This is a genomic window from Nocardioides mangrovi (assembly GCF_020073815.1).
Taxonomy (GTDB): domain Bacteria; phylum Actinomycetota; class Actinomycetes; order Propionibacteriales; family Nocardioidaceae; genus Nocardioides; species Nocardioides mangrovi.
Map to the genome: position 1 here is coordinate 223,021 of NZ_JAIQZJ010000007.1, position 55,278 is coordinate 278,298.

58 protein-coding genes and 1 riboswitch (2 of these 59 cut by a window edge) are annotated in these 55,278 nt (G+C 72.6%); of the genes, 47 read left to right on the top strand and 11 right to left on the bottom strand.

Annotation, left to right across the window (positions count from 1 at the left end):
- Positions 1–53: the end of an SDR family oxidoreductase gene (locus tag K8U61_RS13600; protein ID WP_224123573.1), read on the top strand. The gene continues 802 nt to the left of window position 1, outside the view; 53 of the gene's 855 nt are visible here — the last part of the coding sequence; its start codon lies off the left edge, out of view; the stop codon is at positions 51–53.
- On the opposite strand, the gene K8U61_RS13605 is transcribed toward K8U61_RS13600, so the two are convergent.
- Positions 37–807: a putative protein N(5)-glutamine methyltransferase gene (locus K8U61_RS13605; RefSeq protein ID WP_224123574.1), complete on the bottom strand. Its 771-nt coding sequence runs from the start codon at positions 805–807 to the stop codon at positions 37–39. The genes K8U61_RS13600 and K8U61_RS13605 overlap by 17 nt on opposite strands.
- A 16-nt stretch (positions 808–823) precedes the next feature.
- Between K8U61_RS13605 and K8U61_RS13610 the strand changes: the two genes are divergently transcribed.
- From K8U61_RS13610 to K8U61_RS13640, 7 genes are all read left to right on the top strand, one after another.
- Positions 824–1,180: a hypothetical protein gene (locus tag K8U61_RS13610; RefSeq protein ID WP_224123575.1), complete on the top strand. Its 357-nt coding sequence runs from the start codon at positions 824–826 to the stop codon at positions 1,178–1,180.
- Positions 1,177–1,593, top strand: coding sequence for a hypothetical protein (locus K8U61_RS13615; protein ID WP_224123576.1), 417 nt, complete (start codon positions 1,177–1,179; stop codon positions 1,591–1,593). Before K8U61_RS13610 ends, K8U61_RS13615 begins: the two co-directional genes overlap by 4 nt.
- Before the next feature lie 115 nt (positions 1,594–1,708).
- The gene (locus tag K8U61_RS13620) at positions 1,709–2,134 is read left to right on the top strand and encodes a hypothetical protein (RefSeq protein WP_224123577.1); all 426 of its coding nucleotides are present in this window, start codon (positions 1,709–1,711) and stop codon (positions 2,132–2,134) included.
- Positions 2,135–2,156: 22 nt separating this feature from the next.
- A complete protein-coding gene (locus K8U61_RS13625) occupies positions 2,157–3,332 on the top strand; it encodes an oxidoreductase (protein WP_224123578.1) in 1,176 nt (391 codons plus the stop codon).
- Positions 3,333–3,395: 63 nt separating this feature from the next.
- A complete protein-coding gene (locus tag K8U61_RS13630; RefSeq protein ID WP_224123579.1) occupies positions 3,396–4,478 on the top strand; it encodes an NAD(P)H-dependent amine dehydrogenase family protein in 1,083 nt (360 codons plus the stop codon).
- Positions 4,475–5,281 (top strand): SDR family oxidoreductase, encoded by an 807-nt coding sequence (locus K8U61_RS13635; RefSeq protein WP_224123580.1) that lies wholly within the window; start codon positions 4,475–4,477, stop codon positions 5,279–5,281. The genes K8U61_RS13630 and K8U61_RS13635 overlap by 4 nt, the downstream gene beginning before the upstream one ends.
- A gap of 25 nt (positions 5,282–5,306) precedes the next feature.
- Positions 5,307–6,368: an MBL fold metallo-hydrolase gene (locus K8U61_RS13640; protein ID WP_224123581.1), complete on the top strand. Its 1,062-nt coding sequence runs from the start codon at positions 5,307–5,309 to the stop codon at positions 6,366–6,368.
- Here K8U61_RS13640 and K8U61_RS13645 read toward each other — a convergent pair.
- A complete protein-coding gene (locus K8U61_RS13645; RefSeq protein WP_224123582.1) occupies positions 6,358–6,786 on the bottom strand; it encodes a GNAT family N-acetyltransferase in 429 nt (142 codons plus the stop codon). The two genes, K8U61_RS13640 and K8U61_RS13645, sit on opposite strands and share 11 nt — an antisense overlap.
- Positions 6,787–6,811: 25 nt before the next feature.
- A riboswitch (TPP riboswitch) is annotated at positions 6,812–6,920 on the top strand.
- Here K8U61_RS13645 and K8U61_RS13650 point away from each other — a divergent pair.
- The 6 genes from K8U61_RS13650 to K8U61_RS13675 all read left to right on the top strand — a co-directional run bounded on the left by K8U61_RS13650 (position 6,911) and on the right by K8U61_RS13675 (position 15,248).
- On the top strand, positions 6,911–7,960 hold the full coding sequence (locus tag K8U61_RS13650) for a thiamine ABC transporter substrate-binding protein (protein WP_224123583.1): 1,050 nt from the start codon (positions 6,911–6,913) through the stop codon (positions 7,958–7,960). Its footprint overlaps the riboswitch before it by 10 nt.
- On the top strand, positions 7,957–9,591 hold the full coding sequence (locus tag K8U61_RS13655; protein ID WP_224123584.1) for an ABC transporter permease: 1,635 nt from the start codon (positions 7,957–7,959) through the stop codon (positions 9,589–9,591). The genes K8U61_RS13650 and K8U61_RS13655 overlap by 4 nt, the downstream gene beginning before the upstream one ends.
- Positions 9,591–10,580 (top strand): ABC transporter ATP-binding protein, encoded by a 990-nt coding sequence (locus K8U61_RS13660; RefSeq protein ID WP_224123585.1) that lies wholly within the window; start codon positions 9,591–9,593, stop codon positions 10,578–10,580. Before K8U61_RS13655 ends, K8U61_RS13660 begins: the two co-directional genes overlap by 1 nt.
- Positions 10,581–10,607: 27 nt before the next feature.
- Positions 10,608–11,642, top strand: a complete 1,035-nt coding sequence (locus K8U61_RS13665; RefSeq protein ID WP_224123586.1) for a phosphatase PAP2 family protein — start codon at positions 10,608–10,610, stop codon at positions 11,640–11,642.
- 244 nt (positions 11,643–11,886) lie between these two features.
- The gene (locus K8U61_RS13670) at positions 11,887–13,203 is read left to right on the top strand and encodes a C40 family peptidase (RefSeq protein WP_224123587.1); all 1,317 of its coding nucleotides are present in this window, start codon (positions 11,887–11,889) and stop codon (positions 13,201–13,203) included.
- A gap of 80 nt (positions 13,204–13,283) precedes the next feature.
- On the top strand, positions 13,284–15,248 hold the full coding sequence (locus K8U61_RS13675) for an acyl-CoA dehydrogenase family protein (RefSeq protein WP_224123588.1): 1,965 nt from the start codon (positions 13,284–13,286) through the stop codon (positions 15,246–15,248).
- A gap of 34 nt (positions 15,249–15,282) precedes the next feature.
- Here K8U61_RS13675 and K8U61_RS13680 read toward each other — a convergent pair whose 3' ends face one another.
- The gene (locus K8U61_RS13680) at positions 15,283–15,789 is read right to left on the bottom strand and encodes an inorganic diphosphatase (protein ID WP_224123589.1); all 507 of its coding nucleotides are present in this window, start codon (positions 15,787–15,789) and stop codon (positions 15,283–15,285) included.
- 88 nt (positions 15,790–15,877) lie between these two features.
- On the opposite strand from K8U61_RS13680, the gene dacB reads away from it, so the two are divergent.
- From dacB to K8U61_RS25505, 14 genes are all read left to right on the top strand, one after another.
- Positions 15,878–17,269, top strand: coding sequence for a D-alanyl-D-alanine carboxypeptidase/D-alanyl-D-alanine endopeptidase (dacB, locus tag K8U61_RS13685; protein ID WP_224123590.1), 1,392 nt, complete (start codon positions 15,878–15,880; stop codon positions 17,267–17,269).
- Complete coding sequence (locus K8U61_RS13690; protein WP_224123591.1) at positions 17,266–18,321, top strand: Rv3626c family coenzyme F420 biosynthesis-associated protein; 1,056 nt, start codon at positions 17,266–17,268, stop codon at positions 18,319–18,321. The genes dacB and K8U61_RS13690 overlap by 4 nt, the downstream gene beginning before the upstream one ends.
- Positions 18,318–19,298: a tRNA lysidine(34) synthetase TilS gene (gene tilS / locus K8U61_RS13695; RefSeq protein ID WP_224123592.1), complete on the top strand. Its 981-nt coding sequence runs from the start codon at positions 18,318–18,320 to the stop codon at positions 19,296–19,298. Before K8U61_RS13690 ends, tilS begins: the two co-directional genes overlap by 4 nt.
- Before the next feature lie 72 nt (positions 19,299–19,370).
- Complete coding sequence (locus K8U61_RS13700; RefSeq protein WP_224123593.1) at positions 19,371–20,090, top strand: Ig-like domain repeat protein; 720 nt, start codon at positions 19,371–19,373, stop codon at positions 20,088–20,090.
- A gap of 31 nt (positions 20,091–20,121) precedes the next feature.
- Positions 20,122–20,673 carry a hypoxanthine phosphoribosyltransferase gene (hpt, locus tag K8U61_RS13705; RefSeq protein ID WP_224123594.1) on the top strand — a complete coding sequence of 184 codons (552 nt, stop codon included), beginning with the start codon at positions 20,122–20,124 and terminating at the stop codon, positions 20,671–20,673.
- 233 nt (positions 20,674–20,906) lie between these two features.
- Positions 20,907–22,964 carry an ATP-dependent zinc metalloprotease FtsH gene (gene ftsH / locus K8U61_RS13710; RefSeq protein ID WP_224123595.1) on the top strand — a complete coding sequence of 686 codons (2,058 nt, stop codon included), beginning with the start codon at positions 20,907–20,909 and terminating at the stop codon, positions 22,962–22,964.
- Between the two features lie 10 nt (positions 22,965–22,974).
- Positions 22,975–23,589: a GTP cyclohydrolase I FolE gene (folE, locus tag K8U61_RS13715; RefSeq protein ID WP_224123596.1), complete on the top strand. Its 615-nt coding sequence runs from the start codon at positions 22,975–22,977 to the stop codon at positions 23,587–23,589.
- A gap of 120 nt (positions 23,590–23,709) precedes the next feature.
- The gene (locus K8U61_RS13720) at positions 23,710–24,009 is read left to right on the top strand and encodes a hypothetical protein (protein WP_224123597.1); all 300 of its coding nucleotides are present in this window, start codon (positions 23,710–23,712) and stop codon (positions 24,007–24,009) included.
- Positions 24,010–24,065: 56 nt separating this feature from the next.
- A complete protein-coding gene (gene folP / locus K8U61_RS13725) occupies positions 24,066–24,896 on the top strand; it encodes a dihydropteroate synthase (RefSeq protein ID WP_224123598.1) in 831 nt (276 codons plus the stop codon).
- Complete coding sequence (gene folB / locus K8U61_RS13730; protein ID WP_224123599.1) at positions 24,893–25,267, top strand: dihydroneopterin aldolase; 375 nt, start codon at positions 24,893–24,895, stop codon at positions 25,265–25,267. The genes folP and folB overlap by 4 nt, the downstream gene beginning before the upstream one ends.
- Positions 25,260–25,829 (top strand): 2-amino-4-hydroxy-6-hydroxymethyldihydropteridine diphosphokinase, encoded by a 570-nt coding sequence (gene folK, locus K8U61_RS13735; RefSeq protein ID WP_224123600.1) that lies wholly within the window; start codon positions 25,260–25,262, stop codon positions 25,827–25,829. The genes folB and folK overlap by 8 nt, the downstream gene beginning before the upstream one ends.
- Before the next feature lie 10 nt (positions 25,830–25,839).
- Positions 25,840–26,325, top strand: coding sequence for a DUF3180 domain-containing protein (locus tag K8U61_RS13740; protein ID WP_224123601.1), 486 nt, complete (start codon positions 25,840–25,842; stop codon positions 26,323–26,325).
- Positions 26,326–26,334: 9 nt separating this feature from the next.
- Positions 26,335–26,976 (top strand): hypothetical protein, encoded by a 642-nt coding sequence (locus K8U61_RS13745; protein ID WP_224123602.1) that lies wholly within the window; start codon positions 26,335–26,337, stop codon positions 26,974–26,976.
- 59 nt (positions 26,977–27,035) lie between these two features.
- Entirely contained in the window at positions 27,036–28,118 is a 1,083-nt protein-coding gene (locus K8U61_RS25505) for a GNAT family N-acetyltransferase (protein ID WP_224123603.1), read from the top strand.
- Positions 28,119–28,205: 87 nt separating this feature from the next.
- Here the strand turns inward: K8U61_RS25505 and K8U61_RS13755 are convergent, their stop codons facing one another.
- The gene (locus K8U61_RS13755) at positions 28,206–29,228 is read right to left on the bottom strand and encodes an ABC transporter ATP-binding protein (protein WP_372454254.1); all 1,023 of its coding nucleotides are present in this window, start codon (positions 29,226–29,228) and stop codon (positions 28,206–28,208) included.
- 3 nt (positions 29,229–29,231) lie between these two features.
- Between K8U61_RS13755 and K8U61_RS13760 the strand changes: the two genes are divergently transcribed.
- Genes K8U61_RS13760 through K8U61_RS13770 form a run of 3 tightly spaced genes read left to right on the top strand, consistent with a single transcriptional unit; the run spans position 29,232 to position 31,712 of the window.
- Entirely contained in the window at positions 29,232–29,942 is a 711-nt protein-coding gene (locus K8U61_RS13760; protein WP_224123604.1) for an ABC transporter permease, read from the top strand.
- The gene (locus K8U61_RS13765; protein WP_224123605.1) at positions 29,939–30,709 is read left to right on the top strand and encodes an ABC transporter permease; all 771 of its coding nucleotides are present in this window, start codon (positions 29,939–29,941) and stop codon (positions 30,707–30,709) included. Before K8U61_RS13760 ends, K8U61_RS13765 begins: the two co-directional genes overlap by 4 nt.
- Positions 30,710–30,755: 46 nt before the next feature.
- On the top strand, positions 30,756–31,712 hold the full coding sequence (locus K8U61_RS13770; RefSeq protein WP_224123606.1) for an ABC transporter substrate-binding protein: 957 nt from the start codon (positions 30,756–30,758) through the stop codon (positions 31,710–31,712).
- A 2-nt stretch (positions 31,713–31,714) separates the two neighbouring features.
- Here K8U61_RS13770 and K8U61_RS13775 read toward each other — a convergent pair whose 3' ends face one another.
- The gene (locus K8U61_RS13775; RefSeq protein WP_224123607.1) at positions 31,715–32,707 is read right to left on the bottom strand and encodes a glycosyltransferase family 2 protein; all 993 of its coding nucleotides are present in this window, start codon (positions 32,705–32,707) and stop codon (positions 31,715–31,717) included.
- 1 nt (position 32,708) lies between these two features.
- Complete coding sequence (locus K8U61_RS13780; RefSeq protein ID WP_224123608.1) at positions 32,709–33,746, bottom strand: sulfotransferase family protein; 1,038 nt, start codon at positions 33,744–33,746, stop codon at positions 32,709–32,711.
- Between the two features lie 116 nt (positions 33,747–33,862).
- Between K8U61_RS13780 and K8U61_RS13785 the strand changes: the two genes are divergently transcribed.
- Positions 33,863–35,017 carry a sulfotransferase family protein gene (locus K8U61_RS13785; RefSeq protein WP_224123609.1) on the top strand — a complete coding sequence of 385 codons (1,155 nt, stop codon included), beginning with the start codon at positions 33,863–33,865 and terminating at the stop codon, positions 35,015–35,017.
- Complete coding sequence (locus K8U61_RS13790) at positions 35,017–35,970, top strand: glycosyltransferase family protein (protein WP_224123610.1); 954 nt, start codon at positions 35,017–35,019, stop codon at positions 35,968–35,970. The genes K8U61_RS13785 and K8U61_RS13790 overlap by 1 nt, the downstream gene beginning before the upstream one ends.
- On the opposite strand, the gene K8U61_RS13795 is transcribed toward K8U61_RS13790, so the two are convergent.
- Positions 35,948–36,778: a sulfotransferase family protein gene (locus K8U61_RS13795; RefSeq protein WP_224123611.1), complete on the bottom strand. Its 831-nt coding sequence runs from the start codon at positions 36,776–36,778 to the stop codon at positions 35,948–35,950. The two genes, K8U61_RS13790 and K8U61_RS13795, sit on opposite strands and share 23 nt — an antisense overlap.
- A gap of 234 nt (positions 36,779–37,012) precedes the next feature.
- Here K8U61_RS13795 and K8U61_RS13800 point away from each other — a divergent pair, with 234 nt between their 5' ends.
- The 8 genes from K8U61_RS13800 to K8U61_RS13835 all read left to right on the top strand — a co-directional run bounded on the left by K8U61_RS13800 (position 37,013) and on the right by K8U61_RS13835 (position 45,773).
- Positions 37,013–37,933 (top strand): Rossmann-like and DUF2520 domain-containing protein, encoded by a 921-nt coding sequence (locus K8U61_RS13800; protein ID WP_224123612.1) that lies wholly within the window; start codon positions 37,013–37,015, stop codon positions 37,931–37,933.
- Positions 37,933–38,790 (top strand): pantoate--beta-alanine ligase, encoded by an 858-nt coding sequence (panC, locus tag K8U61_RS13805; RefSeq protein ID WP_224123613.1) that lies wholly within the window; start codon positions 37,933–37,935, stop codon positions 38,788–38,790. The genes K8U61_RS13800 and panC overlap by 1 nt, the downstream gene beginning before the upstream one ends.
- Positions 38,790–39,245, top strand: a complete 456-nt coding sequence (gene panD, locus K8U61_RS13810) for an aspartate 1-decarboxylase (protein ID WP_224123614.1) — start codon at positions 38,790–38,792, stop codon at positions 39,243–39,245. The genes panC and panD overlap by 1 nt, the downstream gene beginning before the upstream one ends.
- A gap of 9 nt (positions 39,246–39,254) precedes the next feature.
- Positions 39,255–40,889: an L-aspartate oxidase gene (locus K8U61_RS13815; protein WP_224123615.1), complete on the top strand. Its 1,635-nt coding sequence runs from the start codon at positions 39,255–39,257 to the stop codon at positions 40,887–40,889.
- Positions 40,886–41,767, top strand: a complete 882-nt coding sequence (gene nadC, locus K8U61_RS13820) for a carboxylating nicotinate-nucleotide diphosphorylase (protein WP_224123616.1) — start codon at positions 40,886–40,888, stop codon at positions 41,765–41,767. Before K8U61_RS13815 ends, nadC begins: the two co-directional genes overlap by 4 nt.
- Positions 41,768–41,769: 2 nt before the next feature.
- A complete protein-coding gene (locus tag K8U61_RS13825) occupies positions 41,770–42,543 on the top strand; it encodes a type III pantothenate kinase (protein WP_224123617.1) in 774 nt (257 codons plus the stop codon).
- Between the two features lie 142 nt (positions 42,544–42,685).
- Positions 42,686–43,015 carry a histone-like nucleoid-structuring protein Lsr2 gene (locus K8U61_RS13830; protein ID WP_224123618.1) on the top strand — a complete coding sequence of 110 codons (330 nt, stop codon included), beginning with the start codon at positions 42,686–42,688 and terminating at the stop codon, positions 43,013–43,015.
- Positions 43,016–43,187: 172 nt separating this feature from the next.
- Positions 43,188–45,773, top strand: a complete 2,586-nt coding sequence (locus K8U61_RS13835; protein WP_224123619.1) for an ATP-dependent Clp protease ATP-binding subunit — start codon at positions 43,188–43,190, stop codon at positions 45,771–45,773.
- 15 nt (positions 45,774–45,788) lie between these two features.
- Here K8U61_RS13835 and K8U61_RS13840 read toward each other — a convergent pair whose 3' ends face one another.
- Complete coding sequence (locus K8U61_RS13840; protein ID WP_224123620.1) at positions 45,789–46,655, bottom strand: iron-sulfur binding domain-containing protein; 867 nt, start codon at positions 46,653–46,655, stop codon at positions 45,789–45,791.
- Between the two features lie 64 nt (positions 46,656–46,719).
- Between K8U61_RS13840 and K8U61_RS13845 the strand changes: the two genes are divergently transcribed.
- Complete coding sequence (locus tag K8U61_RS13845; RefSeq protein ID WP_224123621.1) at positions 46,720–47,550, top strand: hypothetical protein; 831 nt, start codon at positions 46,720–46,722, stop codon at positions 47,548–47,550.
- On the opposite strand, the gene disA is transcribed toward K8U61_RS13845, so the two are convergent.
- Positions 47,547–48,629 carry a DNA integrity scanning diadenylate cyclase DisA gene (gene disA / locus K8U61_RS13850; protein WP_224123622.1) on the bottom strand — a complete coding sequence of 361 codons (1,083 nt, stop codon included), beginning with the start codon at positions 48,627–48,629 and terminating at the stop codon, positions 47,547–47,549. The two genes, K8U61_RS13845 and disA, sit on opposite strands and share 4 nt — an antisense overlap.
- A 142-nt stretch (positions 48,630–48,771) precedes the next feature.
- Between disA and K8U61_RS13855 the strand changes: the two genes are divergently transcribed.
- Genes K8U61_RS13855 through ddaH form a run of 4 tightly spaced genes read left to right on the top strand, consistent with a single transcriptional unit; the run spans position 48,772 to position 52,131 of the window.
- Positions 48,772–49,368, top strand: coding sequence for a TetR/AcrR family transcriptional regulator (locus K8U61_RS13855; RefSeq protein WP_224123623.1), 597 nt, complete (start codon positions 48,772–48,774; stop codon positions 49,366–49,368).
- Positions 49,365–50,408, top strand: coding sequence for an agmatine deiminase family protein (locus tag K8U61_RS13860; protein ID WP_224123624.1), 1,044 nt, complete (start codon positions 49,365–49,367; stop codon positions 50,406–50,408). Before K8U61_RS13855 ends, K8U61_RS13860 begins: the two co-directional genes overlap by 4 nt.
- Positions 50,405–51,355 (top strand): nitrilase-related carbon-nitrogen hydrolase, encoded by a 951-nt coding sequence (locus K8U61_RS13865; protein ID WP_224123625.1) that lies wholly within the window; start codon positions 50,405–50,407, stop codon positions 51,353–51,355. Before K8U61_RS13860 ends, K8U61_RS13865 begins: the two co-directional genes overlap by 4 nt.
- Positions 51,352–52,131, top strand: coding sequence for a dimethylargininase (gene ddaH, locus K8U61_RS13870; RefSeq protein ID WP_224123626.1), 780 nt, complete (start codon positions 51,352–51,354; stop codon positions 52,129–52,131). The genes K8U61_RS13865 and ddaH overlap by 4 nt, the downstream gene beginning before the upstream one ends.
- Here ddaH and radA read toward each other — a convergent pair.
- Entirely contained in the window at positions 52,125–53,561 is a 1,437-nt protein-coding gene (radA, locus tag K8U61_RS13875) for a DNA repair protein RadA (protein ID WP_224123627.1), read from the bottom strand. The genes ddaH and radA overlap by 7 nt on opposite strands.
- Before the next feature lie 107 nt (positions 53,562–53,668).
- Here radA and K8U61_RS13880 point away from each other — a divergent pair, with 107 nt between their 5' ends.
- Positions 53,669–54,733 carry a LacI family DNA-binding transcriptional regulator gene (locus K8U61_RS13880; RefSeq protein WP_224123628.1) on the top strand — a complete coding sequence of 355 codons (1,065 nt, stop codon included), beginning with the start codon at positions 53,669–53,671 and terminating at the stop codon, positions 54,731–54,733.
- A gap of 79 nt (positions 54,734–54,812) precedes the next feature.
- Here K8U61_RS13880 and K8U61_RS13885 read toward each other — a convergent pair whose 3' ends face one another.
- Positions 54,813–55,278 carry the 3' portion of a class I SAM-dependent methyltransferase gene (locus K8U61_RS13885; protein WP_224123629.1) on the bottom strand. Its footprint extends 113 nt past the window's final position, so only the last 466 of its 579 coding nucleotides appear in the window; its start codon lies off the right edge, out of view; its stop codon occupies positions 54,813–54,815.

Sequence of the window (55,278 nt, forward strand, 5' to 3'; positions counted from 1 at the left end):
TGCTCGGCCGCCCGACCGTGCCGCTGAAGGACACGGTCAGCTCCTGGGCGTGAGGGTCCCGATGACGACCGTGCCGTCGACGTCGTCGGCCGTGGTGATGGTGACCGCGAGGCCCGCCGCGGCGGCGTAGGCCCCGGCCACGCCGCCCTGGGCCCGGCTGGTCTCGAGCAGCACGCTGCCGCCCGGGACAAGCCACGCGGGCGCCTCCGCGAAGACCCGGCGCCCGATGTCGAGCCCGTCGGAGCCGCCGTCGAGCGCGACGCGGTGCTCGTGGTCGCGGGCCTCGGGCGGCATCAGCGCGATCGCGTCGGTCGGCACGTACGGCGCGTTCGCTGCGATCACCGCGATCCGGCCGCGGAGGGAGTCCGGCAGTGCGTCGTACAGGTCGCCCTCGTGGACCCGCTCCGGCGGCAGGTTGCGGCGAGCGCAGGCGACCGCCGCCGGATCGAGGTCCGTGGCGTGCACCTCGGCCTCGGGCGTGGCGTAGCGCAGGAAGGCGCCGATCGCACCAGTACCGCAGCACAGGTCGACAGCCACGTCACCTGGCTGCAGCCGATCCCGCGCCTTGCGGGCCAGGAGGGTCGTACGCAGTCGGGGCACGAAGACGCCCGGCGCGACCGCGATCCGCAGCCCCAGGAACTCGGCGAACCCGACGACCTGCTCGAGCGGCTCACCGGCCACCCGCCGCGCGATCATCGCGTCGAGCGTCGCCTCGTCCGGCGCCTCGCGCAGCAGCAGCTCCGCCTCCTCCTCGGCGAAGACGCACCCGGCGGCGCGCAGGGCCGGGACCAGCTCGTCGGGACGCATGGTCGATGATGCTCCCATGCCGAGCGTGTCGACCCAGATCACCTGGATCGTCGTCGGGTACGCCGTCCTGGTCGCGCTCCTCGCGCTGATGACCGCCGTGCGCAAGCAGGAGCGGCCGGGGTGGCTCGACCAGCTCGCGTGGATGCTCGAGGCGCTGCTCGTCGTCCGCGCCCTGGCCGGCCTCGGCGCCTTCAGCGGCGACGGCCCGCCGTCGACCTCGACGTACGTCGGCTACCTGATCGCCTCGGTGTGCGTGCTGCCGATCGCGATGAAGTCGATCGAGGGGGACCGGGCCTCGTGGTCCGCCGGCGTCATCACGGTCGCGGCCGTCGCGGTCGGCGTGATCGCCGTCCGACTGGAGATGACCGCATGAGCGACGCCACCTCGACGACCCCGCGGTCGGGGCCGCACCAGGTCCTGCTCGCCTTCTACGCGCTCTTCACCCTCGCGGCGGGGGCGCGGTCGCTGGTGCAGCTGACCACGCAGTACGACGAGGCGCCGGTCGCCTACTGGCTGTCCCTGGCGGCGGCGGTGACCTACGCGCTCGGTTGGTACGCCATCCGCGAGGCCTCGGTCGGCCGCACCGGCTTCGCCAGCGTGATGCTCTGGATCGAGCTCGGCGGCGTGCTCACCGTCGGCACCCTCTCGCTCGCCGTGCGGGAGTGGTTCCCCGACGCGTCGGTGTGGTCGGACTACGGCATCGGCTACGGCTTCGTGCCGGCGGTCCTGCCGATCGCCGGCCTGATCTGGCTGCGCCGCCAGCAGCGCAGTCACGCTGTCGGCTAGCGCCGGGACCCGTCGGCTGGGAGTCGCTGGGAAGCCGCTTCAAGTGCGTCCCCAGTGGGCTGCAAGCGCCCCGGGACATCGTGAGGTCATCCCACCCACCACCGAGGAACCCACGATGACCAGCCTGGACACCCTGATCGCCCTGGCCGTACCGGCCGCCCTCCTGATCGCGTACGCCGCCACTGCGACCGCGTCCCCCCGCTCGCTGCGTCGGGAGGCGGCCCGCCGCGCCGACCGAGTCCATCGCCACCCGGCGCTCGCCACCCTCGGCGACGTCCAGCTCCGGCTCGACGCCGAGCTGCCCGCCGGGCACGCCGGCTTCGTGTTCGAGCGGGTCGCCACCCAGCGCATCGACGCCCGCACCCTCTGGGTGTTCCTCGACCGGTTCGGGGCCGAGGCGCTGGTGCTCACCCTCGCCGCCGGCCACGGGTACGCCGGGCTGCTCCGGATGCTGCGCGACGAGGCGACGTACGACGCTGCCGAGGCGCGCGTGCTCGCCGGGCTGAGCGAGCCGTGGCTGTTCGACCTCGCCACGATCTGAAACGTGTTCTAGATTTCGCAGCATGTCCGCACCCGGTGTCTTCGAACCCGCCCGCCTCGGCCCGGTCACGCTGCGCAACCGCACGGTGAAGGCCGCGACCTTCGAGGGGCGGGCGCCGCACGGCCAGGTGACCGACGAGCTCATCGACTACCACCTCGCCGTGACCCGCGGCGGCGTCGGGCTGACCACCGTCGCCTACCTCGCCGTCGCGCCCGAGGGGCGCACCCACCGCGAGCAGATCGTGGTCGGGGAGGACACTCTCGCCGGGCTGGCGCGGATGGCCGACGCGATCCACGAGAGCGGCGCCGCGATCGCCGGCCAGGTCGGGCACGCCGGCCCGGTCGCCAACGGCCGCTCCAACGGCGTGCACGCCCTCGCGGCGTCGCGGATGCCCAGTCCGCTGTCGATGCAGATGATCCGGTCGGCATCGGAGGCGGACCTGACCCGGATCACCGCGGCGTACGTCGCCACCGCGAGAACGCTGGTCCGGGCCGGCTTCGACGTGCTCGAGCTGCACATGGCGCACAGCTACCTCATCTCCTCCTTCCTCGCGCCCGGCCTCAACCGCCGCAGGGACCGCTGGGGCGGGGCGCTGGAGCACCGGGCCCGCCTGGGCCGCCAGGTCGCCCGCGCCGTCCGCGACGAGGTCGGGTCCGAGGTCGCCGTGACGGCCAAGATCTCGGTCTCCGACGGCTTCAAGGGCGGCGTGAGCACCGACGAGAGCATCGAGTACGCGCGACTGCTCGAGGCCGACGGCTGCCTCGACGCCCTCCAGCTCAGCGGCGGCTCGTCGCTGATGAACCCGATGTACCTCTTCCGCGGCGAGGCGCCGGTCAAGGAGTTCGCCGCGTCGATGCCGCCGCTGGTGCGGTGGGGCATGAAGACCCCGATGGGCAAGGGCTTCCTCAAGGTCTACCCCTTCGAGGAGGCCTACTTCCGCGACAAGCAGCTCCGCTTCCGCGAGGCGCTGACGATGCCGCTCATGCAGCTCGGCGGCATCAACCGGCGCGACACCATGGACCAGGCGATGGCCGACGGCTTCGAGTTCGTCGCGATGGGCCGAGCCCTGCTTCGCGAGCCCGACCTGGTCAACCGCCTCCAGGCCGACGAGGCCGTCGCCGGCGTCTGCATCCACTGCAACCGCTGCATGCCCACCATCTACTCCGGCACCCGCTGCCCCGTCATCACCCCGGTGTAGCGGTAGCCGTAACCCGGGCCCGGCCCTTCCCAGCCGACTAGAACGTGTTCTAGATTGCCCGGCATGGGAGAACCACTGAAGGTCGTCGTCTGGTCGACGGGCACCATCGGCCGGCACGCGATCGCCGGCATCCTGGCCCACCCCGCGCTCGAGCTGGTGGGCGTGTGGGTGTCGAGCGCGGCCAAGGACGGCAAGGACGTCGGCGAGCTGGCCGAGCTGGGCCGGGAGATCGGCATCAGGGCCACCACCGACCGGGACGCGCTGGTCGCGCTGAAGCCCGACGCGATCGTCCACACCGCCATGGCCGACGACCGGGTCTTCGAGTGCATCGAGGACCTCTTCGGCTTCGTCGAGGCCGGCATCAACGTCTCCTCGAGCGGCCCGGTCCTGCTGCAGTGGCCCGAGCACATCCTCCCGCCGGAGATGCTCGAGCGACTGGCCGAGGCCGGTCGGCGTACCGGCGCCAGCCTGCACGTCAACGGCATCGACCCGGGCTTCGCCAACGACATCCTGCCGCTGAGCCTGACCAGCCTCTCCCAGCGCATCGACGAGGTGCGGGTCATGGAGATCGCCGACTACTCGACCTACTACCAGCCGGTGGTGATGGGCGACATGTTCGGCTTCGGCCGGCCGATGGACTACAAGCCGTTCCTCTGGGAGCCCGGCGTCCTGAGCATGGCCTGGGGGAGCGTGGTCCGCCAGATCGCCGCCGGCCTCGACATCGTGCTCGACGAGCCGCTCACCGAGTGGGTCGACCAGCGTCCGGCCGAGTTCGACACCGACTCGGTCTCCGGCGACGTGAAGGCCGGCACCCGCGGCTCGGTCCGCTTCGAGCTCCGCGGCCGGGTCGACGGTGTCGACCGGGTCGTCGTCGAGCACGTCACCCGCACCCACCCCGACCAGATGCCCGACTGGCCACAGCCCGCCGAGGGCGGCGGTGGCTACCGCGTGATCATCAAGGGAGAGCCCTTCATGCAGTGCGACCTCACCCACCACGGCGAGCACGGCGACCACAACGTCTCCGGCATGATCACCACCGCGCAGCGGATCGTGAACGCCGTGCCGGCGGTCGTCGCCGCCCCCGGTGGCCTCGTCACCGCCCTGGACCTCCCGCTGGTCACCGGCCGAGGGCTGGTGAGCAGGTGAGCATCCTCGACCGCTTCTCCGTCGCCGGCACCGTCGCCATCGTCACCGGCGCGGGCCGCGGCCTCGGCGCCTCGACCGCCGTCTCCCTCGCCGAGGCCGGCGCCGACGTGCTCATCTCCGCCCGTACGGCGGAGCAGCTCGAGGTCGTCGCCGAGCAGGTCCGCGCGACCGGCCGGCGCTGCGTCGTCGTCCCGGCGGACCTCAGCGACCTCGACGCCGTCGCCGGGCTCGCGCAGACGGCGTACGACGAGCTCGGCCGGCTCGACACCGTCGTCAACAACGTCGGGGGCACCTTCCCGAAGGAGTTCCTCCAGACGAGTCCTCGCTTCCTCAACGAGGCGTTCAGCTTCAACGTGGCCACCGCCCACGCGCTGACCCGGGCCGCCGTGCCGCTGATGCTCAAGGACGACGACGGTCGGCAGAAGAGCGTCGTCACCATCAGCTCGATGATGGGGCGTACGGCGGACCGCGGCTTCGTCGCCTACGGCACCGCGAAGGCGGCGCTCGCGCACTGGACCAAGATGGCCGCGCAGGACCTCGCGCCGAGGATCCGCGTCAACGGCATCTACGTCGGCTCGATCCTCACCAGCGCGCTGGAGTTCGTCGCCGGCCAGCCCGAGCTGATGGGCCAGCTCGAGGACAAGACCCCGCTCGGCCGGGTGGGCGAGCCGGAGGACATCGCGGCGGGCGTGCTCTACCTGGCGTCGAAGGCCGGCCAGTACGTCACCGGCAAGCTGATCGAGATCGACGGCGGCATCCAGCAGCCGACCCTCGACCTCGGCTTCCCCGACGTCTCCCCGTGATCGAGCACTGCGTAAGGTCCGGCAGGTGACGTCCTCGAGCACTCCGACCGCGTACGCCGTCTCGCCCGACTCCGGCGAGCACTGGTCGAAGGAGGGGGCCTGGAAGGTGACCGACGGGATCCACCGGATCCCGCTCCCGCTGCCCATGGACGGGCTCAAGGCGGTCAACGTCTACGCGCTCGAGACCGACGACGGCCTCACCCTCGTCGACGGTGGCTGGGCGATCGACGTCGCCCGCGACCTGCTCGACCGCTGCCTGCGCGAGGTCGGCTACGGCTTCGGTGACATCCGCCGCTTCCTGGTCACCCACATCCACCGCGACCACTACACGATGGCCGCGGTGCTCGGGCAGGAGTACGGCGCGGAGGTCGCCCTCGGCGCCGGCGAGAAGCCCGGCCTCGACCTGCTCAACAACGTCGAGGAGCTGGACGAGGGTCCCTTCCTCTCCGTGCTGCGGACCGCGGGCGCCCACGAGATCGCGGACGAGTGGGCGGCCGGCCCGCGCGAGCTCCCCGACCCGGCCTGGTGGCAGTACCCCGACCGCTGGCTGACCGGCGACCATCAGCTCACCGTGGGGACGCGCACCCTCGACGCGGTGCACACCCCTGGTCACACGCCGGGCCACTACGTCTTCGCCGAGCAGGCCGCCGGGCTGCTCTTCGCCGGCGACCACGTGCTGCCCACCATCACGCCGTCGATCGGGTTCACCGTGCCGCCGGTGGCCGACCCGCTCGGCGACTTCATGGCCTCGCTGACCAAGGTCCGCGCGCTGCCGGACCTCACGATCCTGCCCGCGCACGGACCGGTCTCGCCGTCCTCGCACGCGCGCGTCGACGAGCTGCTCGCCCACCACGAGCGGCGCCTCGACCTCAGCCTCGCCGCCCTGGCGTCCGGTCCCCGGACCGCCCACCAGGTCGCGCACGAGCTGGCCTGGACGCGCCACGACCACCCGTACGCCGACCTCGACCTCTTCGCCCAGGGCATGGCGTCGATGGAGACCAAGGCGCACCTCGACCTGCTCGCGGCGCAGGGCCGGGCGACCGCCACCGACTCCGAGGCCGGGGTCGTCTACGCCGTCAGCGGCTGAGCCGCATCGGGGTGTGGGGGATCCCGTCCTCCAGGAACTCCGGGCCGTCGGTCGCGAAGCCGAACGTCGCGTACCACCCCGCCAGCGGGGACTGCGCGTCCAGCAGCACGTCGCGCCCCTTGCTGAGCTGGAGCGCGGTCTCCATGACGGCGTCGGCGAGCCCGCGGCCGCGGGCCTGCCGGGCGAGCACGACGCGACCGATCCGCCAGGTCTCGCCGTCGTCGAGCACCCGGGCGTAGCCCAGCACCACGCCGTCGTCGTCGAGCACGACGTGTCGAGTGCCCGGCTCGTCGTCACGACCGTCGAGGTCGGGGTAGGGGCACTCCTGCTCGACGACGAAGACGTCCTGGCGCAGCTTCCACACGGCGTACGCGGTGGAGGCGTCGAGATGGTCGAAGGGGACGCCCAGGATCCGCATGGGCCCAGCCTAGGGATACGCTCGACCCACAAGACAGGGGAGCACGCGCGAGCGTGCTGAGAGTGCGGATCAGCCGCAGACCCTATGAACCTGCCCCGGTTAGCACCGGCGAAGGGAGTCGGAGTTGAGGTATTTCCATGTGGTCGCGCCTGCGCTCGTGCTGGCGCTGGCGGCGACCGGCTGCTCGGCGATCGGCGGTGACAGCGCGAGCGACCAGCCCGCGTCGAAGCGCGTCGTGCTGGTCACCCACGAGTCGTTCGTGCTGCCGAAGAAGCTGCAGAAGCAGTTCGAGGAGGAGTCCGGCTACGACCTGGTGATCCGGGCGTCCGGAGACGCCGGCACGCTGACCAACAAGCTGGTGCTGACCAAGGACGACCCGCTCGGCGACGTGTCCTTCGGCGTCGACAACACCTTCGCGTCCCGGGCGCTCGACGAGGGCGTCTTCGCGTCGTACGACGCGACGCTGCCCGCGGGTGCGGACCAGTACCGCCTGCCGGGCGACGACGACCACGACCTGACGCCGATCGACGACGCCAACGTCTGCGTCAACGTCGACGACACCTGGTTCGACGCCCACCACCTCGCCCCGCCGGCGGGGCTCGACGACCTCACGAAGCCGGCGTACGACGGCCTCTTCGTCACCCCTGGCGCCGCGACGAGCTCGCCCGGCATGGCGTTCCTGCTCGCCACCATCGCGAAGTACGGCGACGACTGGCCCGACTACTGGCAGCGGCTGATGGAGAACGGCACCAAGCTCGACGCGGGGTGGTCGGACGCCTACGAGGTCGACTTCACGCAGGGCGGCGGCAAGGGCGACCGGCCGATCGTGCTGTCCTACGACTCCTCGCCGGCCTTCACGGTCGACGGCGACACGTCGACGACGAGCGCCCTGCTCGACACCTGCTTCCGCCAGGTCGAGTACGCCGGGGTGCTGGCCGGTGCCGAGAACCCCGACGGTGCCGAGGCGTTCATCGACTTCCTGCTCAGCCACGACGTCCAGGCCGCGCTGCCGGACAGCATGTACGTCTTCCCCGTCGACTCCTCGGTGGACCTGCCGGCCGAGTGGGCGCGGTTCGCGAAGCAGCCGACCGACCCGCTCGAGGTCGCGCCGGCCGACATCGCCGAGCACCGCGACGAGTGGCTGCGCGAGTGGAGCGACATCACCTCCCGATGAGACGCGCCCTGTCCTTGGTCGGCCTGGCGGCGGTGCCGCTGGCCGTCCTCGGCGTGTTCTTCGTGCTGCCCGTCAGCGGCATGATCTCGGAGGGCTTCTGGACCGACGGCTCCTTCGACCCCGGCGCGGTCCTGGAGGTGCTGGCCCGGCCGCGCGTGCACCGGGTCATCTGGTTCACGGTGTGGTCCGCCTGTGCCGGTACGGCGGTGTCGTTGCTGCTCGGCGTCCCGACGGCGCACCTGCTGCACCGCCGGCGCTTCCCCGGGCGCCGGGTGCTCCGCGCGCTGCTGGTGGTGCCGTTCGTGCTGCCGACGGTCGTGGTCGGCGTGGCCTTCCGCGAGCTGATCGGCGAGGCCGGCCCGCTCGGCTTCCTCGGCCTCGACGGGTCGGCCGCGGCGATCGTCGCCGGGCTGGCGTTCTTCAACGTCGCCGTCGTGATCCGGGCGGTCGGCGCCGCGTGGGAGTCGCTCGACCCCCGGCCGGCCGAGGCGGCCGCCGCGCTCGGCGCGAGCCCGGCGTACGTCTTCCGGACCGTGACGCTCCCGGCGCTCCGCCCGGCGATCGTGTCGGCGGCGAGCGTCGTCTTCCTCTTCTGCGCCACGGCGTTCGGGGTCGTGCTGACGCTCGGCGGGCTGCGCTACTCCTCGGTGGAGACCGAGATCTACCTGCTCACCACCAACCTGCTCGACCTCCAGGCCGCCGCGGCCCTGTCGATCGTGCAGCTCCTGGCGATCACCGCCCTGCTCGCGATCACGAGCCGGCTGCGGGCCGTGCCGGACCCGACGCTGGCGCGCTCGACCGCGCGGCCGCCGCGGCCGTCGCGCGGGGACTGGCCCGGCATGGTCGCGACCGGCCTCGTGCTGCTCCTGGTCGGGCTGCCGATCGCGGCGCTGGTGGTCGGCTCGCTGCAGGTCGACGACGGCTGGAGCCTCGCCAACTACCGCGCCCTCGACGGCACCGGCTCGCGGCAGGCCCTGCTGGTGCCCGTCACCGACGCGCTCGTCACCTCGCTGCGCACCGCGGTCGACGCGACCTGGATGTCGCTGGGGCTCGGCGTGCTCGTCGCCGTCGTCGTCAGCCGCCGGTCCCGGTCGCGCGCCGAGCGGCGTGCGCGGGGGCTGCTCGACGGCCTCTTCATGCTGCCCCTCGGCGTCTCCGCGGTGACGCTCGGGTTCGGCTTCCTGATCACCCTCGACCGGCCGCCGCTCGACCTGCGCGACTCGCTCCTGCTGGTGCCGATCGCCCAGGCCCTGGTGGCGCTCCCTCTGGTGGTCCGCACGCTCGTGCCGGTGCTCGGCGGCATCGACGACCGCCAGCGCCAGGCGGCGGCGTCCCTCGGCGCCGGGCCGCTGCGGGTCTTCGCCACCGTCGACCTGCCGACGATGTGGAAGCCGCTGCTGGCGGCGGCCGGCTTTGCCTTCGCGGTGTCGCTGGGGGAGTTCGGCGCGACGTCGTTCCTGGCCCGTGACGACCACCCGACGATGCCGATCGTGATCTTCCACCTGATCGGCCACCCGGGGGCGATGAACTACGGCATGGCGCTCGCCGCCTCCGTCGTCCTCGCCGCCTGCACCGCGGTGGTGATGCTCGTGGTCGAGCGGCTCCGGGTCCCGACGGTGGGGGCCTTCTGATGCTCTCCCTCCGCGACGTCTCCGTCTCGTACGACGGCGCGCCGGCGCTCCTCGACGCCTCGCTCGACCTCGCCGACGGCCAGGTGCTCGCCGTGCTCGGCCCGAGCGGGTCCGGCAAGTCCACGCTGCTGCGGGCGATCGCCGGGCTGGAGCCGTCGTCCGGCCGGATGAGCTGGGACGGCGACGACCTCGCCGGCGTCCCGACGCACAAGCGCGGCTTCGCCCTGATGTTCCAGGACGGCCAGCTCTTCGGGCACCTCACGGTCGCCCGCAACGTGGGCTACGCGCTGCGGCTGCGGCGTACCCCCGACGCCGCCGCGCGGGTCCGCGAGCTGCTCGCGCTGGTCGGTCTCGAGGGCTACGAGGACCGGCTGCCGGCGACCCTGTCCGGCGGCGAGCGGCAGCGCGTCGCCCTGGCCCGCTCGCTCGCCGTGCGGCCGCGGCTGCTGCTGCTCGACGAGCCGCTCTCGGCCCTCGACGCCGGCCTGCGCGGGCGGCTCGCCACGGACCTGGCCCGCATCCTCCGCGAGGCCGGCACCACGGCGTTGATGGTCACCCACGACCACGAGGAGGCCTTCGCGGTGGCCGACCGGCTGGCCGTGATGCGCGACGGGCGGATCGTCCAGCAGGGCGGGATCGGTGAGGTCTGGCAGGCGCCGGCGGACGCGGCGACCGCGCTCTTCCTCGGCTACGCGCGGGTCCTCGACGGTGAGGCCGCCCACACGCTCCTGCGGGCCGCGGGGCTGCCGGTGGGCACGGACGCGGTCGCCGTACGCCGCTCCGCGCTGGCGGTCGCCGACGCGGGACCGCTGGCGGGGACGGTCTCCTCCGCCCGCGTGACGCCGGGGCAGATCAGGCTGGTCGTCGACGTCGACGGCCTGGGCGAGGTCGACGCCGTCGCCCGCCTCGACACCCACGCGGCGCCGGGGGACGAGGTCGTGCTCGGGGTCGACGCCTCGCGGCTGGCCGCGATACCTGCGGGCCATTGACTGGTCACCATCCCTACACTGGCGGGCGTGTATCGCCGCGCCTGGACCCTGCTCGTGGTCAACGCCATCGCCATGGGCATCTGGGCGGCGATCACGGCCTGGTACGTCGGCCGGCCGCTGATCGACCCCGACGGCAGCTTCCTCGGCCCGGCGTTCGTCCGGCTCCCGATCCTCTGCTTCGGCGCGCTCTTCCTCGACCTCGTGCCCCGCGCCGTCTGGATCTCCCGCGGCCGCCCCGCCCGGTGGCCGGAGCTGATCCGGGACCGGTGGCGCTCGCATTGGTCCCGGGAGCGGCTGCTGCTGGTGCTGCTCGGCATCGCCTGCTTCTACGTGATCTACGTCTGCTACCGGAACCTCAAGTCGTTCCTCCCGCTGGTGAGCGGTCGGATGTACGACCGCGAGCTGCACTCGCTCGACCGGGTGCTCTTCTTCGGGCACAACCCCGGCACCGTGCTCCACCAGCTGCTCGGCACGGACTTCACGGCGCACTTCCTGTCGAACTTCTACCTGCTCTTCATCCCGATGGTCGCGATCATGGTGACCGTCTGGCTGGTGTGGTCGCGCAACCTCTCCTACGGCTGGTGGTTCGTCACCTCGCAGGGCATCGCGTGGACGCTCGGCACGATCTCCTACTACGCGTTGCCGACCATCGGCCCGGGCCTGGAGTACCCCTACCTCTACAACCTCGCCCACACCGGGACCACCGACCTGATGAACTCACTGGTCAACGCGCGGCAGGGCGTCCTGTGGGGCGACGGCCAGGCGCAGACCGTCGCCGGCTTCGCGAGCCTGCACACCGGCATCGGCCTGCTCTGGGCGCTGATGGTGCAGTTCACCGTCCGCAACCGGATCATCCGGACCGCGTTCTGGGTCAACTTCGGTCTCATCGTCGTGGCCACCCTCTACTTCGGCTGGCACTACATCGCCGACGACATCGCGGGCGTGATGATCGCCTTCATCTCCTTCTACGTCGGCGGCCTCGCCAGCGGTCAGAAGTTCGACAAGCACGGCCTCGCCTCGCACCCGACGACGACCACCTCGCACGTCCCCGTCGACCGCTGAGGCCCCTGCGCCCAGGCGCGGTAGTCCCGCACGTTCTCGCGGTCCGGCGGTCCTCGCGACCGCGAAAACGTCCGGGACTACGCCACTCTCGCGAAAGTTACAACGGTGTAGTTCGTCAAGGCGACACGCCGGTGACGGAAGAAAAAGTTGGGGAAAATGTTCCCAATGTGACGAAAGTTCTCTAACGTGCTGCGAGTGCCGCATGGGGCGGCATCCCTGAAGGGGTCTCGAAGGGGGCAGCTCGGTGCGAGTGCTCGGTGTGTCGGCGACGCTCGTCCTGGCCCTCTCCGTCGGCGGTCTCACGGCCGGCGTGGGCTCCGGCCTCGCCCTGGCGGACGACCACACGACGCCGTCCAAGCAGGACGTGCGCGACGCCAAGGCCGACGCGGTCCACGCGGCCGACGACGTCGCCGGCGTCCAGGCCCAGCTCGTGCTCGCCAACCAGCGGCTCCAGCAGTCGTCGGTGGTCGCGGCCCAGGCGGCCGAGGCCTACAACGGCGCCCGGTGGCGGGCCGCTCAGGCCCGCAAGGCCGCGCGGGAGGCCCAGCACCGCGCCGCGGTCGCCGCGGCCGACGTCGACCGGCAGCGCGACGCCTACAGCAGCGCGGTCGTGCGCTCCTACGAGATGTCGCCCGGCCTGACCACCCTCGCCGCGATCGTCCAGTCCGACGGCATCGAGACCGTCGCCCAGCACACCGCGACGCTCGACGCCGCCGAGGGCGCGATCGGCGGGCGGTACGACGACTTCCGGGCCGCCTCGACCCTCGCCCAGGTCGCGAGCGACCAGGCCGCCGACGCGCAGGACGACGCCGAGCAGGCCGCCCAGGACGCGCTGGACGCGAGGCAGGCCGCGCAGGACGCCGCCGACGCGGCCGCCGCCGAGGCGCAGCGGATCGCCGACCAGAAGACCACGCTCGTCGCTCGCCTGGCCGACCTGCAGCACGTCAGCGTCCAGCTCGCCCAGCGCCGGCAGTCGGACCTCGAGCGCAAGGCCGCCGAGGCGGCGGCGAGGGCCGCCCAGCACGAGGCCGAGCAGCAGGCCGCCCAGGCGGCCCAGCAGGCGAAGGACGACGCCGGCGACCAGCCGAGCCAGGAGCCCACGCAGGAGCCGAGCGACGACCCGTCGACGCCGAGCACGCCCACCACCCCGACGACCCCCACCACCCCGACGACCCCGAGCACCCCCACGGCCCCGGCCGCCGGCGCCGCCGCGGCCATCGCCTTCGCCCGCAGCCAGATCGGCGACCCGTACGTCTGGGGCGCCGCCGGGCCGAGCTCGTGGGACTGCTCCGGCCTCACCATGGGCGCCTGGCGCGCCGGCGGCATCTCGCTGCCGCACTACTCCGTCGCGCAGTACGAGCAGTCCACCCCGATCAGCGCGAGCCAGCTCCAGCCCGGCGACCTGGTCTTCTGGGGATCGTCGAGCAGCCCCTCGTCGATCTACCACGTCGCGCTCTACGTCGGCGGCGGCCGGATCATCCAGGCGCCGCGCACCGGCGAGGACGTCGAGGAGACCTCGATGTACTACTGGATCGCCCCCAACTTCTACGCCCGCCCCTGAGTCGCCGGGCCCGGCCGAAGCGAGCCGAAGCGGTACAGATCACTCGCTTGGCGCGCGTCCGGGATGGGTATCCGTCCGGCATGGCCACCGACACCGCCGTGCCCCCCGTGACCGCGGGCGCGCCCACCCCCGAGGTCGACGTCCCCGCCCTGACCACGCTCCTCGACGGGGAGTACGCCGAGATCCGCGACCTGGTCCGCAGCAACCTCGCGACGTACGCCTCCGTCCTCGAGGACGCCGAGGAGCTCGGCGTCGACGAGTTCCGCGAGCGGGTCCGCGAGCTCGTGGTCGAGATGGCCGCGACCGGACAGACCGGCATGGGCTTCCCGGAGGAGTACGGCGGCGGTGGCGACATCGGTGCCTCGATCGCGGCGTTCGAGACCCTCGCCTACGGCGACCTGTCGGTCCTGGTGAAGGTCGGCGTCCAGTTCGGCCTCTTCGGCGGCGCGATCCTCCAGCTCGGCACGAAGCACCACCACGACGCCTACCTCGCCGACCTCGTCAGCGGGAAGCTGATGGGCTGCTTCGCGATGACCGAGACCGGCCACGGCTCCAACGTGCAGGCGCTCGGCACGGTCGCGACGTACGACGCGGACACCCAGGAGTTCGTGATCACCACGCACGGCGAGCAGGCCCGCAAGGACTACATCGGCAACGCGGCCAAGCACGCCGAGCTCGCCGTGGTCTTCGCGCAGCTCGAGATCGACGGCACCTCGGAGGGGGTCCACGCCTTCGTCGTCCCGGTGCGCAAGGACGGGAAGGTCCTCGACGGCGTCACCATCGAGGACGACGGCCGCAAGATGGGCCTCAACGGCGTCGACAACGGCCGGATCTCCTTCGCCGGCGTCCGGGTGCCGCGCGAGGCGCTGCTCAACCGCTTCGCCGACGTGTCGCCCGAGGGCGTCTACGAGAGCTCGATCGACAACCCCAATCGGCGCTTCTTCACGATGCTCGGCACCCTCGTGCAGGGTCGGGTCTGCGTCGGCGGCGCCGGCATCAACGCGGCCAAGGTGGCGCTGGCGATCGCGACGAAGTACGCCGTACGCCGCCGGCAGTTCGAGGCCGCCTCGGACACCGAGGAGCAGTTGCTCCTCGACTACGGCATGCACCAGCGCCGGCTGCTGCCGCTGATCGCCCGCACCTACGCGCTGCACTTCGCCCAGGACGTCGTCCGCACCCAGCTGCACCAGGTCTTCTCCGGCATCAAGGACGACGAGCACACCCGCCGCGAGCTCGAGGGCCGCGCGGCCGGCACCAAGGCGCTCGGCACCTGGCACGCGACGCGGACCATCCAGGAGTGCCGCGAGGCGTGCGGCGGCGCGGGCTACCTCGCGGTCAACCGGTTCGCGGCGCTCAAGGCCGACAGCGACATCTTCACGACGTTCGAGGGCGACAACCACGTGCTGCTCCAGCTCGTGGCCAAGGGCCTGCTGACCGACTACGCCAGCGAGTTCGAGGACATGGACCAGCTCGGCATGGTCCGCTTCGTCACCAACCTCGCCGTCGAGACCGTCATCGAGCGCACCTCGGTCCACAAGCTGCTCGAGCGGGTCCGCGACCTGCTGCCCGGCGGCGACGAGTGGGACCAGGAGGCCGGCCTGCTCGACTCGGAGTACCAGCTCGCCATGCTCCGCTTCCGCGAGGAGCACATGCTGGCCGGCGTCGCCCGCCGCCTCAAGCGCGGCATCGACCAGAAGATGAACCCGGGCGTCGTCTTCTCCTCGGTCCAGGACCACGTCATCGCCGCGGCCAACGCCCACGTCGAGCGGCTCGTCCTCGAGGCCTTCGTCGACCGGGTCGAGTCGCTGGAGGACGGCGACAACAAGGTCGCCCTGCGCCTGATCTGCGACCTCTTCGCACTCACCACGATCGAGGCCGACCGGGCCTGGTTCATGGAGCACGGCCGCCTGACCGTCGTCCGGTCGAAGTCGATCAGCCGCGAGGTCAACCGGCTCTGCCGCCAGGTCCGGCCCATCGCCGTCGACCTCGTCGACGCCTGGGCGGTCCCGGTGGAGATGCTCCGGTCGCCCGACCTGCTCGCGTGAGTTTCGTCGGCCGGCCGACGAAACTCCCTCGGGGTCAGTGACCCTCGGTCTTGAACCGCTCGAACGACGCGTGCACCTCGGCCTCGGCCTCGGTCCGGCCGACCCACTCGGCGCCCTCGACCGACTTGCCGGGCTCGAGGTCCTTGTAGACCTCGAAGAAGTGCTGGATCTCGAGACGGTCGAACTTCGACACGTGGGAGATGTCGCGCAGGTGCTCCTGGCGCGGGTCGGTCGCGGGGACGCAGAGGACCTTGTCGTCGCCACCGGCCTCGTCGGTCATCCGGAACATGCCGATCGCGCGGCAGCGGATCAGGCAGCCCGGGAAGGTCGGCTGCTGGAGGATCACCATCGCGTCGAGCGGGTCGCCGTCCTGGCCGAGGGTGTTCTCGATGTAGCCGTAGTCGGCCGGGTAGGCCGTCGAGGTGAAGAGGGTGCGGTCCAGCCGGAGCCGACCGGACTCGTGGTCGACCTCGTACTTGTTCCGCTCGCCCTTGGGGATCTCCACCAGCACGTCGAACTCGAGCACGTCTTCCTCCGCCATCGGCCTACAAGATCGGGTGACCCACGCGTGGGGTCTGGGTCAGTCTCGCGCACAATGGCCGCAAACAGGGAGTCGGAAGGGGTGCCAGGTGGGGAGACGTGACGCACACCACGGCTCCCGGCTCGCGTTCTGGCTGCCGGTCGTGCTCGTCCTGGCGATCCTCGCGGCCGCCGGTACGACGTACTGGCTCGGTCGCGACGACACCCCGGAGGCCGACACCCCCGCCGAGGTTCCGCCTCCCGCGGGCCTCGACCTCCCCACGATCGGCGACCCCGCCGCGGTCGCGGACCCGGCCACGGGCACGCCCGCGCCCCACCGGGTACGCCGCGCCCTCGCGCCGCTCCTGACCGACGACGACCTCGGCGGACACGTCCTCGCCACGGTCGCCGGCCTGGACGGGACGCTCCTCTACTCCGACGGCACCGGCGAGGCCGTCCCCGCCTCGACGCTCAAGCTGTTGACCACCACCGCCGCGCTCGAGGTCCTTGGTCCCGACCACACCTTCGCGACCACCGTCGTCGCGGACGGTGCCCGGCGGGTCGTGCTGGTCGGCGGCGGCGACCCGCTGCTCGAGGCCGGCGACCTCACGACCCTCGCCCGGAAGACCGCCCAGGCGCTGCCTGCGGGCGCACGCGTGAAGGTCGGGTTCGACACCAGCCTCTTCAGCGGACCCGACGTCAGCCCGCACTGGCCGGCCAGCTACATCTCCGAGGGCGTGGTCGCGCCGATCCAGCCGCTCTGGATCGACGAGGGTCGCACCGAGGCCGGCTACGGCCGCGTGGCCGATCCGGCCGCGACGGCCGCAGACCGGTTCGCCGCCGCGCTCGCCAAGGCCGGCGTCCGGACCACCGGCGACCCCGCCCCCGCGACCGCTCCCGCCGGCGCCGCCGAGCTCGCGCGCGTCGACAGCGAGCCGCTCGACCGGATCGTCGAGCACACCCTGGAGACCAGCGACAACGAGGCCGCCGAGGTGCTGGCCCGCCAGGTCGGGATCGCCACCTCCGGCACCGGCTCCTTCGCCGCCGGCGCCCGCGCGGTCGTCGACACCCTCGACGACCTCGGTGTCCCGACCGACGGCGCCCGCGTGTACGACGGCAGCGGCCTGTCCCGCGACGACCGCGTCGACCCCGACACCCTGACCGCGGTGCTCGAGACCGCGAGCAGCGACGACCACCCCGAGCTCCGTTCGGTGATCACCGGGCTGCCCGTCGCCGGCTTCACCGGCTCGCTCACCGAGCGCTTCACCGAGGCCCGCGACGACCAGGGCCGCGGGCTGGTGCGCGCGAAGACCGGCACGCTGACCGGGGTCAGCAGCCTGGCCGGCATCGTCACCGACCGGACCGGGGCCCCGATGGTCTTCGCCCTCATGGCCGACGACATCGACGTCCTCGACACCCTCGACGCCCGGGCCGCCCTCGACGCCGCGACCAGCGCGCTCGCCGCCTGTCGTTGTGCGGCGACGGGTACGGTCGGCCCATGACCTCGACGGCAGCCGGCGGCGACGCGGGCATGGTCGACTGGCGGCTCGCCGTCTCGATCGGCTCCCGCCTGGCCGGCGAGGGCCCGCAGGTCTCCCGGCAGGACGCCGCCGCCGTGGTCGCGGAGCTCCGTGCGGACGCCGACCGCTCGACCGGGCTGGTGCGCGACTTCACCGGACTGGTCGTCGCCGAGCGGACCGCACCCGTGGTGGTCGTCGACCGCGCCGGGTGGGTGCAGGCCAACGCCGACGGGTTCGCGGTCGCCCTCGGCCCCGTCGTCGACAAGCTCACCGGCAAGGACGGCCGCACTCCGTCCGGCCTGGCCCGCGCGATCGGCTCCCGGGTCACCGGCGCGGAGGTCGGCGGGGTCCTCGGCTTCCTGGCCGGCAAGGTGCTCGGCCAGTTCGAGCCGTTCCACGCGCCGGCCGGCCGGCTGCTGCTGGTGGCCCCCAACATCGTCCACGTCGAGCGCGAGCTCGGCGTCGATCCCCATGACTTCCGGCTCTGGGTCTGCCTCCACGAGGAGACCCACCGGGTGCAGTTCACCTCGACCCCGTGGCTCGGCGACCACCTCCTCGGCCAGATGCACGCGCTCGCGGACTCGCTGGAGCCGTCCGGCTTCTTCGACGACGGGCTGGGCCGGGTGCTGGAGGCGATCCGCGACGGCGCCCGCGGCACCAGCCTGGTCGAGGCGGTCGGCAGCCCGGAGCAGAAGGAGATCATCGACCGGGTCACCGGCGTCATGTCGCTGCTCGAGGGCCACGCCGACGTCGTCATGGACGGCGTCGGCCCGACCGTGATCCCGACGGTCGCCGACATCCGCAAGCGCTTCAACCGCCGCCGCAAGGGCGTCGGCGTCCTCGACCGCGTGCTGCGCCGCGCGCTCGGCCTCGACGCCAAGATGGCGCAGTACCGCGACGGCGCGACGTTCGTCCGCGGTGTCGTCGACAAGGTCGGCATGGCCGAGTTCAACGCGATCTGGGAGCGCCCCGAGAACCTCCCGACCAAGGCCGAGATCGCCGACCCCCGGGCCTGGGTCAGCCGAGTGCTGTGACCCTGCACCCGTCGGTCGCCGCCGTACGCCGCGCCGTCCGGCAGGGTCTGGCCGACGTCGACCCGGGCCGGGTCGTGGTCGTGGCCTGCTCCGGCGGCGCCGACTCCCTCGCGCTGGCCGCGGCCACGGTGTTCGAGGCCCGCGCCGCCGGCTGGCGGGTCGTCGGCGCGACCGTGGACCACGGACTCCAGCCGGGCTCCGCCGCGCAGGCCGCGCGGGTGGTCGAGCAGCTCGCCGCGATCGGCGTCGACGAGACCCTCTCGGCGCGCGTCCACGTCGAGGGCGCCGGTCTCGGGCCCGAGGCGGCCGCACGCCGCGCCAGGTACGCCGTGCTCGAGGAGGTCGCCGAGCGCTTCGACGCCGCCGCGGTGCTGCTCGGGCACACCCGCGACGACCAGGCCGAGACGGTGCTGCTCGGCCTGACCCGCGGCTCGGGCGGGCGGTCCCTCGCCGGCATGCGCCGGGCCTTCGACTGCTTCCGCCGCCCCCTCCTCGACGTCGCCCGCGACGACACGGTGACCGCCTGCCAGGTCGAGGGCCTCGAGGTGTGGGACGACCCGCACAACGAGGACCCCGGCTACACCCGGGTCCGGGTCCGCCGGCGGGTGCTGCCGATGCTCGAGGACGAGCTCGGCCCCGGCGTCGCCGACACCCTCGCCCGGACCGCCGACCAGCTCCGCGGCGACATGGACCTGCTCGACGACACCGCCGAGGCGGCGTACGCCGACCTCGCCGGTCACGGCCTGCCCGTCGACGGGCTGCTGGCCCTGCCGTCCCCGATCCGGCGTCGGGTGCTGCGGATCGCCGCCCTCGACGCCGGCGCCCCGGCCGCGGAGCTCTTCCACGGGCACGTGCTCGCGATGGACACCCTGCTCACCGACTGGCGGGGGCAGAAGTGGGTCGACCTCCCGGGCCACCTGTGCTTCCGCAGGGTGGACAGTCGCCTCGAGTTCGTGGAGCAACCTGTCAGATCCTGAGACAGCCCGCCGATCAGGCAGTCACACTGTCCACGCCGGGGTGTCCCGGCCGCCGCCTGCCCAGGAGCCTCCATGCACGTCCGTACCGTCGTGGCCGCCGTCGCGGCCGCCGGCCTCTGCGTCGTCCCGTTCGCGATGTCCGCCGACGCGGCGACCTCGCACCCCCAGGCGACCGCGGCCGCCCCGCACGCCGCGGCGAGCAGCCCGCTGATCAAGGGCGTCGTCGTCGACCAGAGCGGCAAGGCCATCGACGACGTGAAGGTGCAGGCCCTGGACAAGAAGGGCAAGCCGGTCGCCTCCGCCCTCACCTACGCCAGCCAGTGGGCGAGCGGCCCGCAGCACGGCTTCTTCTTCGTCGAGGTCGGCGCGAAGGGCACCTACAGCCTCACCCTCTCCAAGAGCGGCTACGACACCCGGACCATCAGTGGTCTCGAGGTCACCAAGCGCCGCCTCGCCCTCGGCGAGCTCACGCTCAAGAAGACCCTGCCCAGCACGAAGACGACGGCCGAGCTCTCCGACAAGTCGATCACGACCAAGGAGAAGGGCGAGATCGAGGTGAAGGTGTCGACCTCCGCCACCAAGCGCCCCACCGGTGACATCGAGATCCTCGAGGGCCGCCGGGTCGTCGGCGAGGCCACGCTCAAGGCCGGCGCGAAGGGCGAGGTCTCGGTCGTGCTCGACAAGCTCGGCGTCGGCTCGCACCACCTGGTCGCCAGCTACCTCGGCAGCTCGAGCCTGAAGGCCTCGAAGTCCGGCTCGGTCACCCTGGTCGTCAAGAAGCCCCGCCGCTGAGGTCCCGGCGGGAGCAACTAGGCTTCCCGCCATGGACTCTTCCGACGTGGAGAACGACCTGGTCAACGTCCTCTACACCGAGGAGCAGATCCAGGGTCGGCTGGCCGAGCTGGCCGCACAGATCGAGGTCGACTACGCGGGCAAGGACCTGCTCATCGTCGGCATCCTGCGGGGTGCGGTGATGGTGATGGCCGACCTGGCGCGCAGCTTCAGCCGGCACCTCGAGATGGACTGGATGGCGGTCTCGTCGTACGGCTCCGGGACGAAGTCCAGCGGCGTCGTCCGGATCCTCAAGGACCTCGACACCGACATCTCGGGCCGGCACGTCGTCATCGTCGACGAGATCATCGACACCGGCCTGACCCTGTCGTGGCTGACCTCCAACCTGACCTCGCGCAACCCTGCGAGCGTCGAGATCTGCACGCTGCTGCGCAAGCCCGAGGCGCTGACCATGCCGGTCGAGGTCAAGTACGTCGGCTGGGACATCCCCAACGAGTTCGTGGTCGGCTACGGCCTGGACTACCGGGAGCGCTACCGCAACCTCCGCGACATCGGCACCCTGGCGCCGCACGTCTACAGCTGATCGGCGAGCAGCGACTCCTCGCCGAGTCGGCGCCATCTCACCCTCGAGCCGGCGCCGATTCTCCGGGGTCGGGTGAATCAGCGCCCACTCGTGGGTGAATCAGCGCCGACTCGACCTGATCGACCGGGCCCGACGCCCCGGCGCCCAGCGCTGGACCGGCCTGCGACAATGGGACCGGTGACGCGTACCCGTGTACCGTCGACCGTTCCGATGAGCTCGTCCGAGAGAAGCCTGTGAAGCGCATATTCAAGGGTCCCTGGCTGTGGATCGTCCTCGCCGTCGTCGGCGTGCTCCTCGCCCTCCAGTACCTCGCCCCGAACGGCGGGTACAAGGAGGTCGAGGCGTCCAAGATGCAGGACTACATCACCTCCGGCGAGGTGAAGGAGATCACCTTCGTCGACGGTGACCAGCAGATCAAGGCCACCCTCCAGGACGGCGACAAGGTCACGGCCTACTGGCTCGACGGCACGCAGGCGACGCTGCAGGACGAGGTCCAGAAGCAGGTCGACGACGGCAAGACCGAGCAGTACACCGTCGACATCGCCAAGCCGAGCCTGCTCGGCTCGATCCTGGCGACGCTGCTGCCCTTCGCGCTGATCATCCTGCTCTTCCTCTTCCTGATGAACCAGGTCCAGGGCGGCGGCCGCGGCGTCATGCAGTTCGCGAAGTCGCGGGCCAAGCTGATCACCAAGGACATGCCGAAGACGACGTTCGCGGACGTCGCCGGCTGCGACGAGGCCATCGAGGAGCTCGGCGAGATCAAGGAGTTCCTCCAGGAGCCCGCCAAGTTCCAGGCCGTCGGCGCCAAGATCCCCAAGGGCGTGCTGCTCTACGGCCCTCCGGGCACCGGCAAGACGCTGCTGGCCCGCGCGGTCGCCGGCGAGGCCGGCGTGCCGTTCTACTCGATCTCCGGCTCCGACTTCGTCGAGATGTTCGTCGGCGTGGGTGCCTCCCGCGTCCGCGACCTGTTCGAGCAGGCCAAGGAGAACGCGCCCGCGATCGTCTTCATCGACGAGATCGACGCCGTCGGCCGCCACCGCGGCGCCGGCATGGGCGGCGGCCACGACGAGCGCGAGCAGACCCTCAACCAGCTGCTGGTCGAGATGGACGGCTTCGACGTCCGCGGCGGCGTCATCCTCATCGCCGCGACCAACCGGCCCGACGTCCTCGACCCGGCGCTGCTGCGCCCGGGCCGCTTCGACCGCCAGATCCAGGTCGACGCCCCCGACCTCGCCGGCCGCGAGATGATCCTCAAGGTCCACGCCCGCGGCAAGCCGCTGGCGCAGGACGTCGACCTGCTGTCGGTCGCGCGGCGTACGCCGGGCTTCAGCGGCGCCGACCTGGCCAACGTGCTCAACGAGGCCGCGCTCCTCACCGCGCGCAACAACGAGAAGCTGATCACCAACCAGGCCCTCGACGAGGCCATCGACCGCGTGATCGCCGGTCCGCAGCGGCGTACCCGCCTGATGAGCGAGAAGGAGAAGCTCATCACGGCCTACCACGAGGGCGGCCACGCCCTGGTGGCCGCGGCGCTGCCGGGCACCGACCCGGTCCACAAGATCACGATCCTGCCGCGCGGCCGGGCGCTGGGCTACACGATGGTGCTGCCCGACGAGGACAAGTACTCCCAGACCCGCTCGCAGATGCTCGACTCGCTGGCCTACATGCTGGGCGGCCGGGCCGCGGAGGAGCTGATCTTCCACGACCCGACGACCGGCGCCGGCAACGACATCGAGAAGGCCACCAACGTGGCCCGCGCGATGGTCACCCAGTACGGCATGACCGAGCGGCTCGGCGCGATCAAGCTCGGCGACTCCAACTCCGAGCCGTTCCTGGGCCGCGACCTCGGTCACTCGCGCAACTACTCCGAGGACGTCGCCGCGATCGTCGACGAGGAGACCAAGAAGCTCCTCGCGACCGCGCACCAGGAGGCCTTCGAGATCCTCGAGGAGAACCGCGACGTGCTCGACGCCCTCGTGCTCGAGCTCTTCGACAAGGAGACCCTCGACAAGGAGCAGGTCGCCCGGATCTTCGAGCCGCTGCGCCGTCGCCCCGAGCGGCCCGCGTGGACCGGCTCCGACGAGCGCGTGCCCTCGACGATCCCGCCGGTCGAGATCCCGCAGTGGATCCGGGACCGCGCGATCGCCAACGGCCAGCCGCAGCCGGGCCAGCCCGGTCAGGAGGGCTCCGGCCAGGTGCTGACCCCGCCGGGTGCCGGTGGCGACGTGCACGGGCCGGGCGCCGGTGGTGCCCCGGGGAGCCCTCCGACCCCTCCGGGTCCCACCACCTAGGCGTCCACCGATGACCGACTCGATCCGGCCGGACACCCGCCTGCCCGCGGACATCCCGGCGTTCGACCACGAGCGCGCGGAGGCCGCCGTACGCGAGCTGCTGATCGCGATCGGGGAGGACCCCGACCGCGAGGGCCTGCACGACACCCCGGCCCGGGTCGCGCGCGCGTACGCCGAGCTGACGGCCGGCCTGCGGATGTCGCCCGAGGACGTGCTCACGACGACCTTCGACCTCGGCCACGACGAGATGGTCCTGGTCCGCGACATCGAGCTGTGGTCGATGTGCGAGCACCACCTGGTGCCCTTCACCGGGGTCGCGCACGTCGGCTACATCCCGGCCGCGACCGGCAAGATCACCGGCCTCTCGAAGCTGGCCCGGCTGGTCGACGTCTACGCCAAGCGCCCGCAGGTCCAGGAGCGGCTGACCACGCAGGTCGCCGACGCCCTCATGGAGCTCCTCGAGGCGCGCGGCGTGATCGTCGTGATCGAGGCCGAGCACCTCTGCATGACCATGCGCGGGGTCAAGAAGGCCGGCGCCCGCACCATCACCTCCGCCGTCCGCGGCACCATGCGCTCCAACGCCTCCACGCGCGCCGAGGCGATGGCGCTCATCCACCGCCGCTGACGGCCGCCGAGCGGGTTTCCCCGGCTGGCCGGGGAAACCCGCCCGACTCGCGGGTCTGGCACGGCGTGTCGGGCGGGTTCTGGCTGACCACCCCCGCGATCTCCGCGTCAGACTGGCGCGGTGGAGGCTCACGAGCTCAGCAGCGCGATCGTCGCCTACCTGGGCTGGGGCACGTCGCCGCGGCCAGGGGCTCACGAGTCCGCGGTCGCGGCCTGCGCCCGATCGTCCTCTCCGGGCGGGCTGGTCGACCGGGTCCGCGCGATCGTGGCCGAGTCGCTCGCCGTACCCGTCGACTGGGAGTCGCTGAGCCTGGCCGACGCCGGCCGCGCGGTCGCGGCCGGGATGGGTGCCCGGCACCCCGAGCTCGACCAGCCGGCACTCGATGCGCTCGCCTGGAGCTTCACCTACGCCTGGCGCTGAGCCGGAACCCGCGACCGCCAGGCCCGCGATCCGCGCCCGCCGCTAGGGTCGTGCGCATGCCGTCGACCCCGCTCCTCATGGGCGTCGTCAACGTCACCCCCGACTCGTTCAGCGACGGTGGGAGGTGGCTGCGCCCCGACGCCGCGATCGCGCACGGGCGCGAGCTGCTGGCCGACGGCGCCGACATCCTCGACATCGGCGGCGAGTCCACCCGGCCCGGCGCCACCAGGCCGCTGGTCGAGGAGGAGCTCGGTCGCGTGATCCCGGTGATCACCGAGCTCGCGGCCGGCGGCGCGACCGTCTCGGTCGACACCATGCGCGCCGAGGTCGCCCAGGCAGCGGTCAGCGCCGGCGCCCGGATCGTCAACGACGTCTCGGGCGGGCTCGCCGACCCCGCGATGCTCGACACCGTGGCCGCCACCGACGCGACGTACGTCGCGATGCACTGGCGCGCCCACGCCGACCACATGCGTGACTTCGCCGTGTACGACGGGCCGGGCGGGGTCGTCGCGGCCGTCCGCGACGAGCTGGCGCAGCGCGTCGAGGCGATGCGGGCCGCCGGCATCCCCGACGACCGGATCGTGCTCGATCCGGGGCTGGGGTTCGCCAAGCGGCCGGAGCACAACTGGCAGCTGCTCGCCGACCTCGGCTCGCTGCAGGCGCTCGGCCTTCCCCTGCTGGTGGGTGCGAGCCGCAAGTCCTTCCTCGGTACCCTCCTCGCGGCCGGCGGGCACTCCCGCCCCGTCGGCGAGCGCGAGCACGCCAACACCGCGCTCACCGTGCTGCTCGCGCAGCAGGGGGTGTGGGGGCTGCGCGTGCACGACGTACGCGCCGCCCACGACGCCGTGCGGGTGCTGACGCGACTGGAGCAGGAGGAGCAGGGATGACCGACGAGCTGGCCGTGCTCGGCATCGAGTGCTACGGCCACCACGGCGTCTTCGACTTCGAGAAGCGCGTCGGTCAGGTGTTCGTGATCGACCTCGTGCTCGGCATCGACACCACCCCTGCGGCGGCCTCCGACGACTTGCGAGACACCGTCGACTACGGAAGTCTCGTCGCGCAAGTGAAAGCCGCCGTGGAGAACGACCCGGTCGACCTGATCGAGACCCTGGGCCAGCGGATCGCGGACGTCTGTCTCTTGGACAGCCGTGTTGAATGGGCTCGGGTGACCGTTCACAAGCCGGACGCACCCATCGAGGCGACGTTCTCGGACGTCGTCCTGACGATCACCCGGAAACGTGAGGGCCCCCGTGACTGAGACCCCCAATCCCCACATCATCGACGCCGACACCCTGACCGGCGAGATGCGACCGATCCGACGGGCCGTGCTGGCCCTCGGGTCGAACCTGGGGGAGCGGATGGCCAGCCTGCAAGGGGCCGTCGACGCCATCGCCGACACCCCCGACGTGTGGGTCACCGGTGTGTCCCCGGTCTACGAGACCGAGCCGGTCGACAGCCCGGCCGACGCGGACAAGTACCTCAACGCCGTCGTCCTCATCGACACCACCCTCGCGGCCTCCCGGCTGATGGACCGCGCGCTGGCGATCGAGGACGCGTTCGACCGCGAGCGCAGCGAGGTCCACAACGCCCCGCGCACCCTCGACGTCGACCTGATCGTCGTCGGCGACCGCCGCAGCGACGACGAGAGCCTCCGGCTCCCGCACCCGCGGGCGACCGAGCGCGCGTTCGTGCTCAAGCCGTGGCTCGACGTCGACCCGGGTGCGGAGTTCCCCGACCTCGGGCCGGTGTCCGACCTGCTCGAGAAGACCGACCAGAGCGGCATTGTCCTGCGCGAGGACCTCGTCCTCGAGGTCCAGTGACGCCCCGCCCGTGAGCGCCGACCCCTCCGGCGAGGAGCCGTCACCGGGGCGGCTGCGCCCCACCTCCGCCGGCACGCTCACGCTCTGGGCCGTCGTCGGCCTGATCGGCGGCTGGGTCCTGCACCCGCTCACCGAGCGGGTCGGCACTCCGCCGGTCGTCACCTGGGCCCAGCCGCTCGCGCTGGCGCTGGTCGCCGCGATCCTGGGCGCGACGGCGTACCTCACCTGGCGCGCCGTCCACGTCCAGCACCACCTCCTCGAGCCGCACCGCGCGGTCAACCGGCTCGTCCTCGCCCGCTCCTGCGCGCTGGTCGGCGCGCTGGTCGCGGGCGGCTACGCCGGGTACGCCGTGAGCTGGATCGGCGTCGACGCCGAGCTCGCGGCCCAGCGGGCCTGGCGCTCGGCCGCGGCCGCCCTCGCCGGCGTGGCGATCGTCATCGCGGCGGTCGCCCTCGAGCGCGCGTGTCGCGTCCGTTCCGACGATCCGGACGCCTAACGTGGTCCCATGGCTTCCCCCCAGGCTCCTGCCGGTGACCGGTCTCCCAGCCGGTCGAGCCGGCGACGTCAGCGCAGCACGCGCCTGACCGTCGCCGTCGCGCTGCTCGTCGTCGCCGCCCTCGTGGTCGTCGGCGCGATCGTGAGCGGGTCGTGGCTCCTCGTCACGCTCGCCGCCGTCCTCGGCGTCGCGCTCGGCGCGGCCGCCACCCGGATCACCCACGCCGAGCTCGCGGTCACCCGGCGCGAGGCCGCCCGCGACCGGGCCGAGCAGGCTCAGGCCTACCGCCGGCTCACCGAGGAGCGCAGCGTCGAGCACGCGGCGTTCGTCGACACGATGCAGACGCGCGCCGCCCGCCAGGAGACCGCGATCCACGAGCTCGAGGACGCCCTCACCCAGGCGCAGCACCGCGCCGCCGAGGCGACCCGCAAGATGGGCGCCGAGGCCCGCCGGGCCGACGCCGCCGAGCGGGCCGGGGCCGACAACGCCCGCGAGCTGGGCGACCGCCTCGCCGAGGCGCAGGAGCAGGCCGCCGAGGCCGTCGTCCGCGTCGCCGAGCTCGAGCAGGAGCTCGACGTCGTCCGCGCCGAGCTCGAGGCCGTCACCGTCGCCTGGCGTGAGGCGGAGGCCTCCCAGCGCAAGCGCGCCTGAGAGTTCCGCGACACCCGGGACAGGTTTCCCAACCCGTCCCGGTCGGGCATCGTTGCGGGGTGATCCCCGAGCAGAACCGGTTCGAGAGCGACCCCGACGAGGCCCTGGAGGCCGATCCCCGACTCCCCGCAGGGTGGACGGTCGACACCCCCGACCCGGCGGACCGGTTCGACGTCGCCCGGCTGACCCACCTCCTCCGTGACCACGAGCGCCACGGCCGCGGCTGGGCGGGGTCCGGTGTCGACGACGTCCTGGTCGAGGTCTCCGAGCACGGCCTGAAGATGCGCGAGAACGTCGTGGTCCGCGACCCGGACGGCGACATCCACGCCTGGGGCAGCGTCCACGACCGGTCGGTCGGCCGGATGCTCTTCGTCCACGTCGTCCAGCGCGACCTGCCCGGCGACGTCGCGGACCGCTGCTCGGAGGTGCTCTTCGACTGGGCCGCCGCGCAGGCCCGCAGCGTCGGGGCCGCCCGCGGCCTCGAGACCCAGCAGATCGACACCGGCGCCTTCCAGGGCGACGACCGTCAGGCCCGCTGGCTCTCCGGCGCGGGCTTCGAGCGGGTCCGGACCTGGTGGCAGATGAGCCGCTCGGTCACCCTCGACGAGGTCGAGCTGGTGCCCGACCCCCGGCACTGGTCCGCGGACGGGGTGGTCTTCCGGCTCGTCCGCCGTACCGACGCCTCGCTGCCCGACGAGGGCGACCTCCGGGAGGTCCACGAGGTCCTCGAGGGCGCGTTCGTCGACCACTTCAACTCCAGCGAGGAGACGTTCGAGGAGTTCGTCCACCGCCTGCGCGAGGACCCCGGGCACCGCTGGGACCACTGGTGGCTCGCCGAGCTCACCGACGAGGACGAGCCCCAGCCCGTCGGCGCGCTGGTCGGCACCGTCTCCGAGAGCGCCCACGGCCCCGACGGCTCCTACGTGTCCTACCTCGGCGTCCTCGAGGCCGCGCGCGGACGCGGCGTGGCCAAGGGCCTGCTGCGCACGATCATCGCCGATGCCGCCCGCCGCGGCCGCGACCGCGTGGGCCTCGAGGTGGACGCCGACTCACCGACCGGCGCCGCCGGCCTCTACACGTCGATGGGCTGGACGACGAAGTACGTCACCGAGTCCTGGCACCTCGACGTTCCGGTCGGCTAGGGCGCCAAGTCGGTAGTCCCGTACGTTCTCGTGGTCGGGAGCGCTCCCAGACCACGAAAACGTGCGGGAGTACGCACCTCTGCCCGATCAGGCGGTCGACATCTCGGCCAGCGCGGCCCGCAGCGCCTGGTGCACCCCGTCCGGGGTCAGCACGCCCACCACCTGGGCGCCGTCCCGGACCGCGACCATGCCCCGGTCGTGGCGCAGCAGCACGGCGAGCGCCTCCCCGAGGGTCGCGTCGACGTCGATGGCGGCGCCGAGGTCGCCGACGCGTACGCCGTCGACCGGCTGCACGTGGGCCGGGTCGAGCGGGATGACCGCCAGCCGGCGCAGCCCGGAGGTCGAGCCCACGAAGTCGGAGACGAAGTCGTCGGCCGGCCGGCCCAGGAGCCGGGCGGGGGTGTCGAACTGCGCGAGCCGTCCCCCCACCGCGAAGACCGCGACGCGATCGCCGAGCCGCACCGCCTCGTCGATGTCGTGGGTGACGAAGACGACCGTCACGCCGAGCTCGTCCTGCAGCCGCAGGAACTCGTCCTGCAGCCGGGTCCGGACCAGCGGGTCGACCGCGCCGAACGGCTCGTCCATGAGCAGCAGCGTCGGGTTGGCCGCCAGCGCGCGGGCCACGCCGACCCGCTGCTGCTGGCCGCCGGAGAGCTGGTGCGGATAGCGGTCGGCGTACGTCGCGGGATCGAGCCCGACCAGCTCGAGCAGCTCGGTCGCGCGGGAGCGGGCCGTGGCCTTGGACTCGCCGTGCAGCAGCGGCACGGTCATCACGTTGGCGATGATCTTCTGGTGCGGGAAGAGCCCGACCTGCTGGATGACGTAGCCGATGTCGCGGCGCAGCCGGACCGGGTCCTGCCGGGTCACGTCGCGCCCGTCGATCTCGATGGTGCCGCTGGTCGGCTCGATGAGCCGGTTGATCATCTTCAGCGTGGTCGACTTGCCACATCCCGACGGACCGACCAGGCAGACCAGCTCGCCCCGGCGTACCTCCAGATCGAGCTCCTGGACCGCGACCGTGCCGTCGTCGTAGGTCTTGCCGACGCCCGACAGGCGGATCATCACCTCGTCGCCGTCCACCGATGGGCCTGCCGAGGAGGTAGCGTCCATGCGGTGACCCTACTCGTGGCGGCCACGGCAGCCGTGGAGCCGAGCTGCTACAGCCGGCTCACCAACGAGTGGTTCTGCGCGCAGTACCTCCACGACCGTCGCGACGAGATCGTCGACGCCACCGTGCAGCACGTGCAGATCACCGTCGTCGCCGTCCTGGTCAGCGTCCTCGTCGCGTTCCCGCTCGCCCTGCTGGCGCGCCGGGTCCCGCGGCTCGAGGCCGGCATCCTCGGCCTCTCGACCGCCGTCTACACGATCCCCAGCCTCGCGCTGCTGCCGTTGCTGGTGCCGTTCACCGGGCTCACCGCGACCACGGTGGTCATCGGGCTCGCGCTCTACGCCCTGACCATCCTCGTGCGCAGCATGCTCGAGGGGCTGCGCGCCGTGCCCGAGGAGGTGCGCGAGTCCGCCACCGGCCTCGGCTACGGCCCGACGCGACGGCTGCTGCGCGTCGAGCTGCCGCTCGCGCTGCCGGTGATGATGGCCGGCCTGCGGGTCGCCACCGTGTCGACGGTGGCGCTCACGACCGTCGGCACGATCGTGTCGTACGGCGGGCTCGGCAACCTGATCTCCGACGGGGTGCTCACCAACTTCCGGGCCGAGCTGATGACCGCCTCGCTGCTCTGCGTGGCGCTCGCGGTCGTGCTCGACCTCCTCATCGTCGGCACCCAGTGGCTGCTGACCCCCTGGACCCACGGGAGGCGCGCGGCATGACGGTCCTCTCCGACACCTGGGACTACCTGACCTCCGCGTCCAGCTGGACCGGCGAGGACGGCATGCTCCAGCTGATGGGCCAGCAGCTGCTGATCAGCGTCACCGCACTGCTGCTCGCGATGCTGGTCGGGCTGCCGATCGCGCTCTGGCTGGGCCACCTCGGTCGCGGCGGGCTGCTCGCCATCAACGTCTCCAACATCGGCCGCGCGGTCCCGACCTTCGCCCTGCTCGCGCTGCTCGTGGTCGCGGACTGGCCCGGCACCCGCTCCTTCGGGCCCTACGGGCGCGCCGGGCTGGCGACGATCATCGCCCTCACCCTCTTCGCGCTGCCGCCGATCATCACCAACGCCAACGTCGCCGTGCGCGAGGTGTCGCCGTCGGTGCGGCAGGCCGCCGACGGCATGGGCATGACCGGCGCGCAGAAGTTCTGGCGGGTCGAGCTGCCGCTCGCCTCGCCGTTGGTGATGTCGGGTGTCCGGCTCGCGCTGGTGCAGGTCTGGGCCACCGCCACGATCGCGGCCCTGGTCGCCGGTCCCGGGCTGGGCCGGGTGATCACCGACGGCTTCTACCGGACCAACTACGGCAAGGGCATCGCCGGCGCGGTCGTCGTCGCGGTCGTCGCCCTGCTGCTCGAGGCGATTGCGGCGGCCGTCCAACGGGCACTCGACCCCGTGCCGCGCTCCCGAGGAACGTCACCGAAACGTCATCGAGGAATGTCGGCGGGCGCCCCTATGGTTGCCGAGGAGGCCGACGCCGTCGGTCACTAGCTCTGCCTGACACGCGCGGACCTCCGCGGGACACAGAAGGTGTGCAATGAACGTACGACGCTCCCTGGCCGCGGTGCTCGCCGTCGGCTCGATCCTCCTCGCGACGGCCTGCGCCGGCGACGACCTCTCCGAAGGGTCCGACTCCCCGGACGACGCCACGAGCTCCGCGGCCGCCGACAAGGGCGCGGTCAGCATCGCGAGCCAGTCGTTCGGTGAGGCCGCGATGGTCGCCGCCATGTACGACGAGCTCCTGACCGCCGCCGGCTACGACCCGACCGTCAAGCTCGTGGACACCCGCGATGCCTACATGGCGACGTTCCCCAAGAGCGTCGACGTCGTCCCCGAGTACGTCGGCGGCATCGTCAACTTCCTCAACGCCAAGGCCAACGGCGCCGACGCGGAGCCCTTCACCGCCGGCAGCGGCGAGGACCTCGCCCAGCAGGGCAAGTCGCTGCTCGACGATGCCGGGATCACCCTGCTCGACGTCTCCTCGGCCACCGACACCAACGCGTTCTTCGTGACCAAGGACTACTCCGACTCCGAGGGCGTCACCAAGCTGTCCGACCTCTCCGGCAAGTCCGTCGTGCTCGCGGCGGCCCCCGACTGCAAGGGCCGGCTCGACTGCGAGGGCGGTCTCTCCGACCAGTACGGCATCGACGTGACCAAGGTGCTGCCGCTCGGCTACGCCAGCGACCAGACCTACAAGTCGGTGCTCGACGGTGAGTCGCAGCTCGGCGAGACCAGCACCACCGACGGCACCCTGGACTCCCAGGGCCTGGTCGTCCTCCAGGACGACAAGCAGATCCAGCCGGCGCAGAACCTCGTCCCGGCCGTCAGCTCGTCCTTCCTGGCCGACCACCCCGACGTGGCCGACGTGCTCAACCCGCTCATGGCGGCGCTGACCACCGAGAAGCTCACCGAGCTCAACGCCAAGGTCGCCATCGACCGCGAGACCCCGGAGGACGTCGCGCACGAGTTCCTCGCGGACGCCGGACTGATCTGAGGTCAGCGCGGCGCGGCGAGCAGGGCCTCGAGGTCCGCGCGCCGGTCGGCCGCCACGAGCAGTGCCATCCGCCGTTGCCGGTCGGGCAGCTCCAGCTGCTCGACCGGCACGGTGTCCGGGCCCCAGAACTCCGCGAGCCCGGCCCGCAGCAGGTCCCAGTAGTCGTCGCTGCAGCCGGGCACGGCCCGGAAGTACTCCCACAGGTCGATCGGCAGCACCCGCGCGAACCACACGCGCTGCGTCTCCGCGGCCGTGTGCGCGCGCACCAGCTCGGTCGACCAGCGCTTGGTGAGGATCCGGTCCTGCAGGTCGTCGAGCCGGGCCCGCCCCTGGCTGATCGACGAGCCGTCCTGCCGGACCCGCCAGCCGTAGACCGGCTCGGTCAGCGAGTCGATGCCGGTCGCGGCGATGAGCGCGCGGGTGATCGCGGGCTGGTCCTCGTAGCGCACCCCCGCGGGGAAGCCCAGGCCGGCGGTGTCCCAGAAGGACCGCCGGTAGACCTTGTTCCAGGCGAAGACGTCGGCGAGGAGCAGCGGGACGTCGTCGATGCGGACGCCGACGTGTGCCTCGCGGTGGTTCTCCCGCATCAGGGGCGTCATGGTGACCCGATCGGCGTCGAGCCGGTGCACGGCCCCGATGGCCAGGTCCGAGCCGCTCGCCTCGAGGCTGCCCACCAGTGCGGCGTACGCGCCGGGGAGGACGACGTCGTCGCTGTCGGCGAAGGTCAGGTAGGTCCCGGTCGCGAGGGCGGTGCCGACGTTGCGCGCGGCGCCGAGGCCGGCGTTGACCTGGCGGTGCACCCGCACCCGTGGGTCGGCCCGGGCGAAGGCGGCCAGCCGCGCGGCGGTGCCGTCGGTCGACCCGTCGTCGACGACGACGACCTCGAGGTCGTGCCAGGACTGGTTCAGGATGCTGACCAGGCACTCGTCGACGTAGCGCCCGACCTGGTAGGCCGGCACGACGACGCTCAGCAGCGGTCGGCGGCCGGGGATCACGTCAGCGGCCGCGACGGACGCGCCGCGCGGCGCGCCGCAGCAGCGAGGGGGTGGTGTCGGCGGTGACCGGGGTCGCCGCGTCGGCCTGCTTCTGCTGGCCCTGCCGGCCCTCGCGGCGCCCCTCGCGCCGGGCGGCCCGGATCGAGGAGCGGGCGATCGCCTCCGCCTGCCGGTAGGTCTTCGCGTACGACGCGCGGGCCTGGTCGAGCCGGTCGGCCCCGTCGTCGGCGGGCGCGGTCGGCCCGGCCAGCTCGTCGAGCCGGTCCCAGGTCTCGTGGGCGAGCTCGGCGATCGTGTCGGGCAGGTCGAGGTCCGACCACTCCAGCCGCACCCGGCGCAGCGTCGGGTCGACGAAGCCGCCCGGTCCGGCCAGCCCGTCGGGCAGGGTCGCGTCGACGGGCAGCGCGAGGTCGGCGACCACGCGCCCGAGCGTGGCCTCGCAGTCGTCGAGCAGGTCGTGGTAGCGGACGAAGGTGCGCCGGCTGCCCCGGGTGGCGCGCTCGGTGCCGAGCATCATGTTCAGCCACGCGGAGACGCCGTGGGCGTCGTCGAGCCCGCGGTTGTAGTAGGTGCGCTTGCTGCCGACCACCTCGGCGGGCGGGCGGAGCATGGTGAGGAAGGTGGGCTCGACGCCCAGCTCGGTGGAGGTCGCGGTCCACAGGGGGAGGAACCACAGCAGCCGCGGGTCCTTCACGACGACGTGCTCCCCGTGGGCGAGCTCGTCGCCCAGCCAGGTCCGCAGCCGGTCGGCCACGTCGGTCTCGCGGCCCAGCGCGGCCGCCATCGTCCACGCCTCGGGACGGGCGTCGGAGACCTCGACGCGGCAGCGCTTGAGCAGCTCGTCGTGGAAGTCCACGACCCAGCGCGGCTCCCCGAATCCCTTGGGGTTGGTCTCGTCGACGGCCACCTCGGGGCTCGGCACCGTGAGTCCCAGGCGACGCAAGAGCCCCACGACCGTGCTGGTGCCGGACCGGCCGGCGCCCGCGACGAGGGTCAGGCCGGGGCCGGTGCCGGTCGGCGTCGGATCGGGGGCGCTCACGAGGGGTGAGCATACGGCGGGTGACGGTGCGTGGTGACGCCTGGAGGGTCCTCTATGATCGGTTGCTGGAAAGCCGCGCCTCGCGGACGACGTGGCACAGGAAGGTCTGCACGCTGATGCTCTCCGAGCGGCCCACCCCGGCCGTCGACGACCCGCCGATCACCGAGGAGTCGCTGGCGATGGCCTCGACCCCCGACGGCGCGCCTTCCAACCGCAAGCTCGTCCTGGTCGCCGGCTCGGGCCGCAGCGGCACCAGCCTGATGGCCGGCATCCTGCGCCACATGGGCCTCCACGTGCCGGAGCCCGAGGTCGTCGCCGACCACACCAACCCGAAGGGCTTCGGCGAGCCCCAGTGGGTCGTGGAGTTCCACGACCTGCTCCTGCGCCGCAACAACGTCCACCCGGGCGACGCGCGTCCGAGTGCCTGGTTCGACGCCGGTCGCGCGGGCGCGCGCGAGTGGAACCGCTCCGACCTGGCCGCCTGGCTGCAGGAGCAGTTCGCCGTCTCCGACGCGCTCGTCGTGAAGGATCCCCGCATCTCGTGGTTCCTCGGCCTGTGGCGGGTCGCCGCCGTCCGCAACGGCGCCTCGACCGCGACGATCACGATGCTGCGCCACCCGGCCGAGGTGGTCGGTAGCAAGAACACCTACTACGGCGGCAAGTTCGGCGACATCAGCCGGCTGGCCGGCTGGACCAACATGATGCTGTTCACCGAGCGCGCGACCCGCGGCTCCGCGCGCAGCTTCGTCCGCTACCACGACCTGCTCTCCGACTGGACCAGCACGGTCGTCCGGGTCGGCGAGGAGCTCGACCTGGACCAGGTCAGGAACGCCGGCACCCGCGTGATGCAGGAGATCCACGAGTTCGTGGACCCGCAGCTCCACCGGGTGCGCGCCTCGTGGGACGACCTCAACGTGCCCGCCGACCTGCGCGAGATCGCCGACGAGACCTGGAACCAGCTCAACAGCCTGGTCGAGCCCGGCGACGATCCGGCCCAGGCCGCCAGGACCTACGCGACGCTCGACGAGCTGCGCCGGGCGTACGGCGACCTCTACGCCCAGGCCGAGGCCCTGGCCAGCTCCAGCATCGGTGCCGCCGGCCCGGCCTACCTGCGCTCCACGCGCGAGCAGCGCGTCCAGGAGGCCGAGGACGCCGCCCGTCGTGAGCTCGAGGAGTCCTCGGCGATGCGCCGCTTCTACCTGCGGGTCCGCGGCTTCGTCGGCCGGGTGGTCCGCCGCATCGACCGCATCGGCGCACCGAAGGCGGCCTGATGTCCTCCCGGTTCGTCACCATCGACAACGACGAGCAGCTCGACGACTACCGGGTCCGCTGGCCGCGGGAGTTCCGCGAGCTCGCACCCGGCATGACCGCGGTGCTCCGGGTCCGCAACGAGGCCCGCAGCCTGCCCTGGGTGCTGCCCTCCCTCTTCCGGGCGCTCCAGGGCGTCGTGCTCGTCGACAACCAGTCGACCGACGGCACCGCCGACGTCGCCCGCCGGGTCGCGGCCGAGCTGGGTGCCAGCGACCGGCTGCTGGTCACCGACTACCCCTTCCAGGTCAGCCGGTGCGGCGCCGAGCACCTCGCGACCCCCGAGCACTCCGTGCACAACCTGGCCTACTTCTACAACTGGTCGTTCGCCCACGTGCAGACGGCCTACTCCATGAAGTGGGACGGCGACATGGTGCTGACCGTCGAGGGCGAGAACACCTTCGCCGACCTGTCGTGGCAGCTGGAGAACGTCGAGGCCGTGGTCTCGATGCCGCGCCACCCGCTCTTCGTCGAGAGCGACCGGGTCGCCTACCTCGACCGCTACATGATCAACATGGAGGAGTACATCTTCCCCATGGGCCAGGCCTACCGGCACGTGAAGGCCTACGAGTGGGAGATGCGGATGGTCCCCAAGCAGGCGCAGCGGATGCGCCTGCCCGAGGGCCTGTGCGTCGAGCTGAAGTACCTCGACAGCGACGAGTTCGACCACTGGGACTCCCAGGACCTCTTCGGCGCGACGCCGCGCACGATGCGCAAGCTGCGCGAGTGGGAGGTCTTCCACGCGCTGCGCGAGGGCCGGGTCCTCGAGGGCGTCGAGCGGATCGAGGCGCCCGCGTCGTACGACCACGTGATCAGCTACACCACCGAGCGGTGGCTGCCGGCCCAGGTCCGGCCGATCACGGTGCCGCTGGACCAGCGTCCCGGCGCCGAGCTCATCCCGCCTGCGGACTCGTGACCTTCGCGGCCAGCTTGGCGGCGTAGTCGGCCGGAGACAGCTCGCCGGCGAGGATCTGGCGCAGCGGCCACGCGCCGAGCTCCAGCCCGGAGAGCCGCTCGAAGAGCGCGAAGTCGTCGCGGTAGCGCTCGGCGAGCGCCGCGATGTCGTCGGCCGTCGGGGCGGAGTCGGCCACGGCCGGCTTGCCCGGCAGCGCGTGGGGGAGCGCCGGCTGCTCGCGGTAGCGCTGGATCCCGAGGAAGTCGGTGATCGCGTCGACCACCGGGCCGTGGTCGGAGACGAAGTGGCGGAACTCCACGACGTGGAAGCGCTCGCGGCCGAACATCTCGTAGCCGCGCTCGAGCTGCGCGCCGTAGTAGCCGCGCACGACCCCGGACTGCATCCGGTAGGCGTGCACGTTGGTCTTCGGCGGGATCCGGTCCTCGAGCCCGTCGGGGGCGAAGCGGGTGAGGAACGTCGACCAGGACGGCGCCTGGTCGGGCCACCGGTTGAGCACCATCTGCCACTGGGAGAAGAGCCGCTCGATCGGGTCCCGGAAGAGCACGATGAACTTCATGTCCGGGTTGTAGGCCCGGATCCGCTCCAGCGCCTGCGGCCACCACAGGTAGAGCGGGGTCGCGTCGCCCACGAGCCGGTGCCGCGGACGCAGCGGGGCGACCTCGTAGGAGCTGTAGTCGGGGCGCTCCCAGTCGAGGCTCTCGTTGTCGAAGAAGTGCATCTCCTTGCGGGGCGCCCGCACGATCTGCGGATGCCGGTCGAGCAGCTTGCTCAGCGAGCTCGTCCCCGCCTTCTGGGTCCCCGCGATCATGAATCCGAAGCGCAGCGGGGGGCGAGGAGTGTCCGACACGTCGCGACACGATACAGGTGGACGGCCCCCGGCCCGGGGGCATCGAGCCCCTCCGGTGTGACCCAGTCCACGAGTCGGCCCTGTTTCTCAGGGGTAAACCCCGGCGTACCCTCGACCGCAGGTCAAGCACACGTCCGGTACCCGCACCGGCTCGCGCGAGCGAGTGGTCGGAGGGACTGGAACGAAAGGTTCGACATGACGCACCCCTCCCGGGAGACCGGGCTGCGCGTGGGAGTCGTCGGCGCTGGTCGCGTCGGCGCGGTCCTCGCGGCCGCCCTCGGCACCGCCGGCCACCACGTCGTGGCCGCCGCGGGCGAGTCCGACGCGACGCGGTCGCGGATCGCGGAGCTCCTCCCCGGCGTCCCCGTCCTCAAGCCCACGGCCGTCGCCCGCGCCTGCGACCTGCTGCTGCTCACGGTGCCCGACGACATGCTCGGCAACGTCGTGACGACGCTGAGCGACGCCGGCGCCATCCGGCCGGGCCAGTACGTCGTGCACACGTCGGGCCGCCACGGCCTCGCCGTCCTCGCACCGGCCGCCGCCGTCGGCGCCCGGGTGGCCGCGCTGCACCCCGCGATGACCTTCACCGGGACTGCCGTCGACCTCGACCGGCTCGCCGGCTGCGTCTACGGGCTCACCGCCGACGCGGGCGAGCGCGACCTCGTCGCGGGCCTGGTCGCCGACCTCGGCGGCCGCGCGACCTGGGTGCCCGAGGAGATGCGCACGCTCTACCACGCGGGTCTCGCCCACGGCGCCAACCACCTCGTCACCCTGGTCAGCCAGGCGATGGAGCTGCTCGCCGCGGCCGGCTCCGACGACCCGGCCGGCACCCTGCGGCCGCTGCTGACCGCGGCCCTGGACAACGCGCTCGAGCACGGCGACGCCGCGCTGACCGGGCCGATCGTGCGCGGCGACGTCAACACCGTGCGGGCGCACCTGGCCGACATCGCCGCGACCACGCCGCACACGCTCCCGTCGTACCTCGCCCTGGCCCGCAACACCCTCGCCCGCGCCGTCACCGACGGCCGGGTCCTCCCGATCCGCGCGGCCGCGATGGTGCGGGTGCTGGACGCCGCCGAGGCGCCCGTCCGCACGGCGCGCGTGGACCGCCGCTGATGGCCGCACCCACCGTCGCCACCACCCGGGAGGAGCTGGCGGCGCTCCTCGCCGACGCCCGTGGCGCCGGTCGCTGCGTCGGCTTCGTGCCGACGATGGGGGCGCTGCACGAGGGCCACGCCAGCCTGATGCGCACCGCCCGCCAACGGATCGCCGGCGGCCCGCTGGTCGTCTCGATCTTCGTCAACCCGCTGCAGTTCGGGGCGGAAGAGGACCTCGACCGCTACCCGCGCACCCTCGACGCCGACCTCGAGGTCTGCGCCCGGGAGGGCGTCGACATCGTCTTCGCGCCGAGCGTCGAGGAGGTCTACCCGGGCGGCGAGCCGCAGGTGATGATCCGGGCCGGCGCGCTCGCCAAGGTCCTCGAGGGCAAGAGCCGGCCCGGTCACTTCCGGGGAGTGCTCACCGTCGTCGCCAAGCTCTTCGGGCTGGTGCGGCCCGACGTCGCGGTCTTCGGCCAGAAGGACTACCAGCAGCTGACGCTGGTGCGGCGGATGGTCCTCGACCTCAACATGGGCGTCGAGGTGGTCGGCGCCGAGACGGTCCGCGAGCCCGACGGCCTCGCGCTCTCCAGCCGCAACCGCTACCTCGACCCCGAGCAACGCCACGCCGCCAGCGCGCTCAGCCGCGCGCTGCGCGCCGCTCAGGAGAACGCCCGGTACGGCGTGGAGGTCGCTCGCGACGAGGCCCGCGCCGAGCTGCGCGAGCACCTGGTCGACCTCGACTACCTGGTGATCACCGACCCCGACCTGGGGGAGCTGCCCGCCGACGTACCGCCCGGCACGGCCGCGCGGATCCTGGTCGCCGCGCGGGTCGGCACCACCCGGCTCATCGACAACATGGAGCTCCGATTCTGATGCTGCGCACGATGATGAAGTCCAAGATCCACCGCGCCACGGTGACCCAGGCCGACCTCCACTACGTCGGCTCGGTGACCGTCGACGAGGACCTGCTCGACGCCGCGGACCTGCTCGCCGGCGAGCTCGTCCACATCGTCGACATCACCAACGGCGCGCGGCTGGAGACCTACACGATCCCGGGCGAGCGCGGCTCGGGCGTCATCGGGATCAACGGCGCCGCCGCCCACCTCGTCCACCCGGGCGACCTCGTCATCCTCATCGGCTACGGCCAGATGGACACCGCCGAGGCACGCGACTTCAAGCCCCACGTGGTCTTCGTCGACGCCGACAACAAGATCCTCGCCACGGGCTTCGACCCCGCCGAGGCCGTGCCGGGCTTCGGACTCGAGCGCGGCGACCAGCTGGCCGGGCCCTTCGAGGCTCGCGAGCTCGCACCTCAGGACAGGCGATAGGTTTCGGGAATGCCCACCGCCCCCGTCCGGCGCGTCCCCGGACGCCTGCTCGCTCCGGATCCCGGGTGGTCCACGACGGCCGACGTGGTCGTGGTCGGCTCCGGCATCGCCGGGCTGACCGCCGCGCTGCGGCTGCGCGGCCAGGTCGACAAGATCCTGGTCGTCACCAAGGACGTCCTCGCCGCCGGCTCCACCCAGTGGGCGCAGGGCGGCATCGCCGCCGCGCTCGGCCCGGGCGACAGCCCCGAGGAGCACGAGGTCGACACCCTCGTCGCGGGCGCCGGCGCCTGCGACGCCAAGGCGGTGCGGGTCCTGGTCACCGAGGGACCGGAGGCCGTCCGCGAGCTGATCGCGCTCGGCACCAACTTCGACCACGACCCCGACGGCGAGCTGTCGCTCACCCGCGAGGGCGGCCACCACCGCGACCGGATCGCGCACGCCGGCGGCGACGCGACCGGCGCGGAGATCCAGCGGGCCCTGATCGCCGCGATCGAGCAGGCGCCGGAGATCGAGGTCATCCAGCACGCGCTCGCCGTCGACCTGCTGCTCGCCGACGACGGCGGTGTCGCGGGCCTGACCCTGCACGTGATGGGCGAGGGCCAGCGCGACGGTGTGGGCGCCGTCCACTGCCGTGCGGTCGTGCTCGCGAGCGGCGGCCTCGGCCAGGTCTTCTCCCAGACCACCAACCCCTCGGTCTCGACCGGCGACGGGATGGCGGTCGCGCTCCGCGCCGGTGCGGTGCTGCGCGACCTGGAGTTCGTGCAGTTCCACCCGACGGTGATGTACCTCGGCCCCGACTCCCACGGCCAGCAGCCGCTCATCTCCGAGGCCGTCCGCGGCGAGGGTGCCGTCCTCGTCGACTCCGAGGGCAACCGCTTCATGCAGGGCGTGCACGAGCTCGCCGACCTCGCCCCGCGCGACGTGGTCGCCAAGGCGATCATGCGCCGGATGATGGAGACCGGCGAGCCGCACATGTGGCTCGACGCCACCCATCTCGGGGCGGCGTTCTGGGAGCGGCGGTTCCCGACGATCCTGGCCACCTGCCGTCGCTACGGCGTCGACCCGGTCACCGACCTGATCCCGGTCGCGCCGGCCTGCCACTACGCCTCGGGCGGCGTGCACACCGACCTGTGGGGGCGCAGCAGCGTGCCCGGCCTCTACGCCACCGGCGAGGTCGCCTGCTCCGGCGTCCACGGCGCCAACCGGCTCGCGTCCAACTCCCTCCTCGAGGGTCTCGTCTTCTCCCGGCGCATCGCCCAGGTGCTGCCCGGCGAGCTGCGACCGCTGCAGCCGCCGGCCCCCGACACCCGCACCGCCGGCCTGGTGCCGGGCGCCGTACGCCGCGAGCTGCAGGAGGCGATGACCTCGCGGGTGGGCGTGCTGCGCAACGCCGGGGGTCTCGCCGAGGCGGCGGGCATCCTCGACAAGCTGGCCGGCGTCACTGCGGAGACCGTCGACCAGCAGTCGTGGGAGACCACCAACCTGCTCACCATCAGCACCGCCCTCGCCGACGCGGCGGCGCTGCGCGAGGAGACCCGCGGCTCCCACTGGCGCGAGGACTTCCCCGAGCGCGACGACGAGCGCTTCTCCGGCCACCTCGACGTGGTCATGGACGACGGCACGACCACCCTGGAGCTCCGATGACCGCCGCGACGCCGTACGACGAGGAGTTGCGCGCCGCCGGGCTCGACCCGGCCGCGGTGCTGGCGCAGGTGCGGGCCGCGCTCGCCGAGGACCTCCCGAGCGGCGACGTGACCTCCGAGGCGACGATCGCCGCGGACGTGCGGGGGAGCGGCGTCTTCGCCGCCCGCGAGGCCGGCGTGGTCGCCGGCCTGGGCGTCGCCGCACTGGTCTTCCACGAGGTCATGGGCGAGACGGTCGAGATCACCGACCGCGTGCCCGACGGCTCCGAGGTGAAGCCGGGGGACGTCGTCCTGCGCGTCTCCGGACCGGTCCGCGGCCTGCTCACCGCCGAGCGCACCGCGCTCAACTACGCGAGCCACCTCTCCGGCGTCGCGACCGCGACGGCCCAGTGGGTCGCCGCGCTCGAGGGCACCCGCGCGCGGGTGCTCGACACCCGCAAGACGCTGCCGACCTTCCGGGCCCTCCAGAAGTACGCCGTCCGCTGCGGCGGCGGGGTCAACCACCGCTTCAGCCTCAGCGACCGCGCGATGGTCAAGGACAACCACGTGGTGGCCGCCGGCGGCGTGGTCCCGGCGTACGAAGCCGTGCGGGCGGCCCGGCCGGACCTGCGCGTGGAGGTCGAGGTGACCGACCTCGACCAGCTGCGCGAGCTGCTCGCCGCCGGCTGCACGGAGATCCTGCTCGACAACATGGACACCGCGACGATGGCCGAGGCGGTCCTCGTCACGGACGGCCGCGCGACGCTCGAGGCCTCCGGAGGGCTCACGCTCGAGCGGGCCCGCGAGGTCGCCGAGACCGGCGTCGACTTCATCTCCGTGGGCGCGCTCACCCACTCGGTGAAGGTCTTCGACCTGGGTCTCGACCTGGACGAGGACTAGCCGTGGCGCTCCTCGCCGCCGACATCGGCAACAGCCACACGCTGCTCGGCCTGGTCGTCGACGGCCAGGTCATCGCCGACTGGCGGATCTCCACCGACGAGCGGCACACCGCCGACGAGTGGGCGGTGCTGCTGCGCGGCCTGCTCGGGCTGGCCGTCGAGGACGTCGACGCGATCGCCGTCTGCGCGACCGTGCCCGCCGTCCTCCACGAGTGGCGCGAGATGCTCGCCCGCCACTTCGCCGACGTTCCCCACCTCGTCGTCGAGCCGGGCGTGCGCACCGGCCTCCCGGTCCTCATGGACAACCCGCGCGAGGTCGGCAGCGACCGGATCCTCAACGCGCTCGCCGCGGTCCAGGAGTACGGCGGCCCCGCGATCGTCGTCGACTTCGGCGGCACCGCCACGACATTCGACGTGGTCAACGAGAAAGGCCAGTACGTCGGCGGCGCCATTGCCCCCGGAATCGAGGTCTCGCTCGAGGCATTGGGCCGCCGCGGCGCCCAGCTGCGCAAAGTCGAATTGCTCCGCCCGCGCTCGGTGATCGCGAAGAACACCGTCGAGGCGCTGCAGTCGGGAATGCTTTTCGGCGTCGCCGCCCAGGTGGAGGGAATTGTCGCCCGGATGATCGCCGAGCTCGGCGTCGACCCGGGCGAGGTCAGTGTCGTCGCCACCGGTTACCTGGCTGGTCTGGTGGTCGACGAGTGCCGCTGTTTCACGCATCGGTCGCCGTGGCTCACCCTGCGCGGCCTGGAGCTCGTCTTCGAGCGCAATCGCTGAGCAGCCGTGCGGACATTTGCCACCTAATTGCCTCGGGTGGCGATTCCGGGCGACACCCGGTGCGACGTTTTACGGATTCGGATATTGCATGGCAGGATGCGGCAATCCTTTATCCGATATTCACGAACGAGGTAATAACGCCATGGCCCAGAAGGTGAACATCGTTCTCGTCGACGACCTCGACGGAAGTGACGCGACGGAGACGGTCTCCTTCGGTCTGGACGGCACCACCTACGAGATCGACCTGAACGACAAGAACGCCGCCACGCTCCGCGACGTCCTGTCGGGGTACGTCGGGCACGCCCGCAAGGTCGGCGCCGCACCGCGCCGCCGGCGGGGCGCGGCCGCCGCGGCCACGAACGGTCCCTCCGCCAAGGAGGTGCGCGACTGGGCGCGGGCCAACGGTCACGACGTCCCCGACCGCGGGCGCGTCTCCGCGGAGGTCCGCGAGGCCTACGAGGCCGCCCACTGACCGACCCCGGCAGAAACTGATCACCGACCCGGCAGAGAGTTTCTGCCGGGTCGGTGTCATTTCCGGCCCGCGTTCGCTCTCAGCGGACTGTCTGGCCCGCCGATCGGGAACGCGTAGGCTGTCCGTGGGGTTGGAGTACCCGTAGCCCCATCAAGCTTCAGGAGCGATGCGCATGTTCGAGCGGTTCACAGACCGAGCCCGCCGGGTGGTCGTGCTGGCCCAGGAAGAGGCCCGCATGCTCTCCCACAACTACATCGGGACCGAGCACATCCTGCTCGGCCTCATCCACGAGGGTGAGGGTGTTGCCGCCAAGGCGCTGGAGAGCCTCGACATCTCGCTCGAGGCGGTGCGCGCCCAGGTCGAGGAGATCATCGGCCAGGGCCAGCAGGCACCCAGCGGCCACATCCCCTTCACCCCTCGCGCCAAGAAGGTGCTCGAGCTGTCCCTGCGCGAGGCGCTGCAGCTCGGCCACTCCTACATCGGCACCGAGCACATCCTGCTCGGCCTGATCCGTGAGGGCGAGGGCGTCGCCGCCCAGGTCCTGCAGAAGCTCGGCGCGGATCTCAACCGGGTCCGCCAGCAGGTCATCCAGCTGCTGTCGGGCTTCCAGGGCAAGGAGGCCGCCGGCGCCGGTGCCGCTACCGGTGGCGCCCAGAGCGACGCCCCGTCGTCGTCGCTGGTGCTCGACCAGTTCGGCCGCAACCTCACCCAGGACGCCCGCGAGGGCAAGCTCGACCCGGTCATCGGGCGCGAGCAGGAGATCGAGCGGGTCATGCAGATCCTCTCGCGGCGTACGAAGAACAACCCCGTCCTCATCGGCGAGCCCGGCGTCGGCAAGACGACGATCGTCGAGGGCCTGGCCCAGGACATCGTCAAGGGCAACGTCCCGGAGACGCTGAAGGACAAGCAGATCTACACCCTCGACCTCGGTGCCCTGGTCGCCGGGTCGCGCTACCGCGGTGACTTCGAGGAGCGCCTGAAGAAGGTGCTCAAGGAGATCCGCACCCGCGGCGACATCGTGCTGTTCATCGACGAGATCCACACCCTCGTCGGTGCCGGCGCGGCCGAGGGCGCGATCGACGCGGCGAGCATCCTCAAGCCGATGCTGGCCCGCGGCGAGCTGCAGACCATCGGCGCGACCACCCTCGACGAGTACCGCAAGTACCTCGAGAAGGACGCCGCGCTCGAGCGCCGCTTCCAGCCGATCCAGGTCGCCGAGCCGTCGATCGCGCACACGATCGAGATGCTCAAGGGCCTGCGCGACCGCTACGAGGCGCACCACCGCGTGACGATCACCGACGAGGCGCTGGTCTCGGCGGCGACGCTCGCCGACCGCTACATCTCCGACCGCTTCCTGCCCGACAAGGCGATCGACCTCATCGACGAGGCCGGCTCGCGGCTGCGGATCCGCCGGATGACGGCGCCCGCCGACCTGCGCGAGTACGACGACAAGATCGGCGAGGTCCGCCAGCGCAAGGAGGCCGCGATCGACGGCCAGGACTTCGAGGCCGCCGCGCGCCTGCGCGACGAGGAGAAGCAGCTGATCGCGAAGAAGTCCGAGCGCGAGCGCCAGTGGCGTGCGGGCGACATGGACGAGGTCGCGGAGGTCGACGAGGAGCTGATCGCCGAGGTGCTCGCCGTGGCGACCGGCATCCCGATCGTCAAGCTCTCCGAGGAGGAGTCGACCCGGCTGCTCAAGATGGAGGACGAGCTCCACAAGCGCGTCATCGGCCAGGACGAGGCCGTCCGGGCGCTGTCGCGGGCGATCCGTCGTACCCGCGCCGGCCTGAAGGACCCGAAGCGTCCCGGTGGCTCGTTCATCTTCGCCGGTCCGTCCGGTGTCGGTAAGACCTGGCTGTCCAAGACGCTCGCCGAGTTCCTCTTCGGCGACGAGGACGCGCTGATCCAGCTCGACATGTCGGAGTTCGGCGAGAAGCACACCGTCTCGCGGCTCTTCGGCTCGCCTCCGGGCTACGTCGGCTACGAGGAGGGCGGCCAGCTCACCGAGAAGGTGCGCCGCAAGCCGTTCTCGGTCGTGCTCTTCGACGAGGTCGAGAAGGCCCACCCGGACATCTTCAACAGCCTGCTGCAGATCCTCGAGGAAGGTCGCCTGACCGACTCGCAGGGCCGGGTGGTCGACTTCAAGAACACCGTCATCATCATGACCACCAACCTCGGCACCCGCGACATCGCCAAGGGCCTCAACCTCGGCTTCGCCGGTGCGGCCGGTGGCCCGGGCGACTACGACCGGATGAAGAACAAGGTCTCGGAGGAGCTCAAGCAGCACTTCCGCCCCGAGTTCCTCAACCGCGTCGACGAGATCATCGTCTTCCCGCCGCTGTCGCAGGAGCAGATCATCTCGATGGTCGACAACATGATCGGCGCCGTGGAGGTCCGCCTCCGCGACCGCGACATGAAGCTGGAGCTCACCCAGGCCGCGAAGAACCTGCTCGCCGAGCGGGGCTTCGACCCGGTGCTGGGCGCCCGCCCGCTGCGCCGGACGGTCCAGCGCGAGATCGAGGACGTGCTCGCCGAGAAGATGCTCTACGGCGAGGTCGGCCCTGGCCAGATCGTGCTCGTCGACGTCGAGGGCGAGGGCCCGCAGGCGGCGTTCACGTTCGCCGGCCAGAAGGTCGGGGAGCTGCCCGACCTGCCGCCGTTCGAGACCGCCGACCTCGGCACCGACCTGGGCACCGACCCGGTCGAGGGCCCGGACGACTCCGACAGCGGCTCGGACGTCCCGCGCTCCGCCGACTGACGCCGACTCGGCATTTCAGGGCAGGGCGTAGGTGTCCGCACCGGCGTGGACGACGAGCGCGTCCTCGATGAGCGAGGCCAGGCAGCGGATCCGCTGACCCTCCTCCGACCACGCGGCGTCGAGGGCGGATCGGTGCACCGGGCCGTCGCTGTCGCGGAGCACCGCGAGCAGCCGACCGCGGCACTGCCGGTCGGTGCCGGCCCAGGTCTGCACCTTGCGCGGAGGGCCGTCGTACGCCGGGCGCCCGGCGGCGCGCCAGGCGCAGAGGCCGGCGACCGGGCAGGCGCCGCAGCGGGGGTTGGCCGCCGTGCAGACGAGTGCGCCGAGCTCCATCACCGCGACCGCCCAGGTGGCGGCGGTGGCGTCGTCCTCGGGCAGCACCTCGGTGGCGACCTCGCGCTCGGCCTTGGTCACCGCGGTCGACGGGAGCTCGACGCCCTGGATCGTCCGGGCGAGGACCCGGCGCACGTTGGTGTCGAGCACGACGTGCCGGCGACCGTAGGCGAAGCTGGCGATCGCCGCGGCGGTGTAGTCGCCGATGCCGGGCAGCGCCTTCAGCTCGTCGTACGACGACGGCACGGCGCCGTCGTGCTGCTCGACGATCGCCGTGGCCGCGGCGTGCAGCCGGAGCGCGCGGCGCGGGTAGCCCAGTCGCCCCCAGGCGCGGACCGCCTCGCCGGTCGGCTCCGCCGCGAGGTCGGCGGGGGTCGGCCAGCGCCGCAGCCACTCCTCGTGGACCGGCAGCACCCGGCCGACCGGCGTCTGCTGGAGCATGAACTCCGAGACCATCACCGACCACGGCGAGGCCTGCGGCCCGCGCCACGGGAGCTCGCGGGCGTGCTCGTCGTACCACTCGAGGATCGGCTGGTGGAGGTCGCTCATCGCACACCCATCCTGCCCGGTGTGGCACCCACGCCGGACGCCGGATCCTGACTAGCGTTGACGTATGCCGCCGATGACCCGTGGACCGCTGCCTGCGCGGGTCTACTGGCTGCGCCGGATCATGGTGCTCGGCACCGCCCTCGCGCTGGTCGTCGCGATCGCGCACCTGCTCGGCAACGGCAGCGACGCCTCCGACGGCACCGCCGAGCAGAGCGCCGCGGAGACCACGCCGACGACCTCGGTCGACCCGGGTGCGGACCTCTCCACCTCGACGACCCCGAAGACCGGGAAGAAGCGGGACCGGCCAGGCAAGGGCGCCACCACCAGCGAGGCGCCGGTGCTCGCGGAGCCGCAGGGCGAGTGCTCGGCGTCCGACCTCGCGGTCGCGCCCAAGGTCGAGAACGCCGTCGCCGGCCGGGACGTGATGATCGTGCTGCAGCTGCGCACCATGCAGTCGCCGGCCTGCACCTTCGCGGTCTCCTCCCACACCCTCACCGTCAACATCACCTCGGGCCAGGACGACATCTGGTCGAGCCTGGACTGCCCGCGCGCGATCCCGAAGCGTCAGGTGGTCGTCCGCGACAACGTCACCACCAAGGTCGGTGTGGTCTGGAGCCAGGCGAAGCGCTCGGGCGACCGGTGCGTCATCGACACCGACTGGGCGATGCCGGGCTGGTACCACGCCACCGCCGCCGCCCTGGCCGGCGAGCCCGCGGACACCCAGTTCGAGCTCACGACCCCGGTCGCGGGCACGATCACGAGGACCGCGACGCCGACCGAGTCGCCGAGCAGCACGCCCACCAAGAAGCCCAGCAAGTCGCCCAGCAAGTCCCCGAGCAAGAAGCCGAGCAAGTCCCCGAGCAAGTCCCCGTCGGGCGCGGTCGAGCCCGACTAGACGTAGCGCTCGAGGATCGTCGACTCGGCGAGGCGGGAGAGGCCCTCGCGGACGCTGCGGGCCCGGAGCTCGCCGACGCCCTCGACGGCCTGGAGGTCGTCGACGCCGGCAGAGAGCAGCTTCTGGAGCGTGCCGAAGTGGTCGACGAGCCGGTCGACGACGGTGCTCGGGAGGCGCGGCACCTTGGCCAGCAGCCGGTAGCCGCGCGGCGCGACGGCCCCGTCGAGGTGCTCGCCGGTGCCGAGGCCGAGCGCGCGGGCGGCGGCGGCAGGGTCGACGAGCTCGGTCGGGGAGAGCGTCTCCAGCCGGTGGAGCACCGCCTCGGGGCTCTTCGACCGGCGGCCGACGGGCAGGTAGTCGCGGATCACCAGCTCGCGCTCGGTGTCGACGCCGGTGATCAGCTCCTCCAGCTGGAGCGAGAGCAGCCGGCCGTCGGTGCCGAGCTCGAGCACGTAGTCCTCGATCTCGCTGGCGATCCGGGTCACCATCTCGAGCCGCTGCGCCACGACCGCGACGTCGCGGACGGTCACGAGGTCCTCGATCTCCAGCGCCGACAGGGTGCTGGACACCTCGTCGAGGCGGAGCTTGTAGCGCTCGAGGGTCGCCAGCGCCTGGTTGGCGCGGGACAGGATCTGGCCGGAGTCCTCCAGCACGTGCCGGGTCTCCCCGACGTACGCCGCGATGATCTGCATCGACTGGGACACCGAGATCACCGGGAAGCCGGTCTGCCGGGCGACCCGGTCGGCGGTGCGGTGGCGGGTGCCGGTCTCCTCCGACGGGATCGTGTGGTCGGGCATCAGGTGCACGGCCGCCCGCTGGATGCGGGTCACGTCGCGGTCGATGATGATCGCGCCGTCCATCTTGGCCAGCTCGCGCAGACCGGTGGAGGTGAACGGGACGTCGAGGGTGAAGCCGCCCGTCGAGATCGACTCAACGACCTTGTCGTGGCCGAGCACGATCAGGGCGCCGGTGCGGCCGCGCAGGATGCGCTCGAGGCCGTCCCGCAGGGGCGTGCCCGGTGCGATCGAGGCGAGGGTGGCGCGGAGGCGCAGCTGCTCGTCCGAGCGGTCGGTGGGCACGGCGGCAGTCTAGGGCGGGCCGGACCGGCGCGTGGCTTCCGGGAGGTCACAGATCGCTCACGGAGTCGCAGGGCTTCCGCCCGAGCCGTCGTCCGGCTATCTTGAGCACGAGTTTGAACGGCGTTCAAAGATCGGGGGTCCGATGGCCAGGCGACAGGACCGGCGCGCGGAGATCGCGCGCGCCGCGATCGCGCCGCTGAGCAGCCAGGGGGTCCACCACGTCCGGCTCGCCGACCTCGGGGCCAGCCTGGGCATGACCGGCGCCCACCTCCTCTACTACTTCGAGTCCAAGAACGACCTCTTCCTCGCCGCGCTGCGCACCGTCGAGCAGGACCTCCGCGACCGGGTGCTCGAGCGGTTCGCGACCATCGACTCCGCCCGCGACCGCTGGCAGTGGCTGGTCGAGACCGGTGCGCCGACCGGCCTGGACGACAGCGGCCTGCTGATGTGGCTCGAGGCCTGGGCCGGGGCGGTGCACGACGACGACGTGCTCGCCCTGATCACCGAGCTCGAGAGCGCGTGGCAGGGACTGCTCCGCGACACCCTCGGGTACGCCGTGGCGCGCGGCGAGCTGCCGCCCGGCATCGACGTGGACCCGATCGTCGAGGGCGTCTCCGCCCTGCTCGACGGGCTCACGCTGCGGGTGGTCGTCGGCTACCGCCCGCTCGACCGGGCTGCGGCGCTCGCGATCGTCGACCGGTTCGTCGCGCCGCTGCTGCCGTGGAAGGAGCCCGCATGACCACCTGGCGGATGCCCGCCGAGACCGAGCGGCACGAGCGCGCGTGGATGGCCTGGCCGTCCGCGGCGTACACGCTCGGGGAGACCGCGGCCGACGCCGACGAGGCCTGGACGGCCTGGGCCGCGGTCGCCAACGCGATCGCCGATCACGAGCAGCTCTCGATGGTGGTCACCCCGGAGGGGGCGGCCGAGGCCCGGCGCCGGCTGTCCGGCGCCATCGAGCTGCACGAGGCGCCCCTCGACGACGCGTGGTACCGCGACATCGGCCCCACCTTCGTCGTCGACGACGCGGGCCGGCTCGGTGCCGTGAGCTGGATCTTCAACGGCTGGGGTCAGCAGCAGTGGGCGAGCTGGGAGCACGACGCCCGGGCGAGCGACGTGGCCACGGCCGCGAGTGGCGCGGTCCGGATCGACTCCCCGATGGTCAACGAGGGCGGCGGCATCCACACCGACGGCCGGGGCACCTTCCTGGTCACCGAGACCGTCCAGCTCGACCCGGGCCGCAACCCCGGCTGGAGCAAGGGCGACGTCGAGGCCGAGCTCGCCCGCACGGTCGGCGCCCGCACGGTCGTCTGGCTGCCGCGCGGCCTGCACCGCGACGCCCAGACCTACGGCACCCGCGGCCACGTCGACATCGTCGCGACCTTCACCGAGCCCGGGAAGGTGCTGGTCCACCACCAGCGCGATGCCGCCCACCCCGACCACGAGGTCAGCCGCGAGGTCGCCGACCTGCTCGCCGGGAGCACCGACGCCGACGGCCGCGCCCTCGAGGTCACCCTGCTCCCCGCGCCGACGACCCTCACCGACGACGAGGGCTTCGTCGACTACAGCTACGTCAACCACTTCGTGCTCAACGGCGCCGTGGTCGCCTGCTCCTTCGCCGATCCCGTCGACGCGGAGGCCGCCGAGATCCTCGCCGCGGTCTACCCCGGCCGCGCCGTCATCACCGCCGACGCCCGCGCGCTCTTCGCCCGTGGGGGCGGCATCCACTGCATCACCCAGCAGCAGCCCGCCATCCCCGCCACAGGAGGTACGCCGTGAGGACGATCGTCGCGGCCCCGCAGCCGTCGCTCGCCCGCGTCACCGACACGGACCGCCCGCCGCTGACCGTCGGGCTCGTCCAGACCCGCTGGCACGAGGACCCCGACGAGCACGCCGCCGTGCTCGAGGACGGCATCGCCTCGGCCGCCGCCGCGGGCGCCGAGATCGTCTTCCTCCCCGAGCTCACGCTGCTGCGCTACCCGGCCGACACCCCTGGCCACGCCCGGCCGTCGGGGACGCCGAGCGATCTCGCCGAGCCGCTCGACGGCGGTCCGACGTACACCTTCGCGGCGCGGGCCGCGGCGGCCCACGGCGTGATCGTGCACGCGTCGCTCTACGAGCGGGCCGACGCCGAGGACGGGCTGGGCCTCAACACCGCGATCCTGGTCGGACCCGACGGGGGCCTGCTCGCGCGCACGCGCAAGCTGCACATCCCGGTGACCGCCGGCTACTACGAGGACACCTACTTCCGCCCCGGGCCGGCCGTCGACCCCTACCCGGTGACCGAGCTGCCGCTCGCGGCCGCGCCACGGGTCGGGCTGCCGACCTGCTGGGACGAGTGGTTCCCCGAGGTCGCGCGCGCCTACTCCCTCGGCGGCGCCGAGCTGCTGGCCTACCCGACCGCGATCGGCTCCGAGCCCGACCACCCCGACTTCGACACCGAGCCCCTGTGGCGGCAGGTGATCGTCGCCCACGGCATCGCCAACGGGCTGTTCATGGTCGTCCCCAACCGGTGGGGCGGCGAGGGGCTGATCAGCTTCTACGGCTCGTCGTTCGTCAGCGACCCCTACGGCCGGGTGCTCGTCCAGGCGCCCCGCGACGGGGACGCGGCCCTGGTCGCCACCCTCGACCTCGCCCAGCGGCGCGACTGGCTCGACCTCTTCCCGTTCCTCGCCACCCGTCGACCCGACACCTATGCCGCCCTGACCGAGAGGATGGCCCCGTGAGCACCCCCATCGCGCCGTACGCCCTGGTCCGCCCGCCCGCCGCCACCCTCCAGGACGGCATCGTCACCTTCCTCGAGCGGCAGGTGCTCGATCTCGACCTGGCCCAGCGCCAGTGGGCGGCGTACGTCGCCGCGCTCGAGGCCCACGGCTGGCCGACGGTGCACGTCGAGCTGGCCGACGACCTGCCCGACTCGGTCTTCGTCGAGGACACCGTCGTGATGTTCGGCGACCTCGCGGTGATCACCAACCCGGCCAAGCCGAGCCGCAGCCCGGAGATCGTCGCCACCGAGCGCACCGTCCGCGGGCTCGGCATCGAGACCGTCGCGCTGACCGCCGGCACCCTCGACGGCGGCGACGTCCTCAAGGTCGGCACCCAGGTGTACGTCGGGGTCACCGGCACCACCGAGGTCGCCGCGATCGACGAGCTGCGCGAGATCCTCGCGCCCCGCGGCTGGACGGTCACCGCCGTCCCGGTGACCAAGGCGCTCCACCTCAAGAGCGCGGTGACCGCGCTGCCGGACGGCACGGTCATCGGCTACGGCCCGGCCGTCGACGACCCGTCGGTCTTCGACGCCTACCTGGAGATGCCCGAGGAGCCGGGCGCCCACGTCGTCGTCCTCGACGACACCACGGTGCTGATGAGCTCGGCCGCGCCCCGGTCGGCGCAGATCTTCCGCGACCGCGGCCTCGAGGTCGTCGCCGTCGACATCAGCGAGTTCGAGAAGCTCGAGGGCTGCGTGACCTGCCTGTCCGTGCGGGTGCGCGGAGCTCAGTAGGGATAGCCGGGGCGCTCGTCGTCGGCCACGGCGCGCGGGCCGGAGCCGTCCGCGAGCAGGTTGAGCAGCCGCAGCGCGCCGCGCACGTCGGCGACGTCGAGGACCCGCAACCCGTCGACCGTCCACGACTCCGGCGAGCGCGGGCCGGTGCGACCGGGCTCGGTCGGCACCACGGCGAGCTGGAAGCCCAGCCGGGCCGCCTCGGCGAGCCGCTGCGGCAGGTCGCGCACCCGGCGCAGCTCGCCGGCCAGCCCGATCTCGCCCATCGCGACGACGCCGCGCGGCGCCGGGACGCCCTGGTGGGCGGAGGTGAGGGCGACCGCGATGGCCAGGTCGCTGGCCGGCTCCAGCACCCGGGCGCCGCCGACGGTCGAGGCGAAGACGTCCTTGCTGAAGAGGTGCACCCCGCAGTGCTGGCCGAGCACCGCCGTCACCATCGCCACCCGGGCGGAGTCGAGCCCCGACGTCGTACGGCGGGGTCGCTCGGCCGCGCTGTGGGTGACCAGCGCCTGCACCTCGGCCAGCATCGGCCGCCGGCCCTCCATCGTCACGGCGACGCAGGTGCCGGGGACGAGGGTGTGGTGGTTCTCCACGAACAGACCGGTCGGGTCGGTGACCGCGGTGATGCCGTCGGCGGCGAGGTCGAAGCAGCCGACCTCGTCGACGGGGCCGAAGCGGTTCTTCATCGCGCGCACCATCCGGAAGCGCGAGTTGCGGTCGCCCTCGAAGTGGAGCACCACGTCGACGAGGTGCTCGAGCACCCGCGGGCCGGCGATCGAGCCGTCCTTGGTGACGTGGCCGACGATCACGGTGGTGATGTTGCGGGTCTTGGCCACCCGGATCAGCGCGGCCGCCACCTCCTTGACCTGGGTGACGCCGCCGGGCACGCCGTCGATGCCGGAGGCGCCGATCGTCTGGATCGAGTCGACGACCAGCAGCGTCGGCCGCACCTCCTCGATGTGGGTGAGCACCGCGCCCAGGTCGGTCTCGGCCGCGAGGTAGAGCTCGTCGTGGACCCCGCCGGTCCGGTCGGCACGCAGGCGCACCTGCGAGGCCGACTCCTCGCCGGTGACGTAGAGGGTGCGGCGCTGGTAGCGGGCCGTCTGGGCGGCCACCTCCAGCAGGAGCGTGCTCTTGCCGACCCCGGGCTCGCCGGCCAGCAGGATCGCCGCTCCGGGCACGAGGCCGCCACCGAGCACCCGGTCGAGCTCGGGCACCCCGCTGGTGCGGAACGCCGACTCCTCGACCGACACCTGGGCGATCGGCACCGCCGGTGAGGTGACCGGGCTGGCCGACGTACGGCCCGCCGGCGCGACCGCCGCCTCGGCCACGGACCCCCAGGCCTGGCACTCCCCGCACCGGCCCACCCACTTGGTGGTCTCCCAGCCGCACTCGGAGCAGCGGAAGGCGGGGCGCGGTGTCTTCGGCATGCGGACACCGTAGGGCGCAGCGCCGACATCCACCCGCGGCGGGGCCGTCCGTCCTCTATCGTGGTCTTGGATCGATCAAGACATTCCGCGCACGTCGAGGAGGTGGGGTGTCCCGAGACGTCACGCGCGCTGCCGCGCGCCTGCCCTCCCTGCCGGCTCGTCTGCCGGCGACCCCGCCGACCCTCGCCGACGTGGCCGAGCGGGCCGGGGTCTCGCGCCAGACGGTGTCCAACGCGATCAACAACCCCGACCTCCTGCGTCCCGACACGCTCGCGCGGGTGCAGGGCGCGATCGACGAGCTGGGCTACTCGCCCAACCGCGCCGCCCGCAACCTGCGCACCCGCTCCTCCCACCTCGTCGGCATGCGCATCGGCCCGGCCCAGGAGGGCACCGCCAACGCCACGATGGACCGCTTCGTCCACTCCCTCGTGGAGACGACGCGCGAGGCGGGCTACCACGTGCTGCTCTTCGCGGCCGAGCCCGACGACCCGATGACCGGGTACGACGACCTGCTCCGCTCGACCGCCGTCGACGCGTTCGTCATCACCGACACCTACCTCGGCAACCCCCAGGCCTCCTGGCTCGAGCAGCGGCGCGCACCGTTCGTGGCGTTCGGCCGGCCGTGGGACCAGCCCGAGGCGCGGCACCCGTGGGTCGACGTCGACGGTGCCGCCGGCACCGCCCTGGCCACCGACCACCTGCTCGACAAGGGCCACACCCGGGTCGCCTGGATCGGCTGGCGCAAGGACTCCCGGATCGGCGAGGACCGGCGTTCCGGCTGGCTCCGGGCGATGCACGGGCGGGGGCTGTCGACCACCGGCCTCGCGTCCCGCGTCGAGGACACCGTCGCCTCCGGACGCGACGCCAGCGCCCACCTGCTCGACGAGGCCCAGCCCTCGGCGTTCGTCTGCGCGTCCGACACCCTCGCCGTCGGCGTGCTGCGCACCCTCGCCGACCGCGGCCTGGTCGCGGGCCGGGACGTGGCCGTCGTCGGCTTCGACGACTCGCAGGTCGCGCCGCTCACCCAGCCCGGGCTCACCTCCGTTCGGCAGCCGCTCGAGGACGTCGCAGTCGAGGTCGTGAAGGCGTTGGAGGGCCTGCTCGGCCACCCGCCCGCGGTCGGACCGGGCGTGATGCTGACCCCGACGCTGACGGTGCGCGGCAGCTCCTAGCCGAAGCGCCCGCCGGTCGCCTCGTGGTGCCGCGTGCGCGGGTCAGACCACGCCCTGTGTCAGCCGGGCCGGCAGGACGTCAGAAGCCGCGCCACCACACGTTGACGGCGTAGTCGACCTCGGTGCCGGTGTGCTCGGCGAGCACGGCCTCGGCGGTCTCGGCGGTGAGCTCGATGCGCACCACCGCCTCGAGGTCCGCGCGCGACGGGAAGACCCAGCGCATGTCGACGGGGATCCGCGTCCACCCGCGCGTCGACCAGAACCGCTCAACGGTGGGGGGATCGACCTCCGGGTAGCCGCGGCGGAACCACGAGCCGAACGTCGAGCGGGTCGGGTCGTTGTCGATCACGTACGCCGTACCACCGCGCCGGACGACGCGGTCGAGCTCCGCCAGCCCGGGCTCGCAGCCGGGACCGAAGAAGTAGGCCCAGCGCGCGTGCACGACATCGACGGACGCGTCCGGCAGCGGCAGCGACTGCGCCGTGCCCTGGTGGACGGTCACGTTCGGCAGCCGCCGGGTGCGCCGGCGCGCCAGGGCCACGAGG

Excerpts from the sequence above, each read along its gene's own strand:
- K8U61_RS13605 (WP_224123574.1), bottom strand. The coding sequence starts at position 807 with ATGCGTCCCGACGAGCTGGTCCCGGCCCTGCGCGCCGCCGGGTGCGTC.
- K8U61_RS13610 (WP_224123575.1), top strand. The coding sequence starts at position 824 with ATGCCGAGCGTGTCGACCCAGATCACCTGGATCGTCGTCGGGTACGCC.
- K8U61_RS13615 (WP_224123576.1), top strand. The coding sequence starts at position 1,177 with ATGAGCGACGCCACCTCGACGACCCCGCGGTCGGGGCCGCACCAGGTC.
- K8U61_RS13620 (WP_224123577.1), top strand. The coding sequence starts at position 1,709 with ATGACCAGCCTGGACACCCTGATCGCCCTGGCCGTACCGGCCGCCCTC.
- K8U61_RS13625 (WP_224123578.1), top strand. The coding sequence starts at position 2,157 with ATGTCCGCACCCGGTGTCTTCGAACCCGCCCGCCTCGGCCCGGTCACG.
- K8U61_RS13630 (WP_224123579.1), top strand. The coding sequence starts at position 3,396 with ATGGGAGAACCACTGAAGGTCGTCGTCTGGTCGACGGGCACCATCGGC.
- K8U61_RS13645 (WP_224123582.1), bottom strand. The coding sequence starts at position 6,786 with ATGCGGATCCTGGGCGTCCCCTTCGACCATCTCGACGCCTCCACCGCG.
- K8U61_RS13655 (WP_224123584.1), top strand. The coding sequence starts at position 7,957 with ATGAGACGCGCCCTGTCCTTGGTCGGCCTGGCGGCGGTGCCGCTGGCC.
- K8U61_RS13660 (WP_224123585.1), top strand. The coding sequence starts at position 9,591 with ATGCTCTCCCTCCGCGACGTCTCCGTCTCGTACGACGGCGCGCCGGCG.
- K8U61_RS13675 (WP_224123588.1), top strand. The coding sequence starts at position 13,284 with ATGGCCACCGACACCGCCGTGCCCCCCGTGACCGCGGGCGCGCCCACC.
- K8U61_RS13680 (WP_224123589.1), bottom strand. The coding sequence starts at position 15,789 with ATGGCGGAGGAAGACGTGCTCGAGTTCGACGTGCTGGTGGAGATCCCC.
- K8U61_RS13690 (WP_224123591.1), top strand. The coding sequence starts at position 17,266 with ATGACCTCGACGGCAGCCGGCGGCGACGCGGGCATGGTCGACTGGCGG.
- K8U61_RS13700 (WP_224123593.1), top strand. The coding sequence starts at position 19,371 with ATGCACGTCCGTACCGTCGTGGCCGCCGTCGCGGCCGCCGGCCTCTGC.
- hpt (WP_224123594.1), top strand. The coding sequence starts at position 20,122 with ATGGACTCTTCCGACGTGGAGAACGACCTGGTCAACGTCCTCTACACC.
- folE (WP_224123596.1), top strand. The coding sequence starts at position 22,975 with ATGACCGACTCGATCCGGCCGGACACCCGCCTGCCCGCGGACATCCCG.
- folP (WP_224123598.1), top strand. The coding sequence starts at position 24,066 with ATGCCGTCGACCCCGCTCCTCATGGGCGTCGTCAACGTCACCCCCGAC.
- folB (WP_224123599.1), top strand. The coding sequence starts at position 24,893 with ATGACCGACGAGCTGGCCGTGCTCGGCATCGAGTGCTACGGCCACCAC.
- K8U61_RS13745 (WP_224123602.1), top strand. The coding sequence starts at position 26,335 with ATGGCTTCCCCCCAGGCTCCTGCCGGTGACCGGTCTCCCAGCCGGTCG.
- K8U61_RS13755 (WP_372454254.1), bottom strand. The coding sequence starts at position 29,228 with ATGGACGCTACCTCCTCGGCAGGCCCATCGGTGGACGGCGACGAGGTG.
- K8U61_RS13765 (WP_224123605.1), top strand. The coding sequence starts at position 29,939 with ATGACGGTCCTCTCCGACACCTGGGACTACCTGACCTCCGCGTCCAGC.
- K8U61_RS13770 (WP_224123606.1), top strand. The coding sequence starts at position 30,756 with ATGAACGTACGACGCTCCCTGGCCGCGGTGCTCGCCGTCGGCTCGATC.
- K8U61_RS13785 (WP_224123609.1), top strand. The coding sequence starts at position 33,863 with ATGCTCTCCGAGCGGCCCACCCCGGCCGTCGACGACCCGCCGATCACC.
- K8U61_RS13790 (WP_224123610.1), top strand. The coding sequence starts at position 35,017 with ATGTCCTCCCGGTTCGTCACCATCGACAACGACGAGCAGCTCGACGAC.
- K8U61_RS13795 (WP_224123611.1), bottom strand. The coding sequence starts at position 36,778 with ATGATCGCGGGGACCCAGAAGGCGGGGACGAGCTCGCTGAGCAAGCTG.
- K8U61_RS13800 (WP_224123612.1), top strand. The coding sequence starts at position 37,013 with ATGACGCACCCCTCCCGGGAGACCGGGCTGCGCGTGGGAGTCGTCGGC.
- panC (WP_224123613.1), top strand. The coding sequence starts at position 37,933 with ATGGCCGCACCCACCGTCGCCACCACCCGGGAGGAGCTGGCGGCGCTC.
- panD (WP_224123614.1), top strand. The coding sequence starts at position 38,790 with ATGCTGCGCACGATGATGAAGTCCAAGATCCACCGCGCCACGGTGACC.
- K8U61_RS13815 (WP_224123615.1), top strand. The coding sequence starts at position 39,255 with ATGCCCACCGCCCCCGTCCGGCGCGTCCCCGGACGCCTGCTCGCTCCG.
- nadC (WP_224123616.1), top strand. The coding sequence starts at position 40,886 with ATGACCGCCGCGACGCCGTACGACGAGGAGTTGCGCGCCGCCGGGCTC.
- K8U61_RS13830 (WP_224123618.1), top strand. The coding sequence starts at position 42,686 with ATGGCCCAGAAGGTGAACATCGTTCTCGTCGACGACCTCGACGGAAGT.
- K8U61_RS13835 (WP_224123619.1), top strand. The coding sequence starts at position 43,188 with ATGTTCGAGCGGTTCACAGACCGAGCCCGCCGGGTGGTCGTGCTGGCC.
- K8U61_RS13840 (WP_224123620.1), bottom strand. The coding sequence starts at position 46,655 with ATGAGCGACCTCCACCAGCCGATCCTCGAGTGGTACGACGAGCACGCC.
- K8U61_RS13845 (WP_224123621.1), top strand. The coding sequence starts at position 46,720 with ATGCCGCCGATGACCCGTGGACCGCTGCCTGCGCGGGTCTACTGGCTG.
- K8U61_RS13855 (WP_224123623.1), top strand. The coding sequence starts at position 48,772 with ATGGCCAGGCGACAGGACCGGCGCGCGGAGATCGCGCGCGCCGCGATC.
- K8U61_RS13860 (WP_224123624.1), top strand. The coding sequence starts at position 49,365 with ATGACCACCTGGCGGATGCCCGCCGAGACCGAGCGGCACGAGCGCGCG.
- radA (WP_224123627.1), bottom strand. The coding sequence starts at position 53,561 with ATGCCGAAGACACCGCGCCCCGCCTTCCGCTGCTCCGAGTGCGGCTGG.